The sequence below is a fragment of the Burkholderia sp. Se-20373 genome (genome assembly GCF_017104705.1).
Classification (GTDB): domain Bacteria; phylum Pseudomonadota; class Gammaproteobacteria; order Burkholderiales; family Burkholderiaceae; genus Burkholderia.
On record NZ_JAAGPH010000066.1, the window covers coordinates 1 to 40,818 of the forward strand.

Sequence of the window (40,818 nt, forward strand, 5' to 3'; positions counted from 1 at the left end):
CGTCATCGACGGAAATGCGCACGCGTATGGCGATGCGGAGGGCGGATATATCCGCGTGCCGATCGTGAGCGAGACGATCGTTCTCGGCGCACTGTAGTCGTGTCGCGCGACCCGGGCGATGGGGGGCTCTGCTCGGTGAGCTTTTGCGGGGGGGCGGCGGCCCGCCTGACGGCGTGATGGCACGCGCATTTTCACCATTTGGTAAACAGCGCCGGAACGGCCCCCGACGCCGCGAGCGGCTTGTCAAGCGGGCCTCTATCGGGTACGCTCGGTCGTTTGCTCGGCTCGATTTTTGAGCGATTTGTGCAGGTTTTCCGCGTGACGTACCCGGTTTGCGCGGCCTGATCGGCCTTCCGGGCAAAATCCGTCACGCTTGCGTGTTGCGTCCCAGCCGTCCCCCTCGTCGTCCGTCCACAGCCACAAGCCGCGTGACCGAACGGCTACGCGGCCTGCCCAGCGCGCCCGTGCGGTTTCTCCTCCAGTTCAGAACGACAATGGCACTCATCGTACACAAATACGGCGGCACTTCGATGGGCTCGGTCGAGCGCATCAAGAACGTCGCGAAACGCGTCGCAAAATGGCATCAGGCCGGGCACCAGATGGTGGTCGTGCCTTCGGCGATGTCCGGCGAAACCAACCGTCTGCTCGGTCTTGCGAAAGAGATTTCGAGCCAGCCGAGCCCGCGCGAGCTCGACATGATCGCGTCGACCGGCGAGCAGGTCAGCGTCGGCCTGCTGTCGATCGCGCTGCAGGAAATCGGCGTCGAGGCCGTGAGCTACGCCGGCTGGCAAGTGCCGATCAAGACCGACAGCGCGTTCACGAAGGCGCGCATTCACTCGATAGACGACGAACGCGTGAAGGCCGATCTGAATGCAGGCAAGGTCGTGATCATCACGGGCTTCCAGGGCGTCGATCCGGACGGCCACATCACGACGCTGGGCCGTGGCGGCTCGGACACGTCGGCGGTGGCGGTGGCGGCTGCGCTGGGTGCCGAAGAGTGCCTGATTTATACGGACGTCGATGGCGTCTACACGACCGATCCGCGCGTCGTCGAAGAGGCGCGCCGCCTCGATCGCGTGACGTTCGAGGAAATGCTGGAAATGGCCAGCCTCGGCTCGAAGGTCCTGCAGATCCGCTCGGTCGAATTCGCCGGCAAATACCAGGTGAAGACGCGTGTGCTGTCGAGCCTGACCGATCCGCTGATTGCGCTCGACGAAGAAATGCGCTCGGGCACCCTGATTACTTTTGAAGAAGACGAGACCATGGAAAAGGCAGTCATTTCCGGCATCGCGTTCCAGCGCGACGAAGCACGCATTGCTGTGATGGGCGTGCCCGACAAGCCGGGCATCGCGTATCAGATCCTCGGCCCGGTCGCGGATGCGAACGTCGACGTCGACATGATCATTCAGAACCAGAGCGTCCAGGGCAAGACCGACTTCACGTTCACGGTCGGCCGCGGCGACTACCAGAAGGCGATGGACATCCTCACCAACCAGGTGAAGGGCCACGTGAGCGCCGAGCACGTGCAGGGCGACCCGAAGGTGTCGAAGGTGTCGGTCGTCGGCGTCGGCATGCGTTCGCACGTGGGCGTCGCGAGCAAGATGTTCCGCACGCTGTCGGAAGAGGGCATCAACATCCAGATGATCTCGACGTCGGAAATCAAGATTTCGGTGCTGATCGACGAGAAATACATGGAGCTGGCCGTCCGCGCGCTGCACAAGGCATTCGAACTCGACCAGGCATCGTGAATTTTTCGTGATGCATTGAAGAAAATGCATCACGGAAATTGACGCGCGGTTCGAAACCCTATATTATCTCGTTCTCGTCGCACTGCCTCCCTGGTGCGAGCGAAAGTTTGGGAGACGTGGCCGAGAGGTCGAAGGCACTCCCCTGCTAAGGGAGCATCTGGGCCAAAACCTGGATCGAGGGTTCGAATCCCTCCGTCTCCGCCAAAAGCGGTGACAAAGCCCCGCAAGTTCTCGGACTTGCGGGGCTTTTTCTTTTTCGGGCGCCGCCGAGCGCCCGGTGCGGGATGTGGCTGGATGTCATCCCCGGTGGATTCGGGTGGACGGGCAGTGATCCGATGCGTGTTTGGCGCGGTTTGGCTTGAGCGGCAACGGCACACCATATATCGCGTATCGTTTGACGCGATTCAGCGTGACGCTTTCGGCAAGCACGCATTCCGTTCTGAGCAGCCTCGCTCGTCGCCCGTCGACGGACTTGTCGGCAACCACGCGCCGTTACGCACCGCCAACACAGCTACCGGCACACGCTAGTGACACCATGCACGTGCATGGCAAGCATCAGCAGATCATGCGCAGGTACCACACGATCATCGCGCAGCGTGTCGTGATGGAGCAGGGCAACGTTGCCGCTCGTGCGCGATCTGTTCCCCCTCGCGTTCGACAAGCACGCCGCGCTACAGGATGTGCGCATGGCTACGATGCGATATCACGACGCTCGCGTTGAAGTCGGCACAGCCTGCCGCAAGCGGCATGATCGACGTGGGTCGATGTCACGCCTGGAAGCCGCGTCTGCCAATTTCCTCCGCAACACGACCATCATCGCGCGATGAATATGCACATTGGGGGCCACCTGAATCGTCGGTGATCGCACTCGGGAACATGAGAGCGAGGTGGGGGGCACCATTCCATCGACTTGCGTCGAGTAAGGCTGGGTGAAATAAAAATGAAAGGTAAATTGTAAGAATTGCGAGCCGCACGCGCGCTATCTTGGCGACCGTCAATTATCTGATTCTGACCCTCGGAAATAGGGCATCGGCGTCAAAAATGCGGCACTGCGTCGATTTTCGCGATCGACCTGATCGGGTAATACAAAAAATTACACATAAAAATCAGTGGCATAAGGTTGATCGAAAAATCAACGCTCTGCTGCGCTGCAGAAAATAATCAATCGCCTTATGCTGGTTAACCCGATCGCATTTGAGCGGCGTCAAGTTTTCCGGTGATGCCGCTTTACATTTTGCCAACGCTGGCGATTCACGAAATCTACCTGTCGATTTGATTTCGTTCCTTTCGTCTCGCCTGTTCCCGATGCAGTGCGCGACTTCATCAAGGCCTTGTTGACATGCATGATTTCCCCTTCCTGAGCCTGGCCATCTGGGCTCCGATCCTGTTCGGCGCGTGCCTGCTGCGCGCCGGGTCCGACCATCATCCACGCCGTACGCGGCTGATCGCGCTCGTCGGCGCGCTGGTGGGGCTTGCGGCGGTCGTGCCGCTGGTTGCCGGTTTCGACGCGCACTCGGCCGCGATGCAGTTCGTCGAAAGCCGCAACTGGCTGGCGGCATTCAATTCCGGATGGCGGGTCGGCATCGACGGCGCGTCGCTGTGGCTCGTCGTGCTGACCGCGTTCACGACGCTCGTGGTGGTGGTGGCGTCCTGGGAGTCGGTCACGGTGCGCGTCGCGCAGTACTACGCGTCGTTCCTGATCCTGTCGGGGCTGATGGTCGGCGTGTTCGTCGCACAGGACGGGCTGCTGTTCTTCATCTTCTTCGAGGCGACGCTGATCCCGCTTTACCTGCTGATCGGCACGTGGGGGCGCGAGCGTCGCGTGTACGCGGCCGTGAAGTTCTTCTTCATCTCGTTCGCCGGATCGCTGCTGCTGCTGATGGCGATGCTGTATCTGTACGCGCAGTCGCATACGTTCGACATGGCCGTATGGCGCACGCTGCAGCTCGGCTTCGCGCCGCAGTTGCTGGTGTTCCTCGGCTTCTTCGCCGCCTTCGCGGTCAAGGTGCCGATGTGGCCGGTCCACACGTGGCTGAGCGACGTCTACACCGACGGCCCGACCGGCGCCGCGCTGATGCTCGCGATGCTCAAGCTCGGCGGCTACGGGTTCCTGCGCTTCGCGCTGCCGGTCACGCCCGATGCGAGCCACTTCTTCGCGCCGGCCGTGATCGCGCTGTCGCTGTTCGCGATCGTCTACGCGAGCCTGATCGCGCTCGCGCAGACCGATCTCGGCAAGCTGCTCGCGTATTCGACGGTCGCGCACATGGGGATCGTCACGCTCGGGCTGTTCCTGTTCAACCGGATCGGCGTCGAAGGCGCGATCGTCCAGCTCGTGTCGTACGGCTTCGTCGCGGGCGCGATGCTGTTGTGCGTGAACGTGCTCGTCGATCGCACGAAGCAGCGCGAGATTGCCGCTTACGGCGGCGTCGCGGGCGTGATGCCGCGCTTCGCGACCTTCACGGTGCTGTTCGCGATGGCCAACGTCGGCCTACCGGGCACGTCGGGGTTCGTCGGCGAGTTCATGGTCATCATGGGCGCGATCCGCTTCAACTTCTGGATCGGCGCGATCGCGGCGCTGACGCTGATCCTCAGCGCGTCGTACACGTTGTGGATGCTCAAGCGCGTCGTGTTCGGCAAGGTCGCGAGCCAGCGGATCGCGAAGCTCGCCGACCTGAACCGTCGCGAGATCGTGATGTTCGCGTCGCTCGCACTCGTGGTGCTGGCGGTCGGCATCGATCCCAAGCCGTTCACCGACGCGATCGATCCGACCGTCGGACGGCTGATCGAAGACGCGAGCCATTCGAAGCTGCCGACAGGGGACGGCCCTGCGCAGCCGCAGCCGTCGTACATGGCCTCGACGCGCGGCTGAGCGCGGCACGTCGCGCGAATGGGGTGCACCGCACGGCGGTGCGGTCGTTGCACGCGCATCGATTCGGTCGCGGTCCGGCGCAGGCAGCGCCGGGCCGGCTTTCGGCTGCGTGAAATTGCCCCGCGACAATCTGTCTCACGGCAGTTTCTGCAATGATGATTTTCCGCATTAGCTGGTTTTTCATCGCACTCGCGCGACGTATGATTCGGCCACTTTCGTGGATCGAATGCGCATCGGGCATACGCAAACGGATTCAATGACCCTCGGGCTGTGTGATGAAAAGAAAAGCTTCAAAAGGCGGGGTGGCGCTGATGTCGATCGGCGCGGCTTTGAGCCTGTCAGGCTGTAATTTAGATGTACTAAATCCGAAAGGAAGCGTGGGCGCTGCCGAAAAGGCGCTGATCGCGACGTCCACCTGGGCGATGCTGATCGTCGTCGTGCCGGTGATCCTGCTCACGCTGTGGTTCGCGTGGCGTTACCGCGCGTCGAACCGCAACGCCACCTACGCGCCGAACTGGTCGCACTCGACCGCGATCGAGGTCGTGATCTGGACGGTGCCGACGCTGATCATCCTGTTCCTCGGCGTGCTCACGTGGAAGACCACGCACGAGCTCGACCCGTACAAGCCGCTCGAGTCGTCGGTGAAGCCGATCGACGTCGAGGTCGTCGCGCTCGACTGGAAGTGGCTGTTCATCTATCCGGAACTCGGCATCGCGTCGGTGAACCAGCTCGCGATTCCGGTCGGCACGCCGGTGAATTTCCGCATCACGTCGGATTCGGTGATGAACTCGTTCTTCATCCCGCAGCTCGGCGGCCAGGTCTACGCGATGGCCGGCATGCAGACGCGCCTGCATTTGATCGCCGACGAACCCGGCAACTATGCGGGCACGTCCGCCAACTTCAGCGGCCGCGGCTTCTCCGACATGAAGTTCCGCACGCTCGCCGAGCCGCGCGAACAGTTCGATGCATGGGTGCAGAAGGTGAAGGCGTCGCCGGAGCGGCTCGACGCGACCGTGTATGGCACCGTCGCGCAGCCGAGCGAGAAGGCGCCCGTGCGCTACTTCTCGTCGGTCGATCCGCGGCTCTTCCACAACATCATCGCGAAATACAACGATGGCCACGTCCTCGACCTGAAGGACGCCGCCTGCGGCACGAAGGGGTAACGCATGTTCGGCAAACTCACACTCTCGGCGATCCCGTTCGATCAGCCCATCATCATGGGGGCCGGCGCCTTCATGGGGCTGGTCGTGCTGGGCATCCTCGCCGCGCTGACGATCACCGGCCGATGGAAATGGCTGTGGACGCAATGGCTGACCACGGTCGACCACAAGAAGCTCGGCGTGATGTACATCATCGTCGCGCTGATCATGCTGCTGCGCGGCTTCGCGGACGCGATCATGATGCGCATGCAGCTCGCGCTCTCGTACAACGGGCCCGGCTACCTGCCGCCGCACCACTATGACCAGGTCTTCACGGCACACGGCGTGATCATGATCTTCTTCATGGCGATGGTGTTCATGGTCGGCCTGATGAACCTGATCGTGCCTTTGCAGATCGGCGCGCGTGACGTCGCATTCCCGTTCATCAACTCGCTGTCGTTCTGGATGACGGCCGTCAGCGCGATCCTGATCAACGTGTCGCTCGTGATCGGCGAATTCGCCCAGACGGGCTGGCTCGCGTATCCGCCGCTGTCGGAGCTGCAGTTCAGTCCGGGGGTAGGGGTCGACTACTACCTGTGGGCGCTGCAAATCTCGGGCGTCGGCACGCTGCTGACCGGCGTGAACTTCTTCGTGACGATCATCAAGATGCGCGCGCCGGGCATGACGCTGATGAAGATGCCGGTGTTCACGTGGACCGCGCTGTGCACGAACGTACTGATCATGGCGTCGTTCCCGATCCTGACCGCGACGCTCGCGCTGCTCGGCCTCGATCGTTACCTCGGCATGCACTTCTTCACGAACGAAGCCGGCGGCAACGCGATGCTGTACCTGAACCTGATCTGGGCATGGGGTCACCCCGAGGTGTACATCCTGATCCTGCCGGCGTTCGGTATCTTCTCGGAAGTCATCTCGACGTTCGCGAAGAAGCCGCTGTTCGGCTACAAGACGATGGTGTACGCGACCTGCGCGATCATGGTGCTGTCGTTCCTCGTGTGGCTGCACCACTTCTTCACGATGGGCTCGGGGGCGAACGTGAACGCGTTCTTCGGCATCATGACGATGATCATCGCGATCCCGACCGGCGTGAAGGTGTTCAACTGGCTGTTCACGATGTACCGCGGCCGGATCGAATTCACGACGCCCGTGCTGTGGACGATCGGCTTCATGGTCACGTTCACGCTCGGCGGCATGACCGGCGTGATGATGGCGATCCCCGGCGCGGACTTCGTGCTGCACAACAGCCTGTTCCTGATCGCGCACTTCCACAACGTGATCATCGGCGGCGTGCTGTTCGGCTATCTCGCGGGCTTCAACTACTGGTTCCCGAAGGCGTTCGGCTTCAAGCTGAACGAGAAGCTCGGCAAGGCCGCGTTCTGGTTCTGGCAGATCGGTTTCTACGTGGCGTTCGTGCCGCTCTACGTGCTCGGCTTCATGGGCATGACGCGCCGGATCAACCATTACGACAACCCGGCCTGGCATCCGTGGCTGCTGGTCGCCGCCTTCGGCGCCGTGCTGATCGCGATCGGCATTGCATGCCAGCTGCTGCAACTGGTGGTCAGCATCCGCAACCGCAACCTGCCCGAGTACCGCGACACGACGGGCGATCCGTGGGGCGGCCGCACGCTGGAGTGGGCGACCTCGTCGCCGCCGGCCGACTACAACTTCGCGGTGATCCCGCAAGTGCGCACGCTCGATGCGTATGCGGACATGAAGGCACACGGCGAAGGCCGGCCGAACCCGGCGGCGATTCGCGACATCCACATGCCGTCGAATACCTGCGCAGGCCTCGTGGTCGCGATCTTCAGCCTGGTGCTCGGCTTCGCGCTGGTGTGGCACATCTGGTGGATGGCGATCGGCGGGCTCGTCGGGATCGTCGCGACGCTCGTGATCTACAGCTCGCGCGACAACGACGGCTATTACATCCCCGCGTCGACGGTGCGGAAGATCGAAGACAAGCAGCCGACGAAGCGCGTGGCTGCGCGCGTCGACGACGTGGAACTGGAGGCCAACTGATGTTGCAGAAAACCTTGAGCGCAACCCTGCTCGAGCACGACGACCATCCGCCGTCGCATTCGGTGTTCGGGTTCTGGCTGTACCTGATGACCGACTGCGTGATCTTCGCGGCGCTGTTCGCGACGTTCGCGGTGCTCGGCCAGCAGTATGCGGGCGGGCCGACCGCGAAAGACCTGTTCGACATTCCGGGCGTCGCGGTGGAAACCGCCGCGCTGCTGCTGTCGAGCATCACGTACGGTTTCGCGATGCTCGCTGCGTACAAGCAGCGGCGCGGCGCGCTGCTCGCGTGGCTCGCGGTGACGTTCGTGCTCGGCGCGGCGTTTCTCGTGATGGAACTGCGCGAGTTCTCGCACCTGATCGCGGAGGGCGCGGGCCCGCAGCGCAGCGCGTTCCTGTCGGCGTTCTTCACGCTGGTCGGCACGCACGGGCTGCACGTGACGGCCGGCCTGCTGTGGATGATCGTGCTCGCCGGGCAGATCGTGTTGCGCGGCGGCGACCTGACCGATCGCGACCTGCGACGCCTGACGTGCCTGAGCCTCTTCTGGCACTTCCTCGACATCGTGTGGATCTGCGTGTTTTCCTTTGTCTATCTCGCGAGCGTGATCTAAATGGCCCATTCGCATTCGTCTCAACTCGAAGAAGGGCACGGCAGTGTCGGCGGCTACGTCGCCGGTTTCATCCTGTCGGTGCTGCTCACGACCGCGTCGTTCGGCCTGGTGATGGGCGGCGTGCTGTCGCCGCACGCGTCGCTGGTCGCGCTTGCCGTGCTCGCGTTCGTGCAGATCGTCGTGCATCTCGTGTACTTCCTGCACATGAACGGCTCGTCGGGCCAGCGCTGGAACGTGATGGCGTTCAGCTATACGGTGCTGACCGCGGCGATCCTGATCGTCGGCACGCTGTGGGTGATGCACAACGTCAGCATGAACATGATGTCGCGCTGAGCCGCAGCCAAGCGCAGCGGTAGCAATTCATGCGCGTTCATGAAGAAAAGGCGGCACTCGCGTGCCGCCTTTTTTGCTTTTCCCGGCCGTGTTGTGCCGGGCGGCAGGATCAGTGCCGGGCGCCCGCATCGGCCGTCAGCGCATGCGTGCAGTCGGCGCGATACTCGGCGGTGAGCCGATGTTTCGCGCCGTCGAGATCGTCGGGGTAGTAAGGGCTCGCGTGCGCGGGATCGTAGCCGACCTGTTCGAGTTCGGTCAGCTCGCGCACGAGGTCCGCATGCGTGACGTCGTGGCCGGTGTGGACGAACGGATACGCGTTGCATTCCTGCGGCGTCAGGTGCGGTGCCGCGAACGCGGCGGTGCTGGCGCATGCGAGCAGCATGCAGGCGACGGTAGTCGACAGTTTCATCCGGTAACTCCTGGTTGCGCGGCCCGATGCCGCATGACGTCAGCGTAGGCGGTGCGCACGACGGGGCGGGCGACGCACGGATGAAACATGTTTCACCCGTGCGCCACGGTGCCGGATGAAGCATTTTTCATGTAGTGCCGGACGGCGATCGGGGCGTCTACGATAGTCGGGGGCGCATCGCGTGCGCCCGTCATGACGTTCATTGCGAGGGCAACCATGCGAGTACTGACGGTCGAGGATGATGCGGTGACCGCGAACGAAATCGTCGGCGAGCTGACCGCGCGCGGGTTCGAGGTCGACTGGATCGACAACGGCCGCGAAGGCATGCTGCGCGCGATGAGCGCATCGTACGACGCGATCACGCTCGACCGGATGCTGCCGGGCGCGGACGGCCTCGCGATCCTGACTGCGATGCGCACGGTCGGCATCGATACACCGGTGCTGATGCTGAGCGCGCTCGGCGATGTCGACGAACGCATCCGCGGGCTGCGCGCGGGCGGCGACGATTACCTGACGAAGCCGTTCGATTCCGGCGAGCTGAGCGCCCGCATCGAGGTGCTGCTGCGTCGCCGGCAGGCGTCGGGCGTGCCGCAGCAGACGCTGTTGAAGGTCGGCGCGCTCGAACTCGATCTCATTTCGCGCTGCGCGCGTCGCGGGGCCGACGAGATTCCGCTGCTGCCGACCGAGTTCCGCGTGCTCGAATTCATGATGCGCAATGCGGGGCAGACGATCACGCGCACGATGCTGTTCGAGACCGTGTGGGGCTATCACTTCGATCCCGGCACCAACCTGATCGACGTCCACATGGGCCGGTTGCGCAAGAAGATCGATCCGCCCGGCGCGACCCCGATGATCCAGACGGTGCGCGGCTCGGGCTACATGCTCGCATGACGGAGGCCCGGATGGATGCGGCTCGCGCGGCGAACTTCACGCGCCGCTGGCACACGACGACGTTTCGGTGGCTGTGCGCGTATGCGGCGATCTTCTCGGTTTCGCTGCTCGTGCTCGCGGGCGTGATCAACGTGGCCGCGACGCACACGATGGCGCGCGACACCGACGAGGTGCTCGCATGGCAACTGATCTATTTCGATTCGATTCCCGATGCCGAGCTGCCGCTCGCGATCCACCGGCGGCTCGAGCACGAGCACATGCATACCAGTTTCTACGGGTTGTTCGACGCGAACGGGCGACGCGTGGCCGGGGACATCGCGACGCCGCCCGCGCTGCGCACGGATCGCCACGGACGCACGCTGAACCGCACGCTTGCGCCGCTCGACGGCCAGCCCGCGCCGATCACGCGCGCGATGGCGGTGCGCCGCGACAACGGGATGACGCTGGTCGTCGCGCGCGACCTGTCGCATTTCATCCAGATCCGCGATGTCGCGATTCGTGGGCTCGTGATCGGCGGCGTGATGATCCTGATCGCGGGCATCGCGGGCGGCAGCATGCTCGGCATGCGGCAGATGCGCCGCGTCGCCGCGATCCGGCGCGTCACGCGGCAGATCGCCGAGGGCGATCTCGGCAAGCGGCTGCCGGTCGGACGCTACGACGAACTCGACCTGCTCGCGCATCTCGTGAACCACATGCTCGACGAAGTCGAGCGGCTGATGGGCGAGGTGCGTCATACCTGCGACGGCATCGCGCACGATCTGCGCACGCCGCTTGCACGCGTGCACACGATGCTGGCCCGGCTCGCGGAGCAGCCGTTTTGCGCGGACGACCCTGCGTCGTCGGCATTGCTCGCGTCGGCGCGCGACGAGACCGACCGCTTGCTCGAGCGCTTTCGGGCGATGCTGCGCATCTCCGAGATCGGCACGCTGAGCCGGCGTGGCGGCTTTGCCGCGGTCGACGTCACGGCTTTGCTGCGCGACGTTTGCGAGCTTTATGAGCCGCTGGCCGAAGCCGTCGACGTGTCGTTCGAACTCGCCGCAACATCGGTCGACCGCATTCACGGCGATCGCGCGTTGCTGTTCGAGGCATTCAGCAATCTCGCGGACAACGCGATCAAGTTCACGCCGCCGGGCGGCCGCGTGCGCGTCGCGCTCCATTCGACGCCGAGCGGGCCGCTCGTGCGGATCGAGGACACCGGGCCCGGCATCCCGCCCGGCGAACGCGACGCGGTGCTCGAGCGCTTCTATCGCGGCGAGCGCACGCGCCATGTGAGCGGCTCGGGGCTTGGGCTGAGCATCGTCTCGGCGGTGATGCGCGTGCACGGCTTTGCGCTGCGGATCGGCGATGCACCGCTGGCCGGCGCGGCGATCACGGTCGAATGCTGGCCGCGCTCGCTCGCATGACGGCGTCGGGGAACGAGCGATGCGCATCCTGCTGATTTCCTCGCCGAACCCGGAGGCGGCGCGGCTCGACAAGGCCTTTCGCGAGAGTACGCATGGCGTCGAGCGCGTCGACGGATGGCGTGATGGCTGCTTCGTGGCGACCCAGGACCGGTTCGATGCCATCGTGATCATTGCGCCCGATACGGCTGCCGACCCGGCGATGCTCGAGGCGTTGCCGCGGCTCGCCGCATCGGCGGGCGGCGCGACGATTGCCGCGATCGTGGCCGGGACGACACCGGCGCAGCGCGCGCGGCTGTTGCTGGCCGGCTGCGATGTGTGTCTTGCCCATCCCTGTTCGTTCGTGGAACTGCACGAGCGGCTGCGTGCGCTGTGGCGCCGCAACGGTGTCATCGCAATGCGCGAGTCGGTCCGGCTCGACGTGGCCGCGCGTGCACTCGAGGAGCAGGGCCGGAGGCTGGCGCTCAGCATGCGGGAATTTCGTCTCGTCGAATGCCTGCTGCGCGAAGCGGGGCGACCGGTCGGGCGCGATGCCGTGCTGCGTTATGCATGGGGTGATGCCGACGTCGAACCCGAGACGGTCAATGCGCTGGTCGTGCGGTTGCGGCGCAAGCTGGCCGCACACGCGTTTTCCGCGCGCATCGAAACGGTCGCGCGATTCGGGTTCAGGTTCGACGCGGGCGGATGACGGAGCGGCATCGCGCCGTGCCTGGCAGATGGCACACATGCCGCGCGCGCTCAGTGCGAATAGAGTTCCCGGTTGAGCTGCGCGAGCTGGCCGTCGCGTTCGGCGCGGACGAGTTGGCGATACACCTGCGCGCGTGTCAGCGGCGTGGCCGGTCGCGCGTTCCATGCCGGTTGCGACGACAACGGTGCGGTCGCGGTCGCGGCGAACGTCCGCGGTGCAGTCGCGGTGTCGGGCTGCGTTGCGCTGGCCCGGCCGGGCAGCGCGACGCACAGGGCGGAGAGCAGGGTGGCGAACATCAATGTCTTCATGGCGTGATCCTTTTCAAGTGACAGTGGCCGGTGCTGCGGTGGCGATGCCGGCAGGATCGACGTTATCGGATGCGTCCGTGCGGGCACCGGGCGCGCCGATGAAGAATCGTTCATGAACGCGCGTCGTGCCAGCCGCCGCCGAGCGCGCGCACGAGCCCGACGGATGCCTGCAGGCGTCGGGCGTCGACGTCGAGCGCCGCGATCTGCGTATCGAGTTCGGTCGTCTGCGCGGTGACCACGTCGAGATAGCTGACCGCGCCGTCGCGATAGCGCGACATCGACAGCGCGAGCGAATGCCGTGCCGCGACCAGCGCCGCGTCGTCCTGGTCCGATTCGTCGCCGAGGCGGTGCAACTGCGCGAGATCGTCCTCGACGTCGCGGAATGCCTGCAGCACGACCGCGCGGTAGCGCGCGCCTTGTTCGTCGAACTGCGCGCGCGCATGGCGTACGCCGGCGGCACGCCGGCCCCCGTCGAACAGCGTCATCGCGAGACGCGGCCCGACCGACCAGATCTCGTTGGGCGCGGCGAGACAGGGCGAAAACGTATCGCTCTGGAACCCGGCGTCGAGGCCGAGCGACAGGTCGGGAAAGTACGCGGCGCGTGCGACGCCGATCCGCGCGTTCGCGGCCGCGACGCGGCGTTCGGCGGCGGCGACGTCCGGCCTGCGTTCGAGCAGCGTCGACGCGAGTCCGGTCGGAATCGACGGCACGCCCGGCAGCGCCGCAACGGGCGGCAGCGAGAACGTCGACGCGGATTCCCCGACGAGTGCCGCGATCGCATGCTCGTCGAGCGCGCGCCGCGCGGCGATGTCGGACGCACGCGCCTGGACGAGTGCGAGTTGCGTTTGCGCACGCGATACGTCGAGCCCCGATGCGAGGCCGCCGCGATGGCGACTGACCGTCAGCTGCCACGCACGGCGGTACGTGTCGATCGTTTGCGCGAGCGTGTCCGCTTCACGGTCGAGCCCCGCGAGGTCGAAGTAGGTGCTGGCGACGGCGGCCTGCAGGCTGAGCCGGACCGACGCGAGGTCGTCGTCGGCCGCCTGCGCGTCGTCGCGGCCGGCCGCGACCGCGTTGCGGACCTTGCCCCACAGATCGACGTCGTAGCCGAATCCCGCTTCGAGCGTGTTCGATTCATAGATATCCGGCTGACCGCTGCCGCGCAGCGGCCGGCGCGCGGACTGCCGGTCGCGGTCGGTCTCGGCATCGATGCCCACGGTCGGCAGCAACGCCGCATGCGCGTCGTCGAACAGCGCGGCGGCTTCGTCGTGCCGCGCGACGGCGGCGGCGAGGTCGGGATTCGCGCGTGCGACGAGCGGTTCGAGCCGGTCGAGTGTCGCGTCGCCGTACACGCGCCACCAGCCGTCACGCGGCAGGCGATCGGCTGGTACGGCATCGACCCACGCGCCCGTTTCGCGAAACGCGGTCGGCACCGGAACGGCCGGCGCGCGATAGGTCGGCGCCAACGAGCAGCCGGCGAACAGCGCGACGCTGCCCAGCCATACAGCGAGCAGACGGTCAGCCATGCGCACGCTCCGTCGCCATGGTGCCGGCGATACGCACGGGGTCGCCGTCCGCGAGCGAATCGGGTGGATTGTCGATCACGCGGTCGGCGGCCGCGAGCCCCGATGCGATCTCGACACGCGTGCCGAGATCGGTCGAGATCGATACGTTGCGCAGCCGCGCATGCCCGGTCGCATCGAGCACGGCGATTTGCAACCCGTCGTGGCGGAAGATCAGCGTGCTTGCCGGAATCGACAGCGCATGCGCGGCGCCGGGCATCGCGATCCGCACCTGTGCGTACTCGCCCGGGAACAGCGTGCCTGCCGGGTTGGCAATCGAAAACTGCGCGAGCAGCGTGCCGGACGCCGGATCGATCGATTGGGCGGAATCCGCGAGCGTGGCGTCGAACGTCATGCCGGGACGCTCGGGCACGGTCAGCGCGACAGGCATGCCTGCGCGGATAGCGGCCGCGTCGTCTTGCGGAACGTGGACGTACAGGCGCAGCCGCCGCGCGTCCGAGACGGTGAAGAGCTCGGCGCCGTTGCCGCTGCCCGCGTCGATCAGCGCGCCGACATCGGTCTTGCGGGCCGTGACGATGCCGTCGAACGGCGCGGTGAGCCGCTTGAACGATTCGAGCGCTTCGAGCCGGCGTACATTGGCGGTGCTCGCCGCGACGGCCGCGCGTTTGGCGTCGAGGTCGCTACGTTTCTCGTCGGCCTCCTGCTGCGAGACGGAATCCTGCGCGAGCATCTCGGCCCAGCGGGCGGCCGTGACGGCCGCAAGCCGTTCGTTCGCGGTCGCGCTTTGAAGGTCGGCGCGCGCCTGCTGCAACTGCTGATCGAGATCGGGTGTGTCGATCGACGCGAGCAACTGGCCGGCTTTCACGTGCGCGCCGATGTCGGCATACCACGCGTGCAGGTAGCCGGGTACACGTGCGTAGATCGGTGCGTCGACGTACGCGTCGAGCCGGCCGGGCAGCACCAGCGCATCGCCCGCGGCCGGCTGCGGCGCAACCGTCGCGACGGTCGGGATCGCCTGTTGCACGGTCCAGGCGGCGACCGCGTGCGCATCGTGCAGGCGGGCGACGAGGCCGGCCGCCGCGACGGCGAGCGCGGCGACGGCGCCCGCGATCGCGAGCGGTTTCAGGTAGCGCGGCGTGCCAGGGGGGCGGACGTCGAATTCAGTGGACATGCTGTTCTCCCGGAGTAAGGGGCAGGGATTCGGAACGAGGCGCGCGATCGCGCCGGTGGACGAGGCTGAACACGACGGGCACGAACACGAGCGTCGCGACGGTCGCGCACAGCAGGCCGCCGATGACCGCGCGGCCGAGCGGCGCGTTCTGCTCGCCGCCGTCGCCGAGACCGAGGGCCATCGGCGCCATGCCGATGATCATCGCGAGCGCGGTCATCATCACGGGCCGAAAGCGCGTGAAGCCGGCTTCGAGCGCGGCGACGGTCGCATCGGCGGTATGCGCGAGCCGTTCGCGCGCGAAGGTCACGACGAGGATGCTGTTCGCGGTCGCGACGCCCATGCACAGGATCGCGCCCGTCAGGGCCGGCACCGACAGCGGCGTGCGCGTGACGAACAGCATCCAGACGATGCCGGCGAGCGCCGCCGGCAGGCCGCTCACGATCACGAATGCGTCGCGCCACGAATGGAAGTTGACGACGATCAGCAGGTAGATCAGCAGGACCGCGCCGGCGAGGCCCGCGAGCAGCCCGCCGAATGCGCCGTTCATCGTCTGCACCTGGCCGCGCACGGTCACGCGCGACCCCTTGGGCAAGCCGGCCGCGTTCGCGTGCAGCACGCGTTCGATGTCGGCGCTGACCGCACCGAGATCGCGGTCCTGCGTCGTCGCGAAGATGTCGTACAGCGGGGCGATGTCGTAATGCGACACGACCGCGTCGGTCTGTCCGCGCACGATCGTCGCGAGTCCGCCGAGCAGTTGCGGCGCGCCCGAGCGGCCCGTGACGGGCAGCGCGCGCAGGTCCGCCAGCGACGTCATCCGGTACTGGGGCGTCTGCGCGACGATCGGATACGACACGCCGTTGTGCGGATCGAGCCAGTAGGTCGGCGACACCTGGCTCGTGCCGGACAGGCTCGCGACCACCGCATTGGTGACGTCCTGCTCGGTGATGCCGAGTTGCGCGGCCCGCGTGCGGTCGACCGATACCGTGAACTGCGGATAGGTCGACGCCTGCTGCATGCGCGCGTCGGCCACCCCCGGCACGCTGCGAATGCGCCGCAACAGCTCGGTCGCATAGGCGCGGTTGGCGGCGCGATCGGGGCCCGTCACCTGCACGTCGATCGGCGCGGGCGCACCGAAGTTGAGGATCTGGCTCACGATGTCGGCGGGCAGGAACGAGAACGTCACGCCGGGAAACGCGCGCGGCAGCCGCGTACGCAACTGCTTGACGTAGTCGGCGGTCGGCGCGTGGTCGCCCGTGAGCGATACGAGGATGTCGCCGTCCTGCGGGCCGATCGTGCCGCTGTTGCTGTACGTGAGGTTGATCCCGCTGTTCGGCAACCCCATGTTGTCGACGATGCTCGCGATCGCGTGCGGCGGCACGACGCCGCGCACCGTCTGCTCGACGTGGTCGAACAGCGCGGCCGTTTCCTCGATGCGCGTGCCGATCGGTGCGCGCACGTGAATCGCGATTTCGCCTGCGTCGACCGACGGGAAGAAATTGCGGCCGAGCCACGGCACCAGCACGAACGACACCGCGACCGCGACGAGGAACAGCGCGACGAAGCGCGCGCGGTGGACGAGTGCGAGGCCGAGCACGACGCGGTAGCCGGCGCGCAGTGCTGCGAAGCGGCGCTCGAACCCCTGCTGGAACGCGACGAGCGGATTGCGTGCGCGTGGCGCCGGGAACGGCGCACCATGCGGCGCAAGCGCGGCCGCCGGGTGCGCGGCATGCGGTTTCAACAGGTAACGGGCCATCATCGGCACGAACGTGCGCGACAGCACGAACGACGCGATCATCGCGAAGATCACGGCTTCGGCCATCGGCACGAACAGGAAGCGGGCCACGCCATCGAGCAGCAGCATCGGCACGAACACGATGCAGATGCACAGCAGCGACACGAAGGCCGGCGCGACGATCTGCGACGCACCGTCGAGGATCGCATCGCGCACCGCCTTGCCCTGTTCGAGGTGCCAGTTCACGTTCTCGATCGTGACGGTGGCATCGTCGACGAGAATGCCGACCGCGAGCGCGAGCCCGCCGAGCGTCATCACGTTGAGCGTCTCGCCCGCGGCCGCGAGCGCCGCGAGCGCGGCCAGCACCGCGAGCGGAATGGACGCGGCGATGATCAACGTCGAGCGCCAGCTGCCGAGGAACAGCAGGATCATCGCGGACGTCAGCGCGGCGGCGATCAGGCCTTCGCGGGCCACGCCGCTGACGGCGCCCTTGACGAACACGGACTGGTCGCCCATCACGACGAGCCTGAGCGAAGGCGGCAGGGTCGCCTCGATGCGCGGCAACTGCGCCTTGACGCCGGAGATGATGTCGAGCGTCGATGCCGAACCGCTTTTCAGCACGCTCATCAGCACCGCGCGCCGGCCGTCGACGCGCACGATGTTGCCCTGCGGCGGATAACCGTCGCGGACGTGCGCGACGTCGCGCATGAAGATCACCGCGCCGTTCACGCTCCGGATCGGCAGCGCATTGAGCTGGTCGATGGTCAGCGGGCTGTCGTTGAGCCGGATGTTGTACTCGAAGCCGCCGATCTTCTGCGTGCCGGCCGGGATGATCTGGTTCTGCTGCGCCAGCGCGGTCGCGACATCCTGCGCGGACAGCCCCTTGGCCTGCAGCGCCTGCGGATCGAGATCGATCTGCACTTGGCGCACCTTGCCGCCGTACGGTGACGGAATCGCGACTCCCGCGACGGACAGCAACTGCGGCCGGATCACGTTGGTCGCGTAGTCGCCGAGCTGCTGTTCGTTCAGCGTGTCGCTCGTCAGCGCCAGCTGCAGTACGGGCACGGTCGATGCGTTGTAGTTGAGGATCTGCGGCGGTGTGGTGCCCGGCGGCATCTGCTTGAGCACGGTCTGCGAAATCGACGTGACCTGCGCGGTCGCGGTGCGGATGTCGACGCTCGGCTGGAAGAAGATCTTGACGATCCCGAAGCTGCGGAACGATTGCGACTCGATGTGCGCAACGTCGTTGACGGTCGTGCCGAGCGTGCGCTCGTAGTAGGTGACGATGCGTCCGGCCATGTCGGCCGGCTGCAGGCCCGCGTAGTTCCACACCACGCTGATGACCGGAATCCGGATGTCGGGGAAGATGTCGGTCGGCGTGCGCAGCGCCGCGAGCGGCCCCGCGATCAGGATCAGCAGTGCGAGGACGATGAACGTGTAGGGGCGCGCAAGCGCGAGTCGGACGAGTTTCAGCATCGGCGAGGTCTCCGCCGGCGCGGGGCGCCGGCCTGTCAGCGAAGTGCCGAAGCGCGGCGGGCGCCCGGTTCGGCTCGCGCAGTGTGCGTGGCGCCGCTTAACGCGGGGCGCGGGGCAGGATGAAAGATGTTTTAGGAATGGGGCGTGAGGGGGCGGGGCGGGCGTCGATTGTTACAAGACGTTAGCGCGGGCTTACTGTTGCGATGCGGCGCATCAGTTCTTACAAAGTGGAAATATGCGGAGACGGCGCTTGCCGTTATAGTCGAATCACACATGAAACAACCAGAAGAGGAATCCATGAAGACCTTGCGTGTTGCCTCGCTCTTGACCGGTATGACGGCCTTGCTCGTGTCGGGCGCAGCAATGGCGGGAGTCAATGTCGGGATCAATCTCGGCGTTCCGGCGCCGGTCTACGTCGCGCCCGCACCCGTGTATGCGCCTCCGCCCCCGCCGCCGGTCGTCTATCAGCCTGCGCCGGTCTACGCGCCGGCCCCTGTGTATGCACCGGGGCCGACCATCGTGATCGGCTGGCACGGCGACCGCTACTGGGACGGCCGCCGCTACTGGGGCCGCGACGAGTGGTACCGCCATCACGGCCGCGGCTGGGGCGATCGTGGCCACTGGGACAACGGCCGCCACAACGGCTGGCGCTGATCGGCAGGGCGCGCCCGCCTGATGCGCGCCTCCGATCCGCTCGTGAAGAAACCGCCCGCGTGGCGGTTTTCTTTTGGCTCGCCGGCTTGAATGGGTAGAATCGTCCCTCGTTACTTCCCTCATTCGACCGACAGGGCCTCTATGACGAAGGGTTCGCCCCGGGCCGCCGCCGCGCGCGTCCGCCGTGCGGCACGAACTGCCGGCCGCGCGGCCGCGGTGTTCGTGCTGCAAACGGTGCTGGCCGCGACCGCTGCGCACGCGGCCTACGCCATTGCGCAGTACGGCGAGCCGAAGTATCCGCCGGGCTTCAAGCATTTCGACTACGTCAACCCCGACGCGCCGAAGGGCGGCACGCTCGTGCTGACGAACCCGAACCGGCTGACGTCATTCGACAAGTTCAACCCGTTCACGATGCGCGGCAACCCCGCCCCGGGCATCGACATGCTGTTCGAGAGCCTCGCGACCGGCAGCTCGGACGAGCCGGCCTCCGCGTACGGGCTGCTCGCCGACGACATCGACATCGCGTCGGATCGCCGGTCGGTCACGTTTCACCTGAATCCGCGCGCGCGCTTCTCGAACGGCGAGCGCGTCACCGCCGACGACGTCAAGTTCTCGTTCGACACGCTGAAGAGCAAGCAGGCCGCGCCGCAGTTCGGCGCCTATTTCGCGGAGATCGCGAAGGCCGTGGTCGTCGATCCCGCCACCGTGCGCTTCGAGTTCCGCAGCGCGAACCGCGAATTGCCGCTGATCGCGGGCGGTGTGCCGGTGTTTTCTCGCAAGTGGGGATTGCGCGCGGACGGCTCGCGCATCCCGTTCGACCAGCTCGCGTTCGAGCAGCCGATCGGCAGCGGCCCGTACGTGATCGACCATTACGACAACGGCCGGACGATCACTTACCGGCGCAACCCGGCGTACTGGGGCGCCGACCTGCCGGTGCGGGTGGGCACCAACAATTTCGAGCGGATCGTCTACAAGCTGTACGGCGACGGCGTCGCGCGGCTCGAGGCGTTCAAGGCCGGCGAATACGACGTGCTCGTCGAGTACATCGCGCGTAACTGGACGCGCCGCGACGTCGGCAAGCGTTTCGACAACGGCGAGCTCGTCAAGCACGAATTCCGCCAGCATAACGGCGCCGGCATGCAGGGCTTCTTCATGAACCTGCGCCGGCCGCTGTTTCGCGACGTGCGCGTGCGCCAGGCGCTCGATCTCGCGTTCGACTTCGAGTGGCTGAACCGCCAGCTGTTCTACAGCGCGTACACGCGGATGAACAGCTACTTCGCCGACACCGACCTGCAGGCGACCGGCACGCCGGGCCCCGGCGAGTTGAAGCTGCTCGAGCCGCTGCGCGCGCAGCTCGACCCGGCCGTGTTCGGCCCGATGGTCACGCAGCCGAACACGAATCCGCCGGGCTCGCTGCGCGCGAACCTGCTGAAGGCGCGCGCACTGCTCGCGCAGGCCGGCTGGACCTATCGAGACGGCGCGCTGCGCAACGCGAAGGGCGAGCCGTTCACGTTCGAGATCCTCGACGATTCCGGCGCGGCGATGGAAGGGATCGTGGCGGCGTACCAGCGCAACCTGGCGAAGCTCGGCATCGACGCACGTTTTCGCACGGCCGATTTCGCGCTGCTGCAGAAGCGTCTCGACGCGTTCGACTACGACATGACGACGATCCGCCTGCCGGGCGTGCAGGTGCCGGGCGCCGAGCAATACTCGCGTTACGCGAGCAAGTTCGCCGACGAGCCGGGCTCCGACAACTTCATCGGGCTGAAGTCGCCGGCCGTCGACGCGCTGCTGCACGCGCTCGGTACCGCACAGACGCGCGAAGACCTGCTCGACGCGACGCACGCGCTCGATCGCGTGCTGATGCACGGCTACTACGCGGTCCCGCAGTGGTACAGCACGACGCACCGGGTCGCGTACAAGCGCACGCTTGCCTATCCGCAGACGCTGCCGCTGTACTATTCGGCCGAGGGCTGGGTCGTGTCGACGTGGTGGGCGAAGCCCGATCACTGAACCGCGCCGCCCTGACGTCCCATCCCGCCTACCGATCGCGAGTCGACGCCCTATGTGGAGCTACATCCTCAAACGCCTGCTGCTGATGATCCCGACGCTCATCGGCGTGCTGACCCTCACGTTCGCGGTGATCCAGTTCGTGCCGGGCGGCCCCGTCGAACAGGCCGTGCAGGAATTGCGCAAGGGCGCGACGGAGCAGGGCGCGGTGCCGTTCGGGATGCGTGCGCACACCGGCGTCGACGCGCAGCAGCTCGCGCAGCTCAAGGCGCTGTACGGCTTCGACAAACCGCCGCTCGAGCGCTACTGGCTGATGCTCAAGCGCTTCGCGCGCTTCGATCTCGGCGACAGCTACTTCCGCCACCAGAGCGTGTGGTCGCTGGTCGTGCAGAAGCTGCCCGTGTCGATCAGCATCGGGCTGTGGACGTTCTTCCTCACTTACCTCATATCGGTGCCGCTCGGCATTGCGAAGGCGGTGCGCAACGGCTCGCCGTTCGATGTCGCGACCAGCCTCGTCGTGCTCGTCGGCTATGCGATTCCGGGCTTCGTGCTCGGCGTGCTGCTGCTCGTGCTGTTCGGCGGCGGCTCGTTCTGGCAGCTGTTCCCGCTGCGCGGGCTCACGTCGGACAACTTCGCGCAGCTGTCGCTCGTCGGCAAGGTGCTCGACTACCTGTGGCATATCGCACTGCCGATCACGGCGTCGGTCGTCGGCAGCTTCGCGGTCGTCACGATGCTGACGAAGAATGCGTTCCTCGACCAGATCCGCCGGCAATACGTGCTGACCGCGCGCGCGAAGGGGCTCTCCGAGCGCAACGTGCTGTGGAAGCACGTGTTCCGCAATGCGATGCTGCCGCTGATCGTCGGCTTTCCGGCCGCGTTCATCGGCGCGTTCTTCACCGGCAGCCTGCTGATCGAGACGCTGTTCTCGCTCGACGGCCTCGGACTGCTGTCGTACGAATCGGTCGTGCGGCGCGACTATCCGGTCGTGCTCGGCACGCTGTACCTGTTCACGCTGATCGGGCTCGCGACCAAGCTGATCTCCGATCTCTGCTATGTGTGGGTCGATCCGCGCATTCAATTCGACACCCTGGAGCGCTGACATGAAACCGTCCGTCTGCATGCCCGGCGTCACCGGGCGAGGTGCGCGATGAACCGGGCCGTCGTGTCCTCCCGCATCGACGCGGCGCGCGCCCGCGTGTCGCCGTCGCCCGCGCGCCGCGTATGGCAGCGCTTCAGGCAGCAGCGCCTCGGCTACTGGAGCTTCGTGATCTTTTTCGTGGCGTTCGCCGCGAGCGTGGCGGCGCCGCTGTGGTCGAACGACAAGCCGCTCGTCGTGCGTTACGACGGCCAGTACTATTTCCCGCTGTTCCACGCGTATCCGGAGACGACCTTCGGTGGCGATTTCCCGACGCCGGCCGACTATCTCGATCCATACGTGCGCAAGCGGCTCGAGGCGCCCGGCAACTTCGTCGTCTACCCGCCGAACCGCTACTACTACGACACGCTGAACTACTTCTCGAACGTGCCGAACCCCGCGCCGCCGTCGCGCGCGAACTGGCTCGGCACCGACGCGCAGGGGCGCGACCTGCTCGCGCGGCTCGTGTACGGGTTCCGCGTGTCGGTCGAGTTCGGGCTGATCCTGACCTTGATCGGCACGCTGCTCGGGATCGCCGCGGGCGCCGTGCAGGGCTTCTTCGGCGGGCGCATCGACATCGTCGGGCAGCGGTTGATCGAGATCTGGAGCTCGTTGCCGGAGCTGTACCTGCTGATCATCTTCGCGTCGATCTTCGAGCCGAGCTTCCTGCTGCTGATCGTGCTGCTGTCGCTGTTCGGCTGGATCGGGCTCGCCGACTACGTGCGCGCGGAATTCCTGCGCAACCGTACGCAGGACTACGTGCGCGCGGCGCGCGCGATGGGCCTCACGAACTGGCAGATCATCTGGCGCCACGTGCTGCCGAACAGTCTCACGCCGGTGATCACGTTCCTGCCGTTCCGGATGAGCGGCTCGATCCTCGCGCTCACGAGCCTCGATTTCCTCGGGCTCGGTGTGCCGCCGCCGACCCCGAGCCTCGGCGAGCTGCTTGCGCAGGGCAAGGGCAACCTCGACGCGTGGTGGATCTCGCTGTCGACCTTCGGCGTGCTGGTCGCGACGCTGCTGCTGCTGACCTTCATGGGCGATGCGCTGCGCAACGCACTCGACACGCGGATCGCCGATTCGGTGCGCGCGGCGGGAGGCCAGCGATGAGCGAACCGGTCGTATCGACGCAGCACGAGCCGCTGCTGGCGCTCGAGCATCTGCATGTGCGCTTCGGCGACACGGTCGCGGTGGACGACGTGACGCTCGAGATTGGCCGCGGCGAGCGCGTCGCGCTGGTCGGCGAGTCGGGGTCGGGCAAGAGCGTGACCGCGCTGTCGATCCTGCGGCTGCTGCGGGACGCCGACTTGAGCGGCGCGATCCGCTTCGCGGGGCAGGACCTGGTGGCCAAGAGCGAGCGCGAGATGCGCGGGCTGCGCGGCTCGGACATCGCGATGATCTTCCAGGAGCCGATGACCGCGCTCAACCCGCTGTATACGATCGGCGTGCAGATCGGCGAGACGATCGTGCTGCACGACGGCGTCTCGGCGGCCGAGGCGCGCAAGCGTGCGATCGCGTTGCTTGCGCGCACGGGCATCGCGGAGCCGGAGAAGCGCGTCGACAGCTATCCGCACCAGTTGTCGGGCGGCCAGCGCCAGCGCGCGATGATCGCGATGGCGCTCGCCTGCAGGCCGCGCCTGCTGCTGGCCGACGAGCCGACCACCGCGCTCGACGTGACGATCCGCGCGCAGATCGTCGACCTGCTGCTGGAATTGCAGCGCGAGGAGGCGGAAAAGCGCGGGATGGCGATCCTGTTGATCACGCACGACCTGAATCTCGTGCGGCACTTCGCGGATCGCGTCGCGGTGATGGAGCACGGCCGGCTCGTCGAGAGCGGGCCCGTTGAACGGATCTTCGCGGAACCCGAGCATCCGTACACGCAGCGGCTCTTGAACAGCCGGCCGCAACGCGCGGTCACGCCGGTGATGCCGATCGCGCCCGTCGTGCTCGACGCGCAGCACGTGAGCGTGCAGTTCGCGCGCAAGCGGCCGGGCATCGCGGGCTGGTTCGGCTCGGTGCCGGTGACGGCCGTCGCGGACGTGTCGGTGTCGGTGCGGCAGGGCGAGACGCTCGGCATCGTCGGCGAGTCGGGATCGGGGAAGTCGACGCTCGCGATGGCGCTGCTCGGCCTGCAGAAGACGGCCGGCGGCACGATCGAATTCCAGGGGCGCGCGTTGTCGACCTATCGCGGCCGCGAACAGACCGCGCTGCGCTCGAACATGCAGGTCGTCTTTCAGGATCCGTTCAGTTCGCTTTCGCCGCGTCACACGATCGAGCGGATCGTCGGCGAGGGGCTCGAGCTGCATCGCCCGGACATGACGCCCGACGCGCGGCGTGAGAAGTCGCTCGCGGTGCTGCGCGAAGTCGGCCTCGACCGCACGGTGCTGCATCGTTATCCGCACGAATTCTCGGGCGGGCAGCGCCAGCGGATCGCGATCGCGCGGGCGCTGGTGCTGGAGCCGCGCATCCTGATCCTCGACGAGCCGACGTCCGCGCTCGACGTGTCGATCCAGCAGCAGGTGCTGAAACTGCTCGCGAATTTGCAACAGAAATACAACCTCGGCTATGTCTTCATCAGCCATGACCTGGAGGTGATCGGGGCGATGGCGCACCGCGTCGCGGTGATGCAGGACGGGGCCGTCGTCGAGTCGGGAGAGGTGGCCGACATCTTCGCCAGACCGTCACATCCTTACACACAAAAGCTGTTGAAAGCGGTCTGGAAAGCGTGATAGGCGGCCAATGGTCTGACTATCTCGATTGTATTTATTAATTTGTTTTGACAAACGATTACGCGCTGGCTAGTATCGACCGAAATTTTCCGCCAATCAGCTGATTTTTAAGCACATTCCATCGACCAATGCAGCATCGATCCCTGACCCAGGCATGCGCGCGCACCATCGCCGGGCTGTTCATCGGCGCCCTGTTCGCAGCAGCACCCGGCGCGTTCGCCGACGAAGTCAGCAGTTTTAACCAGAATGTCACGAATTCGACGCAGAACGTGTCGAATGCCTCCCTCCAGCAGACCAGCGCGCAGCCGTCGAGCGGCGGCGCGAAGTCGTTCCTCGCGGGTATGGCCGGCAAGGCAGGCGATGTGGTCGTCGGTGCGCTGAACATGATCGGCGTGCGTTATCGTTGGGGCGGCAACTCGCCGGATTCGGGCCTCGACTGCAGCGGCTTCGTGCGCTACGTGTTCCAGGACACCCTCGGCATGTCGCTGCCGCGTCGCGCGGAAGAGATGAGCCGCGTCGGCGAGAAGGTGAGCATGAGCAACCTCAAGCCGGGCGATCTCGTGTTCTTCAACACGATGCGCCGTACGTTCTCGCACGTCGGCATCTACATCGGCGACAACAAGTTCGTGCACTCGCCGTCGACGGGCAGCACCATCCGCGTCGACGATCTCGACAGCGGCTACTGGGAAAAGCGTTTCACCGGCGCGCGCCGGCTCGAATCGGAGTTCCCGATGAAGCCTGAAGATCTGCGTCAGCGCGTGCGCGCGACGATCGGCGACGATTCAGCGAACGGCAACAACTGACGTTCGACGGCCGGTCCGGCCGGATCAAAAAAAACCCTGTCACCGAAAGGCGGCAGGGTTTTTTTGTTTTGGGGCGGTGCGAACGGCGGGCTGAAAACCGTTGCGTCGTTGGCTGGCCGGCGGCGCGCCGGCCAGCGCATCGCGGTGCTTTACGCGGCCGCCACGCCGCGTGCAGCCGCGAGCTTGCGCTGCAGTTCCGGCATGATGCGCGCGACGGCTTCCTCGCCCGCGAGAATCGCCGCGTTGCGCTGGTTGAAGTCGCTGCCGCCCATCGCGTTCAGGTTCGGGCGGATCACGACGTCCGCGTACTTGTCGAGCTCGTAGGTCTTGATCGTCTGGCCCATGATCGTGAAGGTCTGCAGCAGCATCTCGATCGGGTTGTTGGTTGCCGCGCCGTCCGGCCGGGACGAGATGTCGACCGCGATCACGAAGCTCGCGCCCATCTTGCGCGCATACGACGCCGGCACCGGGCTCACGAGGCCGCCGTCGACATACTCGCGGTTGCCGATCTTCACCGGCTCGAACACCGACGGCACGCTGCACGATGCGCGTACCGCGAGCCCCGTGTTGCCTTGCTGGAACAGGATCGGCTGGCCGTTCTGCAGATCGGTCGCGACGATGCCGAGCGGCTTCGCCATCTTCTCGATCGGCCGGTTGTTGAGTGTCTTGTTCAGGAAGTTCTGCAGCGCGACGCCTTGCAGCAGCCCGCGCGAGCGGAACGGCAGCGCCCAGTCGCTGATCGCCGCCTGGTCCATGTCGAGCGCGATCTTGTTGATCTGCAGTGCGCTCATGCCCGATGCATAGAGTGCGCCGACCACCGAGCCCGCGCTCGTGCCCGCGACGATCTCGATCGGGATGCCGCGCGCCTCGAGCGCCTTCAGCACGCCGATGTGCGAGAAGCCACGCGCGGCGCCGCCGCCGAGGGCGATGCCTATCTTCACCGGCTTTTCCTGTGCCAGTGCGGCGCTGGGGCGGGATTTGTCGCCGAACGACGTACAGGCGGCGAGGCTGGCGGACGCGGCGGCGATCGTGAAGTGGCGGCGCGACAGGCGAGGGGACGACATCGAATGGTTCTCCGGCGGCTTGGCGGCGGGCGTCACGGCCCGCGGCGGCGATAGGTTCCGAGCGGCCGCGCAGCGGTTACGTGCGGCCGGCGCCGCGCCGGCTGGCGGCCGCGGCGCGCACATCATAAAGCAAGCGGCGTGCTTGGCGCGATGTCCGGCACGAGTATAATTCCGGCTTCTTTCCCGTTCCGGGCGTCGCCGGCCCCGTTGCTGTCCGGGCTGCCGCCGTCGATCCCGCGTCGAATCATTCATGCGCCCCAGGCGTTCGAGTTACCGTTTATGACCCGTCCTGTCCGTACCCGCTTCGCGCCGAGCCCCACCGGCTTCATCCACCTCGGCAACATCCGCTCCGCACTCTATCCGTGGGCGTTCGCCCGCAAGATGAAGGGCACGTTCGTGCTGCGCATCGAGGATACCGACGTCGAGCGTTCGTCGCAGGAAGCGGTCGACGCGATCCTCGAAGGGATGCAATGGCTCGGCCTGGATTTCGACGAAGGCCCGATCTACCAGATGCAGCGGATGGACCGCTATCGCGAGGTGCTTGCGCAGATGCTGGAGAAGGGCCTCGCGTACCCGTGCTACATGTCGGCCGAGGAGCTCGACGCGCTGCGCGAACGCCAGCGCGAGGCCGGCCTGAAGCCGCGCTACGACGGCACGTGGCGTCCGGAGCCCGGCAAGGTGCTGCCGGAGCCGCCGGCCGGCGTGAAGCCGGTGCTGCGCTTCCGCAATCCGTTGACCGGCACGGTCGTGTGGGACGACGCGGTGAAGGGGCGTGTCGAGATCTCGAACGAGGAGCTCGACGACCTCGTGATCGCACGCCCGGACGGCACGCCGATCTACAACTTCTGCGTGGTGGTGGACGACATGGACATGGGCATCACGCACGTGATCCGTGGCGACGACCACGTGAACAACACGCCGCGCCAGATCAACATCCTGAATGCGCTCGGCGGCGAGCCGCCCGTCTATGCACACCTGCCGACCGTGCTGAACGAGCAGGGCGAGAAGATGAGCAAGCGGCATGGCGCGATGAGCGTGATGGCGTATCGCGGCGCGGGCTTCCTGCCTGAAGCCGTCGTCAACTATCTCGCGCGCCTCGGCTGGTCGCACGGCGACGCGGAGATCTTCTCGCGCGAGCAGTTCGTCGAATGGTTCGATCTCGAGCATCTCGGCAAGTCGCCCGCGCAGTACGACCACAGCAAGCTGAGCTGGCTGAACGCGCATTACATCAAGGAAGCCGACAACGCGCGCCTCGCCGAACTGGTGAAGCCGTTCCTCTCCGCCCTCGGCATCGACGATGCTGCGATCGCGACGGGCCCTGCGCTCGAAGCGGTGGTCGGGCTGATGAAGGATCGTGCGACGACGGTCAAGGAGATCGCGGAAGGCGCCGCGATGTTCTATCGTGTGCCCGCACCGGAAGCTGATGCGCTCGCGCAGCACGTGACCGATGCGGTGCGTCCGGCGCTGGCCGATCTTGCCGCTGCGCTGAAGGCGGCCGACTGGACGAAGGAGGCCGTGTCCGCCGCGCTGAAGTCGACGCTCGGCACGCACAAGCTGAAGATGCCGCAACTGGCGATGCCGGTGCGTCTGCTGGTGGCCGGTACGACGCATACGCCGTCGATCGATGCGGTGCTCGTGCTGTTCGGTCGCGATGTCGTGGTGTCGCGCATCGAGGCGGCGCTGGCCTGAGGTTCGCGGGTGAGCGAAGCTGCCCGTGCGTGACATCGCGGCAGCTTCGCAAAAAATTTCGCTCGAATCGCAAAAAGGGTATTTACAAGTTCAAAGTAGCTCCATATAATCTCATTTCTGTTCTGCAAGGGGGGTATAGCTCAGCTGGGAGAGCGCTTGCATGGCATGCAAGAGGTCAGCGGTTCGATCCCGCTTACCTCCACCATCAGAACAAGCTGAGTTGATTTGCGAAGCACGGGTGGTAATAAATGCTTCACAAAATGATTCAAAGCAGTTAGAATTTCGGCCTTCGCTGTTGATTGAAAAGTGAATAGCGAAAGTCAGACAGATCTGAAAAGATTTTGTCCCCTTCGTCTAGAGGCCTAGGACATCACCCTTTCACGGTGAGTACAGGGGTTCGAATCCCCTAGGGGACGCCAAATTCAGTGGCGTTTCGTAGAAATGTCGCAACGCTTGCAGGAACGTAACCGACGTCCTGCGGGTGAGGGTAAGAAAGCTGGAGCGGTAGTTCAGTCGGTTAGAATACCGGCCTGTCACGCCGGGGGTCGCGGGTTCGAGTCCCGTCCGCTCCGCCAGAACGAAGCCCGTTCAAGACGTTTTTGAGCGGGCTTTTGTATTAAGGATGTAAGCAGTACGTTGTCCCCTTCGTCTAGAGGCCTAGGACATCACCCTTTCACGGTGAGTACAGGGGTTCGAATCCCCTAGGGGACGCCAGATTCAGCGGCGTTTCATGGAAATGTCGCAACACCTGCAGGAACGTGACGGTGTCCTGCAGGTGCGAGTAAGAAAGCTGGAGCGGTAGTTCAGTTGGTTAGAATACCGGCCTGTCACGCCGGGGGTCGCGGGTTCGAGCCCCGTCCGCTCCGCCAGAACGAAGCCCGTTCAAAGAACGTTTTTTGAACGGGCTTTTGTATTAAAGATGTAAGCAGTACGTTGTCCCCTTCGTCTAGAGGCCTAGGACATCACCCTTTCACGGTGAGTACAGGGGTTCGAATCCCCTAGGGGACGCCAGATTTCGGCGTCGTTCGAACAAACGATGCGCCGGCAGGAATCAACCGACGCCTGCCAGGCAAGTAGCAAGACTGGAGCGGTAGTTCAGTCGGTTAGAATACCGGCCTGTCACGCCGGGGGTCGCGGGTTCGAGTCCCGTCCGCTCCGCCAAAAAATGAAGAAGCCCGCCTTGTGCGGGCTTTTTCATTTGCGTTTCCGGTTGCGCCCGCTGGTCGCGTAGCCTCCGGTCATCCGGCGTCGAGCCGCTACGAGAAATCCGCGATTGCATCGGCACGCGACTGCGCTATCGTGGCGGGATGCGTTCTTGACCCCTGCGCGATGCTCGATCCGACCGACCTGCGACTCCTGTATCAGCTCCGGCCCGCGGAGGCTGGCGATTTTCCGTTTGCCGAAGCGCTGACGCACGGCAACATGGGCGGCTACTACAAGCGCCATGGGCTCGTATGGCGCAGCGACCTGTTCTATGCAAGCTGGCGCGAATCCGAGAACTTCATCCTGGAGGCCGACGGCGAGCGCATTGGCGTGCTGCGCGTGACCGAGGAGGGCGACTCGCTGCACATCCGCGACGTGCAGATCGCGGCCGGTCATCGCGGGCAGGGCGCCGGCACCTACATGCTCGACATGTCGCACCGCTGGGCGCGTGCGCGCGGGCTGCACGAACTGCAACTGCGCGTGTTCGTCGACAATCCGGCCGCACGTCTGTACCTGCGCATGGGCTATCAGGTTGCCGGGTCGCGGCTCGCGCAACTGGGCTCGATCCGCCACATGGTGCGACCGGTCTGAAGTCCTGACGACCTGAAGCGAGGCGTTCAGCGGGCGGTGTCGATCGCGTCGTCGTCCGGCGTTTCGTCGTCCGCGCGGCTGCCTTCCGGGCCGCGGTGCTCGTAGCCGCGCAGCATGAATGCGCGCGGGCTTTCGCCGAATGCACGCCTGAACATCGCCGAAAACGCGCTCTGGCTCTGGTAGCCGAGTTCGCGCGCGATATGCGACAGCGGGCGCCCCTGGTTCAGCAGCGGAATGGCCCGCGCCAGCAGCGCCTGCTGGCGCCACTGCGAAAAGCTCACACCCAGTTCCTGCTTGAAGAGCCGCGAAATCGTGCGCGTGCTCGCGCCGACCTCGCCGGCCCAATGCTCGAGCGACTCCGCGTGGGCCGGGTGCGCGAGGACCGATTCGCACAGCATGCGCAGCCTTTTTTCGTCGGGCATCGGCACCGCGAGCGGCAGCGGCTCGGCGTGACTCAGCTCATCGAGCACGAGCCCGCACAGCAGGCGCTCGCGCGTGGTGCTCAGGTCGCGCGCGTCGAGTGCGACGATCAGCTCGCGCAGGAGTCCCGTCACTTCGACGACGCGGCACGCGTCGAGCCCGTCCGGCACGATCGACTCGTCGATATACAGCGTGCGCAAATACGCCTCTTCGACGATCACGACCTCGTGCGTCACGCGCGGCGGCACCCAGATCGCGCGGGACGGCGGCACCATCCAGGTCGTGCCGGTTGTCGCGACGCGCAGCACGCCGCGCGACGCGTACGCGAGCTGCGCCCACGCATGCGTATGCAGCGGGATGCGGTGGCCGGTATCGACCTGCCGCGCGCGCACGCGCATCGGATGGACGGCGGTCGGCGCGAATTCGGGCGGAATGTCGATGACGTACGGGTTCGGTACGTCGGCTTGGAACGGCGGGTTCATGGACGATTCGGGCAGCGCGGCGGCGATGCCGTTATTGTAGAAGGCGCCGCGAAAGTGCACGCGGCGGTTTGTCGGGCGATCATGCCGCGTTCAAATGAAGTTTGTGTGGGGCTCCGGCGATTTCCGGACTGTCCCGGGGCCGGGCGCGCTGGCGGGTTCGAACCATTCGGCCGGTATCGTGGTCTATCGATGCGCGGGCGGTTTCGCCACGAATCGCGTGCGAACACGGCAACATACGAATCAAAGAGGAGAACCACGATGCGCTACGTATTCGTCTACGGCACCTTGAGAAACGGGGAGGCCAACGACATCGGCCACGCGGCCGCCAGGCACGGGATTGCCGCGCCGACGCTGCTCGGTGCCGCCGCGCTGCCGGGCGAACTGTACGATTTCGGTACGTATCCGGGAATGATTGCCGGGTCGGCCGGCAAGTCGCTGGTGTGGGGCGACGTCTACGAGGTCGACGACCGGCTCGTTCCCGTGCTCGACGAGATCGAGCGTGTGTATCCGGGCGTCGACTCGCTGTTCAAGCCGGAAGACGTGACCGTCGAGCTCGGTGGCCGGCAGTACGCCTGCCTTTACTATCCGGTCGCCGCGCACGCGATTGCCGGGCGTCCGCGCATTGCGTCAGGCGACTGGGTTCAGCACCGGCGCGAGCGGGAAGCCGTCTGACCGGTTGCGTGGCAGCCGCGGTAGCGGCCTGCCGCAAAAAGAAAAAACGCCCCGTGGGGCGTTTTTTTGATGCCGTCACCGCACGCGACCGGCGCCGACGCAGGGCCGGCCCCGATCGAGGCGGGCAGCGACGTCAGATTTCCTCGTACAGCGGCAGCGTCAGGAATTCGGTGAAGCCTTCCGACGTCGACATCTGCTCGAAGATCGCCGCGGCGCGCTCGTACGGCTGCGTGTTGCCGCCGACCGAGCGCTTCACGTTGTCGAGCTCGGCCTTCGAGAGTTCACGCACGAGTTCGGCGGTGACCTTGCGGCCGTCGTCGAGCACGCCCTTTGGCGAGCGGATCCATTGCCACACCTGCGAACGGGAGATTTCGGCCGTGGCCGCGTCTTCCATCAGGTTGTGGATCGGCACGCAGCCGTTGCCGTCGAGCCATGCACCGAGGTAGTGGATGCCGACGTTGATGTTGTTGCGCAGGCCGGCTTCGGTGATCGGTGCTTCCGGCTGGAAGTCGAGCAGGTTCTTGCCTTCGACCTGCACGTCGTCGCGCTGCTTCGCGATCTGGTTCGGCTTGTCGCCGAGCACCTTGACGAACTCTTCCATCGCGATCGGCACGAGGCCCGGGTGGGCCACCCAGCCGCCGTCGTAGCCGTCGGTCGCGTCACGCTGCTTGTCCGAGCGCACGCCGCCCATGGCCTTGTCGTTCGCTTCCGGATCATTCTTGATCGGGATCAGCGCGCTCATCCCGCCGATCGCCGGCGCGTTGCGCTTGTGGCAGGTCTTCAGCAGCAGCAGCGCGTACGCGCGCATGAACGGCACCGTCATCGTGATCTTCGAACGCTCGGCGAGGCAGAAGTCGCGGTCGTTCTTGAACTTCTTGATGGCCGAGAAGATGTAGTCCCAGCGGCCGGCGTTCAGGCCCGAGCTGTGTTCGCGCAGTTCGTACAGGATTTCGTCCATCTCGAACGCCGCGAGGATCGTCTCGATCAGCACCGTCGCGCGGATCGTGCCGCGCGGCACGCCGACGCCTTCCTGCGCGGCGACGAAGATGTCGTTCCACAGGCGTGCCTCGAGATGGCTTTCCATCTTCGGCAGGTAGAAGTACGGGCCCGAGCCGCGCGCGAGCAATTCCTTCGCGTTGTGGAACAGGAACAGCGCGAAATCGAAGATGCCGCCGGACACGCGCTGGCCGTCGACCGTCACGTGCTTCTCGTCGAGGTGCCAGCCGCGCGGACGCACGATCAGCGTCGCGACCTTGTCGTTCAGCCGGTACGACTTGCCGTTCTGCTCGAGCGAGATCGTGCGGCGCACCGCGTCCTTCAGGTTGATCTGGCCGTCGATCTGGTTCGTCCAGCTCGGCGCGTTCGAATCCTCGAAGTCCGTCATGTACGAATCGGCGCCCGAGTTCAGCGCGTTGATGATCATCTTGCGCTCGACGGGGCCCGTGATCTCGACACGGCGGCATTGCAGGTCGGCCGGCAGCGGCGCGACCGTCCAGTCGCCTTCGCGGATCGCCTTCGTCTCGGCCAGGAAGTCGGGGCGCTCGCCCGCGTCGAGGCGTTTCGTGCGCTCGACGCGCGCCTGCAGCAGCGCCTGGCGGCGCGGCTCGAATGTGCGGTGCAGCGCTGCGACGAGTGCGAGCGCTTCAGGCGTCAGGATTGCTTCGTAACCCGGCTTGATTTCGCCGGTGATCGCCATGCCTTGCGGCAGCGTGATCGGGGTGCTCATGAGTCTCATCTCCTTGGTCGGTCAGTTGCGGTTTCGGTGAAGGGGGAAGGCGGCAGCGCCGCGAACGTCATGCACCCGGGCTGGGGCGCGTGCGGTTTGCGGGTCTGCCGGACGGAGCCGGGGTGGCGAGGAATGCGAGCAGGTCGGCCATGCCGGTGCCGGTGCCGTCGGGCGGTGCGCCGAGTTCCTCGGCGGGCGCGCCCGTGCGGTTGAGCCAGAACGTCGTGTAGCCGAACCAGACGGCGCCGGCGACGTCCCACGCGTTCGACGACACGAACACGATGCCGCGCCGGTTTGGTCCGAATGCGTCGGTGCCGAGCGCGTAGGCGGCCGGGCTCGGCTTGTACGCGCGCACGGTGTCGGCGGACAGCACGCGATCGAACAGCCCGGACATGCCGGCGCTCTTGATCGCGATGTCGAGCATCTGCGGCGTGCCGTTCGACAGGATCGCGAGCGGCGGGCGCGGGTCGAGCGCGCGCAGCTTGCGCAGCGCCGGCACCGTATCGGGATAGGTGGACAGGCACGCGTATTCGTCCATCAGCCGCTTCTCGGCCGCGCTGTTCAGCGCGAGCCCGAGCCGGCGCGCGGCGAACCGCAGCGCGTCGAGCGTGATGTCCCGGAATGGGCGATAGCGGGCGCCGGCCGGATCGGCGAGCGTGCGCAGTTGCGAGTATTCGATTTGCTTGCGTCGCCACAACTGCGACAACCGTTCCCCGTGACCGGGAAACATCTGTTCCGCCGCGGCCAGGACCGCACGCACGTCGAACAACGTGCCGAATGCGTCGAAGAGGATTGCGTCGGGAGAGGAGAGTGTCGTTGTGGCCGACATAGCCTTGCGCTCCAGTTTCAGAGGTCAGGTGAATTCTATTCGTGATCGTATGTGCTAAAAAATACGCTAAACATCACTTGATCTTTTACTTTTATCTACCTAATCTTGGGCGGTTTAAGCTATTTGAAGGGTGGCGGCGCCGCCCCTGCGAGTCATGGACCGGTTCAAGCAGATCGAAACGTTCGCCGCGGTCGCGGCAAAGGGCAGCCTGTCGGCGGCCGCGCACGCGGAAGGTGTCGCGCCGGCGATCATCGGCCGCCGGCTCGACGCGCTCGAGGAGCGGCTTGGCGTGAAGCTGCTGGTGCGCACGACGCGCAAGCTCACGCTGACGTTCGAGGGCTCGGCGTTCCTCGAGGATTGCCAGCGCGTCATCAACGACATGCAGAACGCGGAGGCGAGCGTGTCCGCCGGCGGCGTCAAGGCGAGCGGCCACCTGCGCATCTCGGCGCCGGCCGGCTTCGGCCGGCGGCACGTCGCGCCGCTCGTGCCCGAATTCAGCGTCGGGCATCCGGATGTATCGGTCACGCTCGACCTGTCCGACCGGATGGTCGACCTCGTCAACGAGGGGTTCGATTGCGCGGTGCGGCTCGGCGAGCTGCCCGACTCGTCGCTCGTGTCGCTGAAGCTCGGCGAGAACCGTCGCGTGTGCGTCGCTTCGCCCGCGTATTTGGCCCGACGCGGCACGCCGGCCACGCTTGCCGAGCTGGCGCGGCACAATTGCCTCGCGCTCGCGGCGAACGCGAACCAGCAACGCGGCTGGACATTCCAGGACGACGACAAGGTCGTGTCGATCCGCGTGAACGGCACGATGGAGTGCTCGGACGGTGCGGTGCTGCACGAGTGGTGCCTCGAAGGCCATGGCCTGGCATGGCGCTCGTGGTGGGAGGTCGGCGAGGACGTCGCGGCCGGCCGGCTCGTCAGCGTACTCGACGCATTCGCCGCCCCGCCGATCGGCATTCACGCGGTGTTTCCGCAACGTCGGCATCTGCCGCTGCGCGTGCGGCTGTTTCTCGATTACCTGAAGCACACGTACGAGCGGCCCGGTTACTGGGGCGAGTAGGCGGCCAGCCGCGCGTTTCCGATATGAGGGCGAACCCGCTGCGCGGCCCGGCCGCGTGTTTTCACGTCCTACAATCGAAACAGGCATGCCCGACGCGACGCAGCCGGACCGCCCGGAAGCGCGGCGCGCGGAGTGCGATTGACGAAGGAGGGCGCGATGTTCCGGCACATCCTCGTTCCAACCGACGGTTCCGAACTGTCGCAGAAGGCGATCGACGGCGCGATCGACCTGGCGCGTGCGGTCGGTGCGCGCGTCACGGCGTACGCGTGCCTGCCGCAGTATCCGTACTCGCCGTTTTCCGAAGTGATCATCGAGCCGCCCGCCGATTTCAGGGCGCGTAGCGAGCGCGAGGCGCGTGCGCACCTCGACGAGGTCGAATCGGCCGCGAAGGCGGCCGGCGTCGATTGCGACACCTGGACGAGCGTGCATCCGTCGCCGTATCTCGGCATCATCGAGGCGGCCGAACGCGGCGGCTGCGACGTGATCTTCATGGCGTCCCACGGACGCCGCGGGCTCGGCAGCTTGCTGATCGGCAGCGAGACGCAGCGCGTGCTGACCCATACGAAAATTCCGGTGATCGTGTATCGGTAGGGCGGCGCCCTGGAAAAAGGGCGCGCCGGACGGAGCCGGCGCGCGTCGTTGCTGGCGGCCCGCAAGCCGCGCGGCCGGTCGTGCGATCGGTGTCGCGTGCCTGCCGTCTCCTCCCTGATTGTTGTTCGGTAGCCGATGCCCGCCGTCGCGAGACGAGGGCGGCCATCGGCATGACGCGTGGCGCGTCGTGTTTTTCTGCTTACGCGACCTTCTTGCCGTCGAAGAACTGTTCGTCCTCGGTCGAGCCGTGCAATGCGGTGGTCGATGCTTCGCGTTCGACCGTCTGCGTCACGGCGTCGAAGTAGCCGGTGCCGACTTCGCGCTGGTGCTTGACCGCCGTGAAGCCCTTGTCCGCCGCCGCGAACTCGGCCTGCTGCAATTCGACGAACGCGCTCATCTGCGTGCGGGCATAGCCGTGCGCGAGGTTGAACATCGAGTAGTTCAGCGCATGGAAGCCGGCCAGCGTGATGAACTGGAACTTGTAGCCCATCGCGCCGAGTTCCTTCTGGAACTTCGCGATCGTCGCGTCGTCGAGGTTCTTCTTCCAGTTGAACGACGGCGAGCAGTTGTACGACAGCAGCTTGCCCGGGAACTGCTTGTGGATCGCTTCCGCGAACTTCTTCGCGTACTCGAGATCCGGCTTGCCCGTTTCGCACCAGACCAGGTCGGCGTACGGCGCGTACGCGAGACCGCGCGAGATCGCCTGTTCGATACCCGGCTTCGTGCGGAAGAAGCCTTCCACCGTGCGCTCGCCCGTCAGGAACGGCTTGTCGTTGTCGTCGACGTCGGACGTGATCAGGTCGGCCGCTTCCGCGTCGGTGCGGGCGACCAGCACGGTCGACGTGCCCATCACGTCGGCCGCGAGACGCGCTGCCGACAGTTTCGCGACGGCTTCGCGCGTCGGCACCAGCACCTTGCCGCCCATGTGGCCGCACTTCTTCACCGAAGCGAGCTGATCCTCGAAGTGCACGCCCGACGCGCCGGCTTCGATCATCGCCTTCATCAGTTCGAACGCGTTCAGCACGCCGCCGAAACCGGCTTCCGCGTCAGCGACGATCGGTGCGAAGAAGTCGACGTAGCCATCGTCGCCCGGGTTCTTGCCTTCCGACCACTGGATCTGGTCGGCGCGCGTCAGCGTGTTGTTGATGCGCTTCACGACGAGCGGCACCGAGTTTGCCGGGTACAGCGACTGGTCCGGGTACATTTCGCCCGCGACGTTCGCGTCGCCGGCCACTTGCCAGCCGGACAGGTAGATCGCCTTCAGGCCGGCCTTCACCTGCTGCATCGCCTGGTTGCCGGTCAGTGCGCCGAGTGCGTTGACGAACGGCTCGTTGTTGACGAGGCTCCACAGTTTTTCCGCACCGCGCTTGGCGAGCGTGTGCTCGATCGGGATCGAACCACGCAGGCGGACGACGTCCTCAGCCGAATAGCTGCGCTTGATGCCTTTCCAGCGCGGATCGGTTTCCCATTGCTGTTGCAGTTCCTGTGCCTGTTGCTGTCGCGACATGATGAGCTCCTTGATGCGGTGCGATGCCTGATGGGTTGACTCTGACCGTGTTGAGGCTGTGCTCGAATCCGGAAACGGTGTGTTCCGGTTCGTGAGGTCTTGTATAAGAGTCTAGGCAAATCGACTGGAGCCGGACAGGGGGCCGGATGTGGGGTGGGATAAATTTTTAGTTGTTTTAAATCAATATATTGGAATCACTATTTCGGGATAAGAAATGCTTTTTCCCATCCCGCAATCGCCCGGGTTGTGCCGCGCAGCATGATTTTTTACGACACAAAAAAATTTTCCGCATCGTGAAATTCGGGGCGGGGCGAAAAAAAACCGGCGCGGATGCGCCGGTTGGCTGGATGGGCAGGGCGGTTATCCGCGGGCCTGCCCTCCGGAGGGCGGCCGATGGCCACCCGTGCGTCCTTACGACGCGGAGTTGCTGCGACGCGGGCCGCCGCTGCGCTGGCCGTCGCGACGCGGGCCGCCGTCACGGCTGCCGCCCGGCTTGCCGCTCCAGCCGCCGCCATTGCCGCCGCCGTAGCTGCGGCCGTTGCCGTTACCGTTGCCGCCATAACCGCCGCCCGGCTTGCCGCCGAAACGACGACCGCCGTTACCGCCGCCCGGACGGCCACGGCCACCGTTGCCGCCGTTGCGCGGGGGCGCCTTGCGCGGCTCGAAGCCTTCGATCACGTTGACCGGCAGCGGCGCGCGCACGAAACGCTCGATGCGCTTGAGCGCGCCTTGCTCGGCGTGGTGCACGAGGCTCACGGCCGTGCCCGAACGGCCTGCACGGCCCGTACGGCCGATACGGTGCACGTAGTCTTCCGCGAACTTCGGCAGGTCGTAGTTGAACACATGCGTGATGCCCGGGATGTCGATGCCGCGTGCCGCGACGTCGGTGGCCACCAGCACGCGCACACGGCGCTCGCGCAGCGCACGGATCGTGCGGTTACGCGCGCCCTGCGGCAGGTCGCCGTGCAGCGCGGCCGATTCGAAGCCAGCGTCGGCGAGACGGCCGGCGAGCTGGTCGGCGTCGATCTTGGTCGCCGTGAAGATGATCGCCTGGTCGAGCGCGTCGTCGCGCAGCAGGTGATCGAGCAGGCGATCCTTGTGGTCGCGGTCGTCGACGTAGTGCACGGTCTGCGCGATGTTCGCGCGCGACTCGAGGCGCTGCTGGATCTCGATGCGTTCCGGATCCTTCAGCAGGCGGCTCGTCAGCGAACCGATCTTGCCGTCGAGCGTGGCCGAGAACAGCATCGTCTGGCGCGACTCGGGCGTGGCGGCGACGATCGTTTCGATGTCGTCGATGAAGCCCATGTCGAGCATGCGGTCGGCTTCGTCCAGCACGAGCATCTTCAGCTCGGACAGGTCGATGCGGCCGCGCTCGAGGTGGTCGAGCAGACGGCCCGGCGTGGCGACCAGGATTTCCGGGTTCTTCGCGAGCAGCATCAGCTGCTGGCCGTAGGCGACGCCGCCGAGGATGCTGACCGTGCGCAGGCGCTTCAGGTGCTTGCCGTACGTCGATGCGGCCGTGGTGACCTGCATCGCGAGTTCGCGGGTCGGCGTCAGCACGAGCAGGCCCGGGCGCGCGACGGGTTGCGGGCGGCGCACACGGCGGTCACCCTGGTTCGGTTCACGCGGCGCGCGCGGTTGCTGCGCCTGCGTCTTCTGGAGCTGCGCGAAACGTTCGATCGCGGGCAGCATGAATGCAGCGGTCTTGCCCGAACCGGTCGGGCTCGAGACCAGCAGGTCACGGCCGGCGATGCCGGCCGGAATCGCGCGCTGCTGGACCGGCGTCGGCTTCACATAGCCGGCGGCCTGCAGCGCGGAGACGATCTCCGGCGACAACCCGAGCGACGCGAAGCTCGGCTCGTCCGACGCCGGTTCGACCGCGGCCGGTGCGGCGGCGTCGTCGAGACCGAGCGCCTGGTCGGCGATCGCGTTGAGCGGGCTGGAGTTGATGCTCGAAGTCATAACAATCCTTGAAACACAGTGGGTGAAACGTCGGCGCCAATCGCGCATACCCAAGTCGTCGGATTCAGCGAGCAAATCGGGAAACGGGTGCAATCCGCCGAACCGTCGGCGGATGAGGCATTAGAAGCTGTTTTGGGTGCGGCGCGCTTCAGGAGCGGGGCCGCCAGCCTAGTTGACGACCGCAAGGGTCGAAGCAGGAGGGGACAGGTTCTAAACCGGATTGGAGCTTAACGCTACGAGGCGTCAGGCCGGAACGGCTTGCGAGCCGAGCGCGGAAGATGACGCAGGCAGCATTATAAAGAGATTTGCTGCGCTGCGCCACTGATTTGATTGCCTATTGCGGCAGGGGGCGATTCGGTCAGGAAGCCGTGCCGTTCTTCAGCGATTCGACGAGTTCGATGTACTGCTGCTTCGCCGCATCCTGCGACGTGCCCTTCAGCGCATCCCAGGCGTCGTACTTGTATTTGCCGACGATGTCGGTGAAGCCCGGCTTGTCGCCATGAGCGTCGCCGTCGGTCGCCTGCTTGAAGAGGGCATACAGGCGCAGCAGGGTCAGGTTACCCGGACGTTCCGTCAGTTGCTTGACGTCGATCTGGGCCTGGTCGAATTGGGCGGTGAGTTCGCTCATCGGGTGTCTCCGTAAGGGTTTCAGGTCGGGCGATCTTAACAAGCGGACCGCCGCGCGGGGTCGAGCGATCCTTCCAAACCGCCGCCCGGTGCGGCGCACACGCACGGATCGGGCCCGATCGCCCGTGGGAGCGGGGCGCCGCATTACAATGTCGCCCATGACGCAAACAGTGCTCCTCGCCATCGATACGTCGACCGAATACTGCTCGGTCGCGCTGCTGCGCTCGGCCCACGCCGATGACGCCGTTTCCACCCCGCAAACCTGGGTCCGCCACGAGCTGACGGGCGCCGTGTCGAGCACGCGCGTGCTGCCGGCCATCCAGGACCTTTTCGCCGAATCGGGCCTGACGCTCGCCGATTGCGCCGCGATCGCGTTCGGCGCCGGCCCCGGCTCGTTCACGGGCCTGCGTACCGCGACGGGCATCACCCAGGGTCTCGCGTTCGGGCGCGGGCTGCCGGTCGTGCCGATCGGCACGCTGCTCGCATGCGCCGAGCACGCGCGGCTGCGCGCGCCTGGCACGACCCGCGTGCTGGCCGCGCTGGACGCGCGGATGGATGAAACCTACTGGGCGGATTTCGCGTGGGACGACAGCACCGGCGACTGGCGTACGCTGCATCCGGCCTCGCTCGACGCGCCGGGCGCCGTCGGCTTGCCGGATGTGCCGTTCACGCTTGCGGGCAATGCGGCCGCCGCGTTCGGTGCGCAGTTGCCGGCTGCGGCGCGCGCGGCCGTGA

33 protein-coding genes, 8 tRNA genes and 1 pseudogene are annotated in these 40,818 nt (G+C 66.1%); 30 read left to right on the forward strand and 12 right to left on the reverse strand.

Annotated elements, in window-relative coordinates:
• From G3N96_RS39305 to cyoD, 8 genes and pseudogenes are all read left to right on the forward strand, one after another.
• Nucleotides 1–97: pseudogene (locus G3N96_RS39305) on the forward strand (DUF429 domain-containing protein); the annotation flags it as partial.
• Nucleotides 98–494: 397 nt separating this feature from the next.
• Nucleotides 495–1,748: an aspartate kinase gene (locus tag G3N96_RS21360; RefSeq protein WP_039364692.1), complete on the forward strand. Its 1,254-nt coding sequence runs from the start codon at nucleotides 495–497 to the stop codon at nucleotides 1,746–1,748.
• A 110-nt stretch (nucleotides 1,749–1,858) separates the two neighbouring features.
• Nucleotides 1,859–1,952 (forward strand) — tRNA-Ser (locus G3N96_RS21365).
• A 1,135-nt stretch (nucleotides 1,953–3,087) separates the two neighbouring features.
• Complete coding sequence (locus tag G3N96_RS21370; RefSeq protein ID WP_069248321.1) at nucleotides 3,088–4,617, forward strand: NADH-quinone oxidoreductase subunit M; 1,530 nt, start codon at nucleotides 3,088–3,090, stop codon at nucleotides 4,615–4,617.
• A gap of 275 nt (nucleotides 4,618–4,892) precedes the next feature.
• Complete coding sequence (cyoA, locus tag G3N96_RS21375; RefSeq protein ID WP_089425725.1) at nucleotides 4,893–5,780, forward strand: ubiquinol oxidase subunit II; 888 nt, start codon at nucleotides 4,893–4,895, stop codon at nucleotides 5,778–5,780.
• 3 nt (nucleotides 5,781–5,783) lie between these two features.
• Entirely contained in the window at nucleotides 5,784–7,790 is a 2,007-nt protein-coding gene (gene cyoB / locus G3N96_RS21380; protein ID WP_089495134.1) for a cytochrome o ubiquinol oxidase subunit I, read from the forward strand.
• Nucleotides 7,790–8,398 (forward strand): cytochrome o ubiquinol oxidase subunit III, encoded by a 609-nt coding sequence (cyoC, locus tag G3N96_RS21385; RefSeq protein ID WP_089425723.1) that lies wholly within the window; start codon nucleotides 7,790–7,792, stop codon nucleotides 8,396–8,398. The genes cyoB and cyoC overlap by 1 nt, the downstream gene beginning before the upstream one ends.
• Entirely contained in the window at nucleotides 8,399–8,731 is a 333-nt protein-coding gene (gene cyoD, locus G3N96_RS21390; RefSeq protein ID WP_206138397.1) for a cytochrome o ubiquinol oxidase subunit IV, read from the forward strand.
• 109 nt (nucleotides 8,732–8,840) lie between these two features.
• Here the strand turns inward: cyoD and G3N96_RS21395 are convergent, their stop codons facing one another.
• Nucleotides 8,841–9,140 (reverse strand): DUF4148 domain-containing protein, encoded by a 300-nt coding sequence (locus G3N96_RS21395; RefSeq protein ID WP_124585540.1) that lies wholly within the window; start codon nucleotides 9,138–9,140, stop codon nucleotides 8,841–8,843.
• Between the two features lie 216 nt (nucleotides 9,141–9,356).
• On the opposite strand from G3N96_RS21395, the gene G3N96_RS21400 reads away from it, so the two are divergent.
• The 3 genes from G3N96_RS21400 to G3N96_RS21410 are packed head-to-tail and all read left to right on the forward strand — an operon-like array spanning nucleotide 9,357 to nucleotide 12,119.
• Entirely contained in the window at nucleotides 9,357–10,031 is a 675-nt protein-coding gene (locus G3N96_RS21400; RefSeq protein WP_069248317.1) for a response regulator transcription factor, read from the forward strand.
• An 11-nt stretch (nucleotides 10,032–10,042) separates the two neighbouring features.
• Nucleotides 10,043–11,434 carry a HAMP domain-containing sensor histidine kinase gene (locus G3N96_RS21405; protein WP_206138398.1) on the forward strand — a complete coding sequence of 464 codons (1,392 nt, stop codon included), beginning with the start codon at nucleotides 10,043–10,045 and terminating at the stop codon, nucleotides 11,432–11,434.
• A 19-nt stretch (nucleotides 11,435–11,453) separates the two neighbouring features.
• On the forward strand, nucleotides 11,454–12,119 hold the full coding sequence (locus G3N96_RS21410) for a winged helix-turn-helix domain-containing protein (protein WP_206138399.1): 666 nt from the start codon (nucleotides 11,454–11,456) through the stop codon (nucleotides 12,117–12,119).
• 50 nt (nucleotides 12,120–12,169) lie between these two features.
• On the opposite strand, the gene G3N96_RS21415 is transcribed toward G3N96_RS21410, so the two are convergent.
• The 4 genes from G3N96_RS21415 to G3N96_RS21430 form a co-directional block, all read right to left on the reverse strand.
• Complete coding sequence (locus G3N96_RS21415; protein ID WP_206138400.1) at nucleotides 12,170–12,427, reverse strand: DUF4148 domain-containing protein; 258 nt, start codon at nucleotides 12,425–12,427, stop codon at nucleotides 12,170–12,172.
• A 110-nt stretch (nucleotides 12,428–12,537) separates the two neighbouring features.
• Complete coding sequence (locus tag G3N96_RS21420; protein ID WP_206138401.1) at nucleotides 12,538–13,953, reverse strand: efflux transporter outer membrane subunit; 1,416 nt, start codon at nucleotides 13,951–13,953, stop codon at nucleotides 12,538–12,540.
• Complete coding sequence (locus tag G3N96_RS21425) at nucleotides 13,946–15,121, reverse strand: efflux RND transporter periplasmic adaptor subunit (RefSeq protein WP_124585549.1); 1,176 nt, start codon at nucleotides 15,119–15,121, stop codon at nucleotides 13,946–13,948. Before G3N96_RS21425 ends, G3N96_RS21420 begins: the two co-directional genes overlap by 8 nt.
• Nucleotides 15,111–18,329, reverse strand: coding sequence for an efflux RND transporter permease subunit (locus G3N96_RS21430; protein WP_206138402.1), 3,219 nt, complete (start codon nucleotides 18,327–18,329; stop codon nucleotides 15,111–15,113). Before G3N96_RS21430 ends, G3N96_RS21425 begins: the two co-directional genes overlap by 11 nt.
• Before the next feature lie 297 nt (nucleotides 18,330–18,626).
• Here G3N96_RS21430 and G3N96_RS21435 point away from each other — a divergent pair, with 297 nt between their 5' ends.
• From G3N96_RS21435 to G3N96_RS21460, 6 genes are all read left to right on the forward strand, one after another.
• Nucleotides 18,627–18,983, forward strand: a complete 357-nt coding sequence (locus tag G3N96_RS21435) for a hypothetical protein (protein ID WP_124585563.1) — start codon at nucleotides 18,627–18,629, stop codon at nucleotides 18,981–18,983.
• Nucleotides 18,984–19,124: 141 nt separating this feature from the next.
• A complete protein-coding gene (locus G3N96_RS21440) occupies nucleotides 19,125–20,996 on the forward strand; it encodes an extracellular solute-binding protein (RefSeq protein ID WP_206138403.1) in 1,872 nt (623 codons plus the stop codon).
• A gap of 52 nt (nucleotides 20,997–21,048) precedes the next feature.
• Nucleotides 21,049–22,092 carry an ABC transporter permease subunit gene (locus G3N96_RS21445; RefSeq protein WP_059532181.1) on the forward strand — a complete coding sequence of 348 codons (1,044 nt, stop codon included), beginning with the start codon at nucleotides 21,049–21,051 and terminating at the stop codon, nucleotides 22,090–22,092.
• A gap of 48 nt (nucleotides 22,093–22,140) precedes the next feature.
• Nucleotides 22,141–23,238, forward strand: a complete 1,098-nt coding sequence (locus G3N96_RS21450) for an ABC transporter permease (protein ID WP_124585552.1) — start codon at nucleotides 22,141–22,143, stop codon at nucleotides 23,236–23,238.
• Nucleotides 23,235–24,857: a dipeptide ABC transporter ATP-binding protein gene (locus tag G3N96_RS21455; RefSeq protein WP_206138404.1), complete on the forward strand. Its 1,623-nt coding sequence runs from the start codon at nucleotides 23,235–23,237 to the stop codon at nucleotides 24,855–24,857. The genes G3N96_RS21450 and G3N96_RS21455 overlap by 4 nt, the downstream gene beginning before the upstream one ends.
• 128 nt (nucleotides 24,858–24,985) lie before the next feature.
• Entirely contained in the window at nucleotides 24,986–25,660 is a 675-nt protein-coding gene (locus G3N96_RS21460; protein ID WP_206138405.1) for a C40 family peptidase, read from the forward strand.
• A 149-nt stretch (nucleotides 25,661–25,809) separates the two neighbouring features.
• Here G3N96_RS21460 and G3N96_RS21465 read toward each other — a convergent pair whose 3' ends face one another.
• Nucleotides 25,810–26,724 carry a patatin-like phospholipase family protein gene (locus G3N96_RS21465; RefSeq protein ID WP_206138406.1) on the reverse strand — a complete coding sequence of 305 codons (915 nt, stop codon included), beginning with the start codon at nucleotides 26,722–26,724 and terminating at the stop codon, nucleotides 25,810–25,812.
• A 279-nt stretch (nucleotides 26,725–27,003) separates the two neighbouring features.
• On the opposite strand from G3N96_RS21465, the gene gltX reads away from it, so the two are divergent.
• From gltX to G3N96_RS21510, 9 genes are all read left to right on the forward strand, one after another.
• Entirely contained in the window at nucleotides 27,004–28,413 is a 1,410-nt protein-coding gene (gltX, locus tag G3N96_RS21470; RefSeq protein WP_206138407.1) for a glutamate--tRNA ligase, read from the forward strand.
• A 129-nt stretch (nucleotides 28,414–28,542) separates the two neighbouring features.
• Nucleotides 28,543–28,618, forward strand: a tRNA-Ala gene (locus tag G3N96_RS21475).
• 138 nt (nucleotides 28,619–28,756) lie between these two features.
• A tRNA-Glu gene (locus tag G3N96_RS21480) sits at nucleotides 28,757–28,832 on the forward strand.
• 79 nt (nucleotides 28,833–28,911) lie between these two features.
• Nucleotides 28,912–28,988: transfer RNA gene (locus G3N96_RS21485), tRNA-Asp, on the forward strand.
• Between the two features lie 63 nt (nucleotides 28,989–29,051).
• A tRNA-Glu gene (locus tag G3N96_RS21490) sits at nucleotides 29,052–29,127 on the forward strand.
• A 78-nt stretch (nucleotides 29,128–29,205) separates the two neighbouring features.
• Nucleotides 29,206–29,282, forward strand: a tRNA-Asp gene (locus G3N96_RS21495).
• A 66-nt stretch (nucleotides 29,283–29,348) separates the two neighbouring features.
• Nucleotides 29,349–29,424, forward strand: a tRNA-Glu gene (locus G3N96_RS21500).
• Nucleotides 29,425–29,497: 73 nt separating this feature from the next.
• A tRNA-Asp gene (locus tag G3N96_RS21505) sits at nucleotides 29,498–29,574 on the forward strand.
• Nucleotides 29,575–29,742: 168 nt separating this feature from the next.
• Complete coding sequence (locus G3N96_RS21510) at nucleotides 29,743–30,207, forward strand: GNAT family N-acetyltransferase (RefSeq protein WP_027787064.1); 465 nt, start codon at nucleotides 29,743–29,745, stop codon at nucleotides 30,205–30,207.
• A gap of 26 nt (nucleotides 30,208–30,233) precedes the next feature.
• Here the strand turns inward: G3N96_RS21510 and G3N96_RS21515 are convergent, their stop codons facing one another.
• Nucleotides 30,234–31,109: a helix-turn-helix transcriptional regulator gene (locus G3N96_RS21515; RefSeq protein ID WP_124584610.1), complete on the reverse strand. Its 876-nt coding sequence runs from the start codon at nucleotides 31,107–31,109 to the stop codon at nucleotides 30,234–30,236.
• 258 nt (nucleotides 31,110–31,367) lie between these two features.
• On the opposite strand from G3N96_RS21515, the gene G3N96_RS21520 reads away from it, so the two are divergent.
• Nucleotides 31,368–31,781, forward strand: a complete 414-nt coding sequence (locus G3N96_RS21520; RefSeq protein WP_089440462.1) for a gamma-glutamylcyclotransferase family protein — start codon at nucleotides 31,368–31,370, stop codon at nucleotides 31,779–31,781.
• Nucleotides 31,782–31,914: 133 nt separating this feature from the next.
• Here G3N96_RS21520 and aceB read toward each other — a convergent pair whose 3' ends face one another.
• Together aceB and G3N96_RS21530 are read right to left on the reverse strand one after the other, a co-directional pair.
• Nucleotides 31,915–33,507, reverse strand: coding sequence for a malate synthase A (gene aceB / locus G3N96_RS21525; protein WP_206138408.1), 1,593 nt, complete (start codon nucleotides 33,505–33,507; stop codon nucleotides 31,915–31,917).
• A 67-nt stretch (nucleotides 33,508–33,574) separates the two neighbouring features.
• The gene (locus G3N96_RS21530) at nucleotides 33,575–34,336 is read right to left on the reverse strand and encodes a haloacid dehalogenase type II (RefSeq protein WP_124584606.1); all 762 of its coding nucleotides are present in this window, start codon (nucleotides 34,334–34,336) and stop codon (nucleotides 33,575–33,577) included.
• A gap of 154 nt (nucleotides 34,337–34,490) precedes the next feature.
• Between G3N96_RS21530 and G3N96_RS21535 the strand changes: the two genes are divergently transcribed.
• Both G3N96_RS21535 and G3N96_RS21540 read left to right on the forward strand, forming a co-directional pair.
• A complete protein-coding gene (locus tag G3N96_RS21535; protein ID WP_124584604.1) occupies nucleotides 34,491–35,396 on the forward strand; it encodes a LysR family transcriptional regulator in 906 nt (301 codons plus the stop codon).
• 156 nt (nucleotides 35,397–35,552) lie between these two features.
• Nucleotides 35,553–35,987, forward strand: a complete 435-nt coding sequence (locus G3N96_RS21540) for a universal stress protein (RefSeq protein WP_031399397.1) — start codon at nucleotides 35,553–35,555, stop codon at nucleotides 35,985–35,987.
• Between the two features lie 199 nt (nucleotides 35,988–36,186).
• Here G3N96_RS21540 and aceA read toward each other — a convergent pair whose 3' ends face one another.
• The 3 genes from aceA to G3N96_RS21555 form a co-directional block, all read right to left on the reverse strand.
• Complete coding sequence (gene aceA / locus G3N96_RS21545; protein ID WP_124584602.1) at nucleotides 36,187–37,494, reverse strand: isocitrate lyase; 1,308 nt, start codon at nucleotides 37,492–37,494, stop codon at nucleotides 36,187–36,189.
• 411 nt (nucleotides 37,495–37,905) lie between these two features.
• The gene (locus G3N96_RS21550; protein ID WP_124584600.1) at nucleotides 37,906–39,456 is read right to left on the reverse strand and encodes a DEAD/DEAH box helicase; all 1,551 of its coding nucleotides are present in this window, start codon (nucleotides 39,454–39,456) and stop codon (nucleotides 37,906–37,908) included.
• Between the two features lie 358 nt (nucleotides 39,457–39,814).
• On the reverse strand, nucleotides 39,815–40,084 hold the full coding sequence (locus G3N96_RS21555) for an acyl-CoA-binding protein (protein ID WP_011352486.1): 270 nt from the start codon (nucleotides 40,082–40,084) through the stop codon (nucleotides 39,815–39,817).
• Between the two features lie 148 nt (nucleotides 40,085–40,232).
• Between G3N96_RS21555 and tsaB the strand changes: the two genes are divergently transcribed.
• On the forward strand, nucleotides 40,233–40,818 hold a 586-nt coding region (gene tsaB / locus G3N96_RS21560), incomplete at its 3' end, for a tRNA (adenosine(37)-N6)-threonylcarbamoyltransferase complex dimerization subunit type 1 TsaB (protein WP_206138409.1).

What these genes read in the sequence shown, in the direction of transcription:
- G3N96_RS21455 (WP_206138404.1), top strand. Translation starts at nt 23,235, where the DNA reads ATGAGCGAACCGGTCGTATCGACGCAGCACGAGCCGCTGCTGGCGCTC.
- G3N96_RS21395 (WP_124585540.1), bottom strand. Translation starts at nt 9,140, where the DNA reads ATGAAACTGTCGACTACCGTCGCCTGCATGCTGCTCGCATGCGCCAGC.
- G3N96_RS21440 (WP_206138403.1), top strand. Translation starts at nt 19,125, where the DNA reads ATGACGAAGGGTTCGCCCCGGGCCGCCGCCGCGCGCGTCCGCCGTGCG.
- G3N96_RS21535 (WP_124584604.1), top strand. Translation starts at nt 34,491, where the DNA reads ATGGACCGGTTCAAGCAGATCGAAACGTTCGCCGCGGTCGCGGCAAAG.
- G3N96_RS21405 (WP_206138398.1), top strand. Translation starts at nt 10,043, where the DNA reads ATGGATGCGGCTCGCGCGGCGAACTTCACGCGCCGCTGGCACACGACG.
- G3N96_RS21550 (WP_124584600.1), bottom strand. Translation starts at nt 39,456, where the DNA reads ATGACTTCGAGCATCAACTCCAGCCCGCTCAACGCGATCGCCGACCAG.
- cyoD (WP_206138397.1), top strand. Translation starts at nt 8,399, where the DNA reads ATGGCCCATTCGCATTCGTCTCAACTCGAAGAAGGGCACGGCAGTGTC.
- G3N96_RS21415 (WP_206138400.1), bottom strand. Translation starts at nt 12,427, where the DNA reads ATGAAGACATTGATGTTCGCCACCCTGCTCTCCGCCCTGTGCGTCGCG.
- G3N96_RS21425 (WP_124585549.1), bottom strand. Translation starts at nt 15,121, where the DNA reads ATGTCCACTGAATTCGACGTCCGCCCCCCTGGCACGCCGCGCTACCTG.
- G3N96_RS21510 (WP_027787064.1), top strand. Translation starts at nt 29,743, where the DNA reads ATGCTCGATCCGACCGACCTGCGACTCCTGTATCAGCTCCGGCCCGCG.
- aceB (WP_206138408.1), bottom strand. Translation starts at nt 33,507, where the DNA reads ATGAGCACCCCGATCACGCTGCCGCAAGGCATGGCGATCACCGGCGAA.
- cyoC (WP_089425723.1), top strand. Translation starts at nt 7,790, where the DNA reads ATGTTGCAGAAAACCTTGAGCGCAACCCTGCTCGAGCACGACGACCAT.
- G3N96_RS21445 (WP_059532181.1), top strand. Translation starts at nt 21,049, where the DNA reads ATGTGGAGCTACATCCTCAAACGCCTGCTGCTGATGATCCCGACGCTC.
- G3N96_RS21370 (WP_069248321.1), top strand. Translation starts at nt 3,088, where the DNA reads ATGCATGATTTCCCCTTCCTGAGCCTGGCCATCTGGGCTCCGATCCTG.
- G3N96_RS21555 (WP_011352486.1), bottom strand. Translation starts at nt 40,084, where the DNA reads ATGAGCGAACTCACCGCCCAATTCGACCAGGCCCAGATCGACGTCAAG.
- G3N96_RS21465 (WP_206138406.1), bottom strand. Translation starts at nt 26,724, where the DNA reads ATGTCGTCCCCTCGCCTGTCGCGCCGCCACTTCACGATCGCCGCCGCG.
- G3N96_RS21515 (WP_124584610.1), bottom strand. Translation starts at nt 31,109, where the DNA reads ATGAACCCGCCGTTCCAAGCCGACGTACCGAACCCGTACGTCATCGAC.
- G3N96_RS21435 (WP_124585563.1), top strand. Translation starts at nt 18,627, where the DNA reads ATGAAGACCTTGCGTGTTGCCTCGCTCTTGACCGGTATGACGGCCTTG.
- G3N96_RS21450 (WP_124585552.1), top strand. Translation starts at nt 22,141, where the DNA reads ATGAACCGGGCCGTCGTGTCCTCCCGCATCGACGCGGCGCGCGCCCGC.
- gltX (WP_206138407.1), top strand. Translation starts at nt 27,004, where the DNA reads ATGACCCGTCCTGTCCGTACCCGCTTCGCGCCGAGCCCCACCGGCTTC.
- cyoB (WP_089495134.1), top strand. Translation starts at nt 5,784, where the DNA reads ATGTTCGGCAAACTCACACTCTCGGCGATCCCGTTCGATCAGCCCATC.
- cyoA (WP_089425725.1), top strand. Translation starts at nt 4,893, where the DNA reads ATGAAAAGAAAAGCTTCAAAAGGCGGGGTGGCGCTGATGTCGATCGGC.
- G3N96_RS21400 (WP_069248317.1), top strand. Translation starts at nt 9,357, where the DNA reads ATGCGAGTACTGACGGTCGAGGATGATGCGGTGACCGCGAACGAAATC.
- G3N96_RS21410 (WP_206138399.1), top strand. Translation starts at nt 11,454, where the DNA reads ATGCGCATCCTGCTGATTTCCTCGCCGAACCCGGAGGCGGCGCGGCTC.
- G3N96_RS21460 (WP_206138405.1), top strand. Translation starts at nt 24,986, where the DNA reads ATGCAGCATCGATCCCTGACCCAGGCATGCGCGCGCACCATCGCCGGG.
- G3N96_RS21360 (WP_039364692.1), top strand. Translation starts at nt 495, where the DNA reads ATGGCACTCATCGTACACAAATACGGCGGCACTTCGATGGGCTCGGTC.
- G3N96_RS21430 (WP_206138402.1), bottom strand. Translation starts at nt 18,329, where the DNA reads ATGCTGAAACTCGTCCGACTCGCGCTTGCGCGCCCCTACACGTTCATC.
- G3N96_RS21520 (WP_089440462.1), top strand. Translation starts at nt 31,368, where the DNA reads ATGCGCTACGTATTCGTCTACGGCACCTTGAGAAACGGGGAGGCCAAC.
- G3N96_RS21530 (WP_124584606.1), bottom strand. Translation starts at nt 34,336, where the DNA reads ATGTCGGCCACAACGACACTCTCCTCTCCCGACGCAATCCTCTTCGAC.
- G3N96_RS21540 (WP_031399397.1), top strand. Translation starts at nt 35,553, where the DNA reads ATGTTCCGGCACATCCTCGTTCCAACCGACGGTTCCGAACTGTCGCAG.
- G3N96_RS21420 (WP_206138401.1), bottom strand. Translation starts at nt 13,953, where the DNA reads ATGGCTGACCGTCTGCTCGCTGTATGGCTGGGCAGCGTCGCGCTGTTC.
- aceA (WP_124584602.1), bottom strand. Translation starts at nt 37,494, where the DNA reads ATGTCGCGACAGCAACAGGCACAGGAACTGCAACAGCAATGGGAAACC.